Here is a 57,671-nt window from a genome sequence, read left to right on the forward strand (position 1 = left end):
GCTTTTGGGTGGGGTGGGGGCACATATTGGATTGTTGACCATATGATTACACAGGCGTTATGTGCTCGGTTTTGCATGCTAGCGGGGGCGTGGACGATACGCGCCCGGATTTGCATGCCGGCGGCAGCAAGTAGCCCAATCGTATACACGTGCCGCGCCTGGATGAAGGGACATTTTGTTAACAAAGCGGCCCCGTGCGCTTTACTCGTGCAGAGTGCATGCGAACGTGGCATACTTCTGACCAGTTTCCCTAACGAAAGGACCTGCTATGGGCGTCAATATCTCTGGCCGCAGCTTTTTGAAGCTGCTCGACTTCTCTACCCAAGAGATCGAGTACCTGCTGGCACTCTCCCGCAACCTTAAGGACCTCAAGCGCGCGGGTACCCCGCATCGCTACCTGGAGGGCAAAAACATCGTACTGCTCTTCCAAAAGACCTCCACGCGCACCCGCTGCTCCTTTGAGGTGGGCGCCATGGATTTGGGCATGGGCGTAACTTACCTGGATGCCTCTGGCTCGCAGGTGGGCAAGAAGGAGTCCATCGAGGACACCGCGCGCGTGCTCGGCCGCATGTACGACGGCATTGAGTTCCGTGGCTTTGCCCAGGCAGACGTTGAGGAGCTTGCCGCAAAGTCTGGCGTGCCCGTGTGGAACGGTCTTACCGACGAGTGGCACCCCACTCAGATGCTTGCCGACGTGCTTACCATCCAGGAGAACTTCAACTACGACATCAAGGGTCGCACCGTCGTGTTTATGGGCGACGCCAAGAACAACGTGGCACGCTCGCTCATGGTGGTCTGCGCCAAGCTGGGCATGAACTTTGTTGCCTGCGGTCCCGAATCTTGCATGCCCGCCGCCGACGTGGTGGATGCATGCACGCCCATTGCCCGGGAGAACGGCTGCACCATCAAGCTGACGAGCGACGTGGCCGATGCCTGTACCGGCGCCGACGTGATCTATACCGACGTGTGGGTTTCGATGGGCGAGCCCGACGAGGTGTGGGCCGAGCGCATCGAGCAGCTGGAGCCTTACCGTGTGACGTCTGAGGTTATGGCGATGGCCAAGCCCGAGGCTATCTTCCTGCACTGCCTGCCCAGCTTCCACGACACCAACACCCAGGTGGGTGCCGAGAAGGCCGCGCAGTTTGGCATTACCGAGATGGAAGTGACCGACGAGGTGTTCGAATCTACCCAGTCCAAGGTTTTTGACGAGGCCGAGAACCGCATGCACACCATCAAGGCCGTGATGTACGCAACGCTCAAGTAGCTGTGCGCGCGACAATTTGCGAGTTTTGGCGGGGACGTTGCCCTTTGGGCGGCGCCCCCGTTGTCTGCCCCGGAGTGTGTCAAAAAATCGACAGGTTTAATGTGACACATTGGGGGATGGGGCTGGGAGTTACGAGGCGTTAAAGCCCAAGCTTGGGAGCGTTGCCTCAATGGCACTTGCCGCGCGTTCCTTTAGGTATTCGCGGTTGAGTTCCTTCTTGCGATAAGCAAGATAGGTGTCCTTAGTTTTTTGGATGAGAGCATCGGTGAAGAATGACTCCCAACTAAAGAACCGCTCCGAGTCAATAAAATCGGCTGGATGCTCGAGCATCTCTCGCATTTCAGTATCGTTGAATAGCCCCGAGGAAAGAACGAGCCACTCGAAGGACTCCGGTAAGAAAAGCTCGATGTTCTTTAGCCTTGTGAGTGCATAGACGGCTTCCATCTCGGGTCCGAAAGCGGCACCATCGGCAATAACCAGGAAGCTGGTTGCATTGCTTGCAAGAATGGTCGAGTAGATATTCGACTTTCCCTTTGCGCTTACGCAAGGAATGCCGCTTTTAAGGCATAAAGCGCTAAAGAATTCATATCCAGAGTTGGAATCTTCCACGATAACAAGCTCGGGGCGTTGCCCCGAGAACGATTGTTCGCCGTAGATGCGGTACGTCGACGTGTATATCCGGGAGTAGACGGGATACTTGGTCGTTGCCCGATTGGTGTTTTTTAGTCCGTAGATCTCATCCACACTATAGGGAAGCTGGGGGAGGGATTCGCGTGCTACAAGGACATAGTAGTTGTCGCTCTCTCTTGCGGCGTGAGCAAACTCATGGGAGCGCATGAACGCACTGTCTTCATCGATAAAAACAATGCTTGAACTGATTTCTTTAAGATTGCGTTTCCAATTGCGCCCGGAAAGGACGTGACAGGGGGCATCACATACAACAGAGACGCCGCTATCCGGTCCTAGCTGATCGAACTGATCGATAAGCTCAAGAAGGGTCGTTTTGCCGGTTGCACTGTTGCCCTGGAGAATGGTCAGGTTACGACGGATATTCAGTTTGAATTTAACCCGGTTGTTCGCCACGGTGATGAGGTGCTCGCCGCGCATTATGCGGTCTCCTTTAGGCAACGGAGCGCGATGGGGATAAGCTCGTTCATGGAGTGGACGATGTCGCCAGTGTTGGAGACGGTCATGGTAAATTTGCCTTTACCAAAATCCATAAGATGGTAAAGATTGATGGTGATGTTCTGCTTAGCCGCGATTCGCAAAATCCAATACGAGCAGTTGTCGCCGCAGTTTGAGGCGTTGTAGACCATGTTGGGCATAAAGTGCATGAGTAGAAGCGTTTTGGTTCCGCTGGAGAGCTTCTCGGGAGGAATGATGCCCAGGGCTCTGGTCTCGATCGCATTGGGGCCGAGGACGGTTCCACGGTCAATCGATTTGATGATGCGCTGCGCAAAGGAGTCTTCAAACCAGTTGGGGGAATAGACGTTGTTGAAATACACCGACGTGTTGTACACAACGTTTTCCATGTCGCCAAAATGCACGGTGAGCAAGAGTGCACCTTTCTGAGTCATTTATTGGGTTTAAGTATAGCTTGATTTGCTCGGCGTGGTTTTGGCGGAAGCGCCGACTGATGAGCAGGGCAAATGCAGATGAATAGATACTGAGCGGACAGAGCCGTTCGCAACTGACCTAGAACTTGTAATGCGGCCCCGTTCATAAAAACGAACGTTGAAGGTACGTATTGTTTGCTCGAAGTTGCTCGCGCGCACAGCATTCGCTTCCATCATGTAAGCACGGACGAGGTTTTTTGGCGATCTTGCCTTGGAAGACCCGTGCGCTTTAGGGAGGATTCGCCCTATCGCCCGGGTTCTCCCTATGCAGCATCCAAGGCGAGCTCTGATCTGCTCGTACGCGCCTGGGCTCGTACATATGGCTTGCCGGTGTCTATTTCGAATTGCTGCAACAACTATGGTCTGCTGCAAAACGAAGAGAAGTTCATCCCTGCAGCGATCGAGAGTATTAGATGCGGTAGGTGCCCACGACTGTATGGTGACGGCAAAAATGTTCGTGATTGGATTCACGTTAATGACCATGCCCGTGCTGTATGGACCATTCTGAATGAGGGTAAGCTGGGGGAGACTTATCTGATTGGCGCCAATTGTGAGCGGAGTAATCTTGAGGTCCTGCAGACGATTCTTGAGGCAATGGGCAAGCCCCGCGACTTCATCGATTGGGTGAGTGATCGCCCCGGTCATGATCGGGGCTATGCAATTGATGCGTCCAAGCTGCGATGCGAGCTCGGATGGGCCTCCATTCATGATGATTTTGAATCTGGACTGCAGGAGGTCATCGCGGCGCAAACGGCAATGAACAAGCGCGACTTGGCCGACTAATCCCGAAGGGTGCCGGAGGCCATTTCTCAGATATATTGCCTTGCGATGGCTGGCATTTCACAATATGCAATATGTATAGAAGCTCAGCCTGCTAAAATGATTGCTGCGTAATTGTCTAGAAATTGCAAAGGCCGTCTTCATGAATCGATTTAAGCATCTAATCAAAGCAGCTGCTGCTATTGCTCTCACCTACGTGCTGTGTGCGTCGGCGCTCCTGCAGCCTATGGCTGTCTATGCTGCTACGCTGCAAGCTCAGCAGCCTGCTGCCGAGGTGGCTGATGCATCCAGTGCACAGGATAGCTCTGCCGGGGACGTGTCTGATGACACAACCGATGGGGTGAGCAAAGACGCTGACTCTGCGGATGCGGCGCAAGACAAAGCAACCCTCACCGGTGCTGCGGATGAAGATGTGGCAGCAAACGGGGAGGACGCTGCGGCCCCCGAGTCTCTCGATGCCGGGGACGAGCAGACGACAGATGACACCGTGATCGGTGACAGCGAGGCAAACTCCTGGCGCTACCAGAACGGTGAACTGCGTAGCGACTTGCAGGATGACAATGCAACTGACCTCGGCATCGAGTCTCGCTCGATGCGCGAAATGCCCGAAGGCGCTACGTTGCAGGGTATCGATGTAAGCGGACACCAGAAAGATATCGATTGGCAGAAAGTCAGGGATGCAGGTATTGACTTTGCAATCCTGAAGATTGGCAACATCAATGCTCGCGAGCCGGATGGCTGGTATACCGATAGCTATTTTCAGCGCAATGTGACTGAGTGCGAGCGTCTGGGTATTCCTTACGGCGTATACGCTTATTCGTATGCAAAGAATGCTGACGATGCCGTGAAGGGTGCAGACCATATCATTGCGCTGCTAAAGGGCCATAATCCTACGCTGCCGGTATACCTTGACCTTGAAGATAACAGCATCAAAGATACCGATCATGCGACGATTGCTACGGCATTCTGCAACACGATCTCTGCTGCTGGCTACACTCCCGGTATCTATGCGAACGCCAGCTGGTTCAAAAACATCCTGACCGACCCGTGCTTTACCAATAGCGGCTGGAACATCTGGACTGCGCAGTATCGGTATGGACAGCGCTATGACGCCTCTTTGGGCTTGGGTCCGGAGTATCCTGCCAAGTTTGACTGCTGGCAGTATTCATGCCTTTCTACTGTGCCGGGCATCGATGGGTATTGCGATATCAATTACTGGTACAGGGTTTCAACTCGCGATCACTGGGAAAAAACTGAAGACGGCGTTTTTTACGTTTCCGCAGATGGACAACCGTATAAGGGCTGGAAGCTGATCTCCGGCCTCTGGTACTGGCTCGATCCCGCCAAGGGGGGCGCAATGGCGACCGGTCCCGCTGAGGTCGAGGGCACATGGTACGTCTTCTCCTCCTCCGGCGCGCTCTCCAGCGGCTGGGTCAGGAAGGACGGCGAGTGGTACTACGGCGCCTCCGGCGGCAAGATGGTCCGCGGCTGGGTGAAGGGCTCCGCCTGGTACTACACCGACCCCGAGTCCGGCAGGATGCTGACCGGTGCCGTCGAGATCGACGGCAAGAGCTACTGGCTCGACCCCGCCAACGGCGGGGCCTGCGCCAGGTCGGCCTGGGTCGAGATGCCCGAGGGTTTTTTGTCTTACGCTGCCAACGATGGTGTTCTTTGTATGGCGGTTAAAGATGGAGTGCTCTACAAAGACGCAACCTTCACTGAGGTGTTATCGGGATGGGTCGACTGTGGCGACGATCGTTTATATGCTGATTCACAGGGCCATGTATTAACTGGGTGGCAGAGGATTGATGAAAATTGGTATCTGTTTGATTCCAATGGGATTATGCATCGAGGCTGGTATTGGAATGGTTCTGCTTATTATTACTTAGATAAATCAAATGGAATTATGCGTACCGGTTGGGTATCGGATTTAGGCTCGTGGTATTGGCTGGACCCCGATAACGGCGGGGCAATGGCAACTGGGTGGAAAAAGGTTGGACAAAGCTGGTATTATCTCAATCCAAATAACGGTGGAAGAATGGTAACCGGTTCACTGATGATTGATGGTTACATTAGAACTTTCAATTCAGACGGCAGCTGTATTTATTGGGGATATCAAAATCCCTCTAATTACTATCAAGTTTCTAGCAAGTCAGTTACTATTCCGCATCTTGGACAAGGCATCTTTGGCTATCGAACAGAGTCAAGGATCTCGGTTAGCGCCACAAGGGATGAATGCGTTAACGCGATGATTACTCGAGCATATGATTATGTCGGAACCACACCTTATATTTGGGATTATTCTTGTGCGCCTGGCGTTGGTGTTGATTGCGCTGGACTTGTAATGCAGTGTTTATATGCAACTGGTATGGATTTGGGTCGCTATACGCCCTGGGATCATTACTACACTCCTGGCCATGACCATTATGCCAATGATATGTGGAATGATCCAAAGTTTAAGCATCTCGATTTCTCTCAGCGCCGGCGAGGAGACTTGATTTGTTACAACGGTCATATTGCTATCTATTTGGGTAATGACCAGATTATAGAAGCGGCATCTCCTCGTTATGGAGTCCGTGTCCATAGCGTATATGTAGGTTATCCGATCAAGGGTGTTCTCAGACCGTTCGTATAGGTCGCTTATCAGCTGGTTTGATTCGCCCTATGAGCTATAACTAAGATAGTAGAAAGTGACTGATACTTTAATGAAGCTTGCATTTGTATTTGATGGTTTAGGGTGCGGAGGAATCGAGCGTGTCGGAATCGATTACTGCAACGCCCTCTGCAATGCGGGTCACGAGATTGTCGTCGTGAATCTTTCTCCCCAAAAGAATGAGTTTGTTCATCAGTTAGATAGCAGAATTCAGTATCACGCACTTTCTTTTTCAAAGCTATGTTCTCCTGAGTGCTATGTATCTTTAACACGTCGCCCCGTGTGGGGAAAGTTCGCCTATCCGCTGTTTTCAACTCTCTGTGGAGCCATTGACGTTGCTATAAAGCCTCTTGTTAGATATACAATTCCTGCCGTTGATATTGCTATTGCTTTTTCAGGGCATTTTAATGACCTTACTTTTGTCTCGAAGGGGCTCATTAGATCATCTAAAAGGGTCGCTTGGCTCCATGGAACTATTTCTTCCTACGCTATTATCAGCGAAGGTTTTCCTCTTCTGTATCAACGCTTTAACGCCCTTGTTTGTCTTGGCGTTGAAGGAGATGAAGAATTCCAGGCTGTACACACTCGTTTTAAGGTTAAGAAAAAAGTTATCTATAATCCAATTACCATAGGTGAAAGAGAGATTCAGCCTGACATCGTTTCAAACCTGAAAGCCAAATTTGGTCAATTTGCTTTAATGGTAATGAGGCTTAGTTATCCGGAAAAGGATCCTTACACACCGATTCGTGCGCTAAAGATTCTTAATGCCAATTTAAAGCAAAAGCGTCATTTGGTTATCGTTGGTGATGGTCCTGAAAAGCAAAAGCTGATCGATTTTATTTATAAAGAGCATATGGATAATTACGTTCACTTAGTTGGACAAATTGATAATCCTGCTCCATATTTCGCGGCATGTGATTTTTTGATTCACGCCAGCGCTGCAGCGGAGGGACTTGGCAACGTAATTCTTGAAGCCTTATATTTTTCAAAGCCTGTAATTGCGACTGATGTTCGCAGCGGACCGCGTGAGATATTGGGAAATAGCAGGTATGGAATTCTCTGTAAGGTGCAAAATCCTGAAGACATGGCTAATTCAATTGAAGAATTAATTACTAGTCCTGAGCTATATTCTACCTATGCAAAGAGGGCGCCAGAACGGGTTGCAGATTTCGAACCAAGCCTTATTTACAGCCAGTTAATTGGCTATTTGAATGAGGTTATGCACGGCGCTCATTAATGAATTTTGTAGGTTATTCGCGATGTTAGCAAAAATGCACGGGGATCTTTTTCATAAAAGGTCCCCGTGCATTTGCGTTTAAGGTATTGACGAAAATATAAACGAAAGAAACCCGATCGCATCTTTACCTAAAAAATCAAACCATCGTGATCAGGCTTGTCGTAAGGAAAAGAATACAGATACTCTTTTAGATTTTCTTCAATATACTTTGCTTCATCTCGATACATGTCATTCTTGAATAACTGGGTGTTATTAATAGAAACATGAGGGTCAAATTTATCGAAACGCATTATGTGATCCTCAGGTTTATAGCCAATGCGCGTCTCTAGCAAGCTTAAGGTATCTGAATAGCAATAAACTAAATCTTCAAAATGAACGTCGATGATATGATTATTGGCGTAGGGCTTCACGCTTTCTCGCATCGCCCGATAATAGCTGCAGAAAGAAATTACATCAAGCGGAAACGGTACTGCTTGATTAGCGGGGTGCCAGTAGTATTTATTTAGAATGAATACATCTCTGGGATCGCGATCGACAACAATTGCATAGGTGTCATCGTTAAAATAGTTGCCCATTCGCCATAGATTATGAGGCAGCATCAATTGGTCAATTAAAAGGGAGTGGTCATTTAGGCCCATCTCATTCAGACATGCGTAAATAAACAACTTTGCATTCTTATAAAACTCTTCATGTGTGGGAATTGCCAAAAGCATCGGGTGATAGTTAAGTAGAATGGCATTTTTGGGAGAAATGTGTGCTTTGCTCGCGACTCTAAGAAGCAAATTAAAAAAGCTTTTTAGAGTCGATAGATTCTGTTGGTAATACCAGTAGGAATCAGACTCTATTATTGTTAGTGATCTAACAAAGTCACACGCTAGCGTATAAAAATGCGGAGAGAGATTACTCGCGTAGTTCCCTGGCCACCAATGCTTCTTGGTATACAGGTCTTTCATTGTTGATAAAAAAGAATGTAACGCTTCATCACTTCGGATGGCATTATTTCCAATAAGAAGCTTGTCTTCAAGGTCAAATACGCCGTTAGGACAATGAAGAAATACATATTCGAAAGAACCGTTGTTGCATTGAAGATCCTTGTATTCAGATAACAGATCGGTATATGCAGATGATCCAGATCCCATGTAACCGGTTGTAATTAGTAGTTTATTGCCCATTTGACCTCATAAATTCTTTTAGCTGGCTATTTAATATATTTCTATATCTATACAATAGGAAGCACGTAACCGTGATCATGAGTAAATATCGGATAACAAGGTTGTTTTCAACCGCGATTCCTAACAATGAATAGCCTCCCATAAATATAACTGAGAGTAGCAATGCTTTTGAGTTATAGATTGAATTAAAATCGAGCTTCCTTGTCATAGCCAATCCGGTTAAAAGTAGTATTGCATAACTTATGCAGGTTAAATAACAGGCACTTTGATATCCTGCAATTGGGATTATAAGGATATTGAGAACAACATTTGATGCCGCGGCAATGGAAGACTGAAGTGCAATCCAATGGGGTTTTTTCCTAAAGTACTCAAGATCATAAACAAGTGTAAACAAAAACTGAAAATACATAGCAAACACGAGCATGGGGATGATTGAGGTTGTGACCGCATAGCTGGAAGGTAGCATCAGATGGACAAGTTCGGGTGAGACAGTTATTAAGCCGCAAGATAGAAATACCCCGAGCGCCATCAAGAACTCGCTTCCATATTTAATCGGCGCATATTGGTTCTCTTTCATTCTCCTGTATACCCAAGGGGACCAAGCGCACATTATCTGCGTCATTACGGTAAAGGCAAGATTTCCAACGGTGTGGCCCATGCTATATATTCCGCTCTTGTCTGTTCCACATAGATAGGAAATAAGTATCAGGTCGCATTGCGTCAAGAGCATTTGGGAAAGTAGATGCGGAAGAAGCGGTAATGTAAAAGATAAACTTTCCTGTATGTATTTTAGGCACTTACGCCATGTGGGCCTTTTCTGTTTGAAGAGAAAGCCTATGAGGAATATAAGTGTAACGAGTACATATGCAGCATCGAGGCCTAGCACGCGTCCAATATATTTATTTGATGGCATTAGAACGGCAAAGATAACCGATAGTATTTGTCCAATTGGGCCAGTTGCAATTACTATCCAAAAGACGAGTCCGCTTTTATTTGAGTAAATGCAGTAATAGTCTGCTACTAAAAATACCGTATAGGAAAGTAAGCTAACAAAAAGCCAGTAATATAGAAACGGATCGAGCGATAGAAGATTCATTAGCAGCTGTTTAAATGGCAGCGCTATGATGAATGCAGCGAAGATTACAAGTATGCAGAAATAAGTAACTGATTGTAGGAAACCAATTTTATCCTCGTCATGGAGGACTAGACCCCTATTAACATATGCATAAATAGAAAAAGTAACCAATATAGCAATTGTGTTGCGGTTCGCTAGAAAAGTGGCAGCGGTACCCACATCGTCCTGAGACATAACACGTGTCGTCACGGAGACCACAAGGGTTCCAATGACGAGAGATATTACATTGGCAATAGTATTGGAAAAGGCGGTGTGGAGCGTCTTTTGTGAATCGGAAATCCGCTCTTTACGGTTCATGCGTTTCATTTCTGTAGTATTGCTTTAACTAATACACGGATATAGTAATCAACGTAATGGAGGCCGTGTGTAACGCACCATGCTCTCCAAATGATTATCGCATCGAATCCAATTTCCTTACGGTAGCATTTGACCCACTTTTCAATTTCAGTTTTACAGGCTTTTATCAATCTACGGTAGTCGGTACCGCTCATTTCTGCCTTGTGGATGTAGAGGTTGTCCATTGAAACAATCAATGCTGCTAAATAATCACGAAGAACTGGGCTTATTTCGTTATTTAGGGGCGGAAGGGATCGATACAGCAGGATAAAATTCTCAAATTCTTCTATGATGCAAGCTTGAAAGTTTGGCACGAACTTGGTGGATAATGTTCCGCCTGAAGATTGGGCGTATTTGTATGATGCGGTTCCACTAATGCAAATGTTTTTATTCGAATGTAGTAGATACTGAAATACAAAACTAGCGTCTTCGCCTAATCCATGCCTAATGTCAAATCTAATCGATTGACCATCCAGTATCGATTTCTTAAATAGTTTATTCCAGACGGGGCTCAGCAGGCCTGATCTGAATAGTGTGGTTAATAGAGTCTTATCAAGGGGAATTGATGTGTTAACCGCGTGGGTTGTGACACTGGTCATCCTCCTATCTTCACATCTTAAATATGAGGTGATAGCTAGGTCGACATCGCTGATTGAGTTCACAAGGTTTGAGATATGGTTAGGAAGAAGAGTGTCATCGCAGTCGACAAAAGTTACATAGTCGCCAGAGGATGCGTCAATTCCGCGATTTCGAGCCGCCGATACGCCCGCATTCATTTGCCTGATTACTTTTACGCGGCCATCCGCCTGCTTGCAATTGTCGAGCACGGCAGGCGTGCCATCCGTGGAGCCATCGTCAATAGCAATTACTTCGAATCGCTGATAGTCCTGTGCGAAAATTGATTCCAGACAGGCTTTTATTGATTCCTCTGCATTGTATATGGGGATAATAATCGAAACTAACTTCACTTAAGTGTCCTACAGCTTTGAAACTAAATTATAAAAAGGTTGATCAAGATTGTGTCGGTGCAGCATCAGGGCAAGATAAACGCCCATGCTCCTTTTCATCGATTCGCCTTTGATGAACGGCGATCGAAGTAGTGGGTTTGCTAAAGAGTTTTTGAAAAGAGTGGCGGCGTGATTAAAGACGAATGTGACCTTCTCTTGCATCCGTTTCTTACCGCAGCCTTTTCCATAAACGACCAGAGCATTAACCATGTTTGCGTAGTAGCAATACTCGAGCATGTGGAGTTTCCTATCCTCTGCGTTATCGAAAGCTCCATCATCGAACAATTCGTCATAGATTCCTGCAATGTAGCGTTCAAGCTGCCGGTCTTTTTTCGCAGAACTCGTGATTGAGTTACGGTTAAAGTAGTAATAATAGCCGGCATATTTTTCAAGAACTGAATAACTGGGTTCAGCTAAAAAAATCTTTGAGCTGAAAAATATATCTTCACCGCAGCGTGTACTGCTGAAATGTATCCCTTTATCCTCCAAAAATGATTTCTTATATAGTTTTGCACATGCGATGGTATAGGAAATCAAGCTCCAGTCACTATTTGTTGGATAATGCGGAGTAATTTTGCCATCGACATCACGAGAGTAACCGCCTATGACAACCTCTGCATTTGATTCTTTAGCTTCAGCTAAGTATGTCTCAATATAGTTATCTGCGACATAATCATCGCTATCGATAAACATGATGTAGGGGGCTTCCGACAGGCTAATGCCGCGTTCGCGCGTCTTGCCTAACCCGAAGTTGGTCACATTGCGATATAACCTAAACTTATTGGGATATTTATTGCTAAAACGTGAAGCAATTTCAGCGGATCCATCAGGGCTGCAGTCGTCAATACAAATCACTTCATAGGATTCAACTGTTTGGTTGTTCAGTGAAGAGAGACATCTCTCGATGTACTTTTCGACGTTGTACATCGGGACTATGATTGATACTTCTTTGCCCATCTGTCTCCTTATCTATATACGTTACTTACAATTATCCTACTGCTGACACATTTAAATGCAATTCTCCGTTTTACTGAAGAACTTATCCCAATTTATGCTTGCTAGGATGCTTTCAAGAAGAATGATTATGCAAAAAAGTTAGTTGCGATAAACGGAATGCTACCCTGTAGCATAAATCAAGCTATGCTGCCCGATTGCGTCCAAATAGCTCATTCCAGTTGCTAGCAGCCAAAACCGTTCCGCATACAATCACTATGCAGCAGATTACTGACGCCATGTCTGGAATTGTTCCAAGCAAGATCAGGCCAAATACTACCGACCATGCCGAATAGGAGATATTCAGAGCCATCGCGCGCGCCGCTCCGATGGCAGCGATGCCCTTGTAGTAGAACAGATAGGAAGCTGTTCCTGCAAGACCGGCGAGTGCAATTATCAGCGTGGGCATGCTCGGGATGGCGCCCAGCGTGAAATGCCATGCCCCGAAGAAGGGGAGGACAAGTACTCCATAAACAAGCGCGCTTGTAGTTTCTCGAATCTGCAAAGCCGTTTTGTCGTCTACGGCATCATCTTTCATTCCCCATGCGCACAGCACCGCCTCGGATCCCCATCCAATTACCGCAAGCACTGCGCCGAGCAGGCCGAGAGGGGCGTTTGCGATCTCGCTTGATCCAGCCGACAGATAGCCCATCGTCATTACGCCGCAAAGGGCAATAAGAAGGGAAAGGATCTGGCCTTTGCTCATTTTCTCCTTTAGCAGAACGAACGAGAGAAAAGCTCCGACTGCAGGATAAAAAGCAGAGATAATTGCTGTATAGGCGGCTCCGATATTATTGATTGCCAATACGTAGCCAGTCATTCCAATAGGCCCTCCGAGCAAAGCGCCGACGATGACGACCTTTCCCGAACGAGTTTTAAGCGCGGCGACCGTGTCTTTTAGCCTGCCTCGGATCCCCATGTAGCTAAAGAGCCAGATCGCGCAGAAGGCGTCATGGAGAAAAGAACCTGCAATAGAGGCGCACGCAAGCGCTTCTGCCGATCCGATATAGGGCGCGAGCGCCAAGCCGATTCCAAGAATTACCGTATCGAGGCCCCAAAGAAGGCCGCTAAAAAAGCCGAACTGCATCGTTACATACCTTTCCGATAGATTTCTAGTGCCTTTTTGAGGTATTTGGCACCGTAATTAAAGTAGATATAGAGCCATTCGCCCACGAAGTCACCTTCGGCTTCCTTGAGAAGAGCCCAGAGGTACCAGCACCATCCTGCAAGGGCAATGTGTGCATAGTTATGCGCGACTTCGTTGTTTGTTGCCTTGCGTCCAAAATATGCATCAAGCGCGCGGTCAACTTCATTTTCGGAAAGCTCGCAGCAGACGCTGCACGTTCCAAAATCGTTCGCATAATCGCTCATGCCGGCATATTCCCAATCGATGAGATAGTACTTGTCTTTTTCATCGATAAGGAAATTCAGGTAAAAGAAGTCATTGTGGCAAAGGCATTTCGGCGCGTTGTCGGCTTGGACAAAGCGCTCCAACTCATCGATTTCGGCGGCCATTTCCTTGTAGCCCGGGATGTCGATAGGGCCCTTCTCCAGAAGGAGCGATTCGTAGCGCTTCGCCTCAACGTAGAAGTCAAATTTGGTTTCAACGTCAGCGCCGCTCTCGTGAAGCGAACGGCACATCTGCATCATTCGGTCCATCTGGGCAGCGTCATGCGGATCGGGCTGCTTGGCATTTGGAACAAACTTTGATATTTTCCACCCGCGTTTTGGGTCCTCATGGATGAACGTGTCGTCAAGACCGAGCTCTTTGGCCTTTTTAAGTGCGGTCACTTCTCCATTTCTATTGATGAGCAGTTCGGTTCCGACTCCCGGATGGCGGTAGACGTATTCTCCGTCGTTAGTCCTAAAGTGGCACGATAGATTCGTCAGACCTTGTTTGAGGGGATAAACGTCGTGAATCTCTGATTTTGAGCAGCCGAGCACCTGCTCGATGTTGTCGAAGATATCCGAGTCAACGTTTTCGATAAAATGCGGGTCAAAGGCGCGCAGCTCATCAAGAGAGTCGAATTCGTTTATCTCGCCCTCGGGATACTTTTTGATCACCATATCAAGCTCCTTGATGTGCTTGATATAAAGATCCTCCCAGAGCTTGTCCGCCGTTTCCGGCTTACCATATTCCACTTCGAGAATTTGCCTAAAAACATGTGAAAAGGCTTTATCGAAGTAAACATGGCCAAGCATGTACCACGCATCGGAACCACCGATCGTGACATTGGTGATTCTATCCATTGCCCCTGTCTGTATGCACCATTCTTTAGTCGTGCCTTCAGCATATTGAGCAGAGTAGAATGCTTTCCAGACATATGCCTCGAATGGGTTATTCAGAAGGTAATCATCGCTTGAGCAAATATAGGTGTTACCAAGTCGCTCTTTTACGCACATAAGCGATGCGTGGTTGTTTTTGGATGCATATTCGTTGTTGACGACAATTGATACGCCGAACTTGCTTTCAAGATAGAAGAAGTACTCTTTCTTATAGCCGACGACGACGGTGATGTTGGTGATGCCCGCATCTTGCAGCTGCCTAATCTGTCGCTCAATAAGGATCTCGCCGCGCACTTTTAAAAGGCCTTTAGGTTTTTCATACGAAATGGGGGCGAATCGGCTCGAAAGACCTGCCGCCAATATCACAGCGTTTTCAACCTTGTAGGGGTGGAGTGCTTCATAGCCGTTGTCGGTTAGACTGTCAGATGCAAGAAAGCCCTCATTCGTGAGTTCTTTATTTGCTGCGTTTACCGATCCAAGTGAAAGACCGGTATGCTCGGCAACTTCTCGCTGGCTGGCATATGGGTGCTTTAAGTAATCATATAGAACCGTAAAGTTGCGCTTGTTCAGTTCCACTGTAGGCCTCCGATTAAGGTGTTCATTACTTGCTATTAATATAGATTAACTGAACGATATGTTCAACCTACGGTGAAACCTTACATAGACTGAACAGAGCATGGTGTAATTCAATCCCGACGGCAACGCCCCTCGGAGCCCTCTGCGGGTCGGGGCAGACGGCCGACAGAGGCAGCAACCATCGATCGTCGATGCGGCTCAAACGTATCTGTAAATGTGGAGGAGCCGGCCTTTTGGTCGGCTCAGACTGCAATGGCTCGCTGAGCGATTTGTAATCTGACGGGATGGTTTTAGGTGATAATGAGTTACTGGCGACTTCGAATGAGATATGGTTGGTATGATGGATGAAGAACTATAGATACGCCCTATAGATGGAATTCAGTAATAGCTCTGTGTTTCTTGATTCACTGAGTAAGACTTTTGAATAATAGAGGGAGCCTGGATTTACTTGTTTGAGTCAAATGACCATACATTTGTGTTGTGTGCATATAAAGAATCGCCGTATTTAGAAAAGTGTGTACTCTCGCTCCTGAATCAGTGCGTGCGCTCCAGAGTCATCATTTCGACGTCGACTCCCAATGCATACATCAAAAGTGTTTCCACTAAGTTTGGCTTGCCGTTATTTGTGAATGAAGGGGAGGCCGGCATTTCGCACGACTGGAACTGCGCGGTCGCCCACTGTGAAACCCCTCTGGTTACCATTGCCCACCAAGACGATATTTATCTTCCTGATTATTCTACGAGAATGCTGGAAATGATGAATTCATGTGCCATGCCTTTGATCTTTTTTTCTAACTATGGAGAATTAAGGGGCAATCAAGAAGTTGATGACAGCGCATTATTAGCGATTAAACGCTACTTGCTTCGAGATATTAGAAAAGCAGGGTGCCTTGACTCGATTAAGCGAAAAAGGGCCTTGCTGTCGTTCGGGTGTTCGATATGTTGCCCGTCCGTAACGTTCAACACTGGTGCCCTTCCCGTTCCATTGTTCTTGGACAACATGAAGTCCAATTTGGATTGGGAAGCTTGGGAGCGTTTTTCGAAAATTGAGGGCTCGTTTGTTTATTCGGATGACATTCTTGTTAGGCATCGAATCCATTCAGGCTCAGAAACAAGCGTTTTGATTAAAGACGACACGAGAAGTGCCGAGGATTTGAGGATGCTGAGCAAATTTTGGCCAAAACCGGTGGCCTGCATAATTAACTGCGCTTATTCGCTTGCGATGCGTAGCAATTCTATCTAATTAAACTGGAGCATTATATATAGGTATCGGCTGGCACGCTGCTGTTGCGGTGTCTGTTCATCAGACTCTTTATATATGTTGCCAAGTCATGTATCTTTAAGCCACAAAGCTATATGGCTCGGCGCCGTCGGCTTCGTTTTGCTCCAGCTATTGTTTTTACTCGCTCTTCTAGTGCTTACCTTGTATATCTGAAACTGGAATTGCTGTCCCAGCCAAATGGGGCAAATCAAAAGCGTGAACAGTTCGATATTATATAAACTACGGTATTATACTATCTGCTAAAACCAATTACCGTGATTTTGAGAGCTAGTTTTGAAGACACTAATCATTATTCCCGCCTACAACGAGGAAGCATCTCTGGGGAATACGGTCGCTAAGTTAATGACTGCTGTTCCTGAGGTTGATTTTCTAGTTGTTAATGACGGTTCCATCGATGGCACGGTTGCGGTGTGCCGCGATAACGGCTATCCATTTTTGGATCTTCCTTGCAACCTTGGTCTTGCTGGTGCATTTCAGGCGGGTATTAAATATGCCTATCGGCATGGATATGACTGCGCCATTCAGTTTGATGCCGATGGCCAACATCTGCCGCAGTACATTCGCGATCTCGAAAAAGCCATTGAGACGTGTGATATTGCAATCGGTTCGCGCTTTGTCAATCACCCCAAGGGCACCTCGCTTCGCATGTTTGGCAGCAATATCATCCAATCTGCCATTAAGCTCACTACGGGTGAGACGATTCATGATCCAACGTCCGGCATGCGCGCCTTTAATGCCCGCATGATTAAGCTTCTTGCGCTTGGTCTCAATATGGGACCCGAGCCTGATACCGTTTCGTATCTCATTCGATCGGCCAACGCCAAGGTTGTCGAGGTTCCCGTAACTATGGCAGAGCGCGAGGCGGGGGAGAGCTACTTTAACTGGAAATCTTCCGCTAAGTATATGCTTCGCATGACACTGTCTATTCTGTTTATCCAGTTCTTCCGTAAGCGCTTGGAGGGCGATGCTGCATGACGCTTCCGCTTCGCATTACGCTGTTCGCGGCGTCTTTGCTCACGTTTGCCTATATGACCATGAAAATTCGCGATTCCAAGATGCGTCTCGAGGACTCTCTATTCTGGTTCTGCTTTTCAGCGCTTCTGCTGCTTGTTAGCATCTTCCCGCAGGTGTTTTTCTGGCTTTCGAATCTCGTTGGCACCATGTCGCCCTCGAACTTCGTGTTCCTCTTCTTCATCTTTATCCTTTTGATTGTCTGCTTTAAGCTAAGTGTCCGTCTTTCCCAGCTTGACACAAAGCTTCGCGAGCTTACTCAACAGCTGGCGATTGAGAAATACGAACGTCATCGCAATGACGAGAGCCATGTGGAAAGAGGCTAGTCTATGAAAGGTATCATCCTTGCTGGCGGGTCGGGCACGCGTTTGTACCCGCTTACGCTTGTGACTAGCAAGCAGCTGCTGCCTGTTTACGACAAACCCATGATTTACTACCCGCTATCTACCCTCATGTTGGCGGGTATCCGGGATATTTTGATTATCTCGACGCCAACGGACCTACCCAATTTTGAGCGCCTGCTTGGCGATGGTTCACGCTACGGTGTAAACCTTACTTATGCTGAGCAACCCTCGCCGGATGGCCTTGCGCAGGCTTTTACTATCGGTGAGCAATTCATCGCTGGCGAGCCGTGTGCACTTGTTCTGGGGGACAATATCTTCTACGGCAACGGCCTTTCCCGCCATCTCAAGAGGGCTGTAGAGAATGCCAGCGTTGGTCGTGCCACGGTGTTTGGATACCATGTCGACGATCCCGAGCGCTTTGGTGTAGTGGAGTTCGATGCACAAGGGAAGGCTGTCTCCATCGAGGAGAAGCCTGAGCACCCCAAGTCCAGCTATGCTGTTACGGGCTTATATTTCTACCCGGGTGATGTCGCGGTTAGGGCGGCAAAGGTCCTGCCTTCGGCCCGCGGCGAGCTCGAGATCACCGACCTTAATCGCATGTACTTGGATGAGGGAATCCTCTCCGTGGTCACCCTCGGCCGCGGCTATGCGTGGCTCGACACCGGTACCATGGAGAGCCTGCACGAGGCTGCGGAGTTCGTCCGTGCTGTGGAGCACAGCCAGGATTTGCCCGTTTCGGTTCCCGAAGAGATTGCCTGGGAGAACGGTTGGATTACAACCGATCAACTTCTCGAAGCTGCCAAGGCCTACGGCAAGTCCGTTTACGGTCAGCACCTCAAGAAGGTCGCGGCCGGCGAGATTGTCAATAGCCCCCGCGAGTACTAGGAGCGATTTGAATATGTCTGAAATCTTCGAGCCTAAAAACATCGTCGTTACGGGTGGCTGCGGCTTCATTGGTAGCAACTTCGTGCATTATGTCGTGAACAATCACCCAGAGGTTCACGTGACGGTTCTGGATAAGCTGACTTACGCTGGCAACCCCGAGAATATTGCGGGTCTGCCGTCTGATCGCGTGGAGCTCGTTGTGGGCGACATCTGTGATGCCGATCTGCTGGACAGGCTGGTCCCTGGCCATGACGCCATCGTGCATTATGCGGCGGAGTCCCATAACGATAACTCCATCGCGGATCCCGAGCCCTTCCTGCGCACTAACGTGGAGGGGACCTTCCGTTTGCTCGAGGCGGTACGCAAGTACGGCATTCGTTATCACCATGTTTCTACCGATGAGGTTTACGGTGACTTGCCTCTCGATGATCCGGCAAAGTTCACCGAGGAGACGCCCTACCATCCGTCGAGTCCGTACAGCTCTACTAAGGCTTCCTCCGACATGCTCGTGCGTGCTTGGACTCGTACGTATGGCTTGCGGACCACTATCTCCAATTGTTCGAACAACTACGGTCCCTATCAGCATGTGGAGAAGTTCATTCCGCGTCAGATCACGAACATCATCGACGGCGTGCGTCCGAAGCTCTATGGCAAGGGTGAGAACGTCCGCGACTGGATTCATACCGAGGACCATTCCAGCGCTGTGTGGGACATTCTTACCAAAGGCCAAATGGGAGAGACCTATCTCATTGGTGCCAACGGCGAGCGCAACAACATCACCGTTCTTCGTATGATTCTCGAGGCCATGGGGCGCGACCCCGAGGACTTCGATTGGGTTGCCGATCGCCCTGGTCATGATCGCCGTTATGCCATCGATAGCAGCAAACTGCAGCGTGAGCTTGGTTGGAAACCGTCTCATACCGATTTTTCTGAGGGCCTGAAGGAAACCATTGATTGGTATGTAGCCAATGAGGCATGGTGGCGACCGGCCAAGGAGGCTACTGAAGCACGGTATCGTGCCCAAGGGCAGTAAGAACTCCTGCAGACAAAGCATTGCAGCCATAGGTGCCCTTGCGGGCCCAGGGGCATGGGGATGATCCTGGGCCCGCAAGGGCACCTATCTTTGATTGGAGCTACGCTTAAATGGCGGACATCGCATTTGAGAAAGACCTGACTGTTGCTGAGACTGGAATCGAAGGGCTTAAAGTTCTCGATTTGGCAGTCCATGGCGACTCCCGCGGTTGGTTCAAGGAGAACTGGCAGCGCGCGAAGATGACTGCGCTTGGGATTCCCGACTTGAATATTGTTCAAAACAATATTAGCTACAACGATAATCGTGGCGTGACCCGCGGCATTCATGCGGAGCCCTGGGATAAGTTCATCAGTATTGCACGTGGCTCCGTTTTTGGCGCTTGGGTCGATCTTCGTGAAGGCTCACAGACCTTCGGTAAGGTCTTTACCTGCACGCTGGACCCTTCTAAAGCTATCTACGTGCCTCGTGGCGTGGGTAACTCCTTCCAGGCCCTCGAGGATGGCACTGCCTACACGTATCTGGTGAATGCACATTGGTCGCTGAAGCTCAAGAAGACCTACACCTTCGTGAACCTCGCCGATCCCGAGCTCGCCATCGAGTGGCCGATCCCGCTCGACGAGGCCACCGTGTCCGAGGCCGACCTCAACCACCCGATGCTGAAGGACGTCGTCCCCATGGCGCCTAAACGCACCCTGGTCACCGGCTGCAACGGCCAGCTTGGCCATGCGGTCCGCGCACTTGCCGAGGAGCGCGGCGTCGCCAAGGACTTCGACTTCTGCGACATCGACACCTTCGACATGTCCGACCCGGCCGCGTACTCGCGCTACGACTGGTCGCTTTACGGTACCGTGATCAACTGCGGAGCCTACACCGCGGTGGACAGGGCGGAGACTCCCGAGGGCCGCGTGATCGCCTGGAAGGCCAACGCGACGGGCCCTGCTCTTCTCGCCCGCACCTGCGCCGAGCACGGAATTACGCTCGTGCACGTGTCCTCCGACTACGTCTTCGACGGCACGGCCGAGGTCCACGACGAGGACGAGCCCTTCAGCCCGCTCTCCGTCTACGGCCAGACCAAGGCAGCGGGAGACATCGCCGTGGCCGGCTGCCCGCGCCACTACATCATGCGCAGCTCCTGGGCCATCGGCGAGGGGCACAACTTCGTCAAGACCATGAAGGGCCTGTCCGATCGCGTCGCCGACCCGGAGGATAAACTCACCCAGATTACGGTCGTGGACGACCAGCTGGGCCGCCTGACCTTCACGCGCGATATGGCCGCGGCTATCTTCCACGTGCTGGAGAACAAGGCCCCCTACGGCACCTACGACTGCACCGGCTCGGGTGCCGTTAAGAGCTGGGCCGATATCGCCCGCGCCGTCTTCGAGGCCGCCAACGGCAACGGCGGGAAGGTCGTGCCGGTGTCGACCGCCGACTATTACGCCAGCGCCGCCGGCCCCATCGCCCCGCGCCCGGTCAACTCCGCGCTCGATCTGTCCAAGCTGGAGTCCGCCGGCTTCCACATGCCCGACTGGGAGGAAGAGCTGGGGGAGTACCTCAAGACGCTCTAGTCCCCCTTAAATATGCGAGGGCAAAAGCCGCCGTTCTTTAACGGTGGCTTTTCCTTTGTCTGGCGTAAAGCCCTGCCGCGACAAGAGCGGCGGCTGTCGCCAAGCTAATTGCGAGCCCTGCAGATGCTGTCGAGGGCAGCCTCTCTTCCATGAGATCGAGGAGGCTCGACCGTTCTTAGTATCCAAGTCGCCCTCTACTTCGTGTTCGTTTTTGCCCTGCGCAGGAGTCCGGGAAAGGTCTTCTCGCTTGCGGCTGGTATGATAGGGAGGCGAGTCGCGGGTCGCCGCTGACGCAGGCTGCGGCCATGGCGATTCGGATAGAAGACAGGTCAGGCCATTTGGTGAGGGGAGTCGATTGCTACGGTGGATGAGATGAGGGCTGACGAGGATTCCGCATCCGCTCGCACGGACCTCTCCGAGGCGCTGCGCGAGTCGGAGGCGATGCGTCTCAGCATGGCGGAGGCTCTGAGTGAGTCCGTCGCATATACCGAGATGATGCATAAGACGTCCGAGGCGGTTTACGCTAGTATGGCGCCGGCCCTCGAAGCAGTTGCCGACAGCATCAAGTCCATTACGGCGGGCGTCCGCCTCGACTCCATTCATGCGGTCCTCGATTCCATCAACTCCAGCGGCTGGCTCTCTTCCTATCGAGCTTCCGAGGTCGTGAAGGTTGTTTCCGCCCAGCAAGAACTTCTTGCGGCATGTACGGCCTCGCTCCAGACGCCCGCCATTCGGGACATGGCGGACCGCTTTGCGTCCAAAGACTACCTCGGCGTCTACGAGAGCCTTGCCAGCAGCCTTTCCGGGCTGACCGTCAGGGGCCCCGACATCGCCCTCCTTGGCAATGTCGGCGGACTTGTCGATTCCCTCGGGGATTTCGGCTACGGCGGCTCGATGCCGCGTGGTACCAAGACCTTCGTGAGGGACCTCAGCAAGGCCTCGCTCGAGCGGCTCTCCGTTAGCGAGAATGTCTCGGTCGACATCAAGGGGAAGAGGTTGCTCGCGACGGACGCCGAGACGGACTCCGGGGCCTGCAATTGCGTCGGCGACGATTCCGGCGAGATATCCGCGAACGTTCGTTCGTTCAACGTCCTGACCTCATCCCTGTCCTTCCTTGAGGGGCTGACCGAGGTTGATATGATGAAGCTTCAGCAGCTCTGCTCGGATGACCCCGCCTTCGCAAAGGATTGCAAGGCCGGTAGGATTATCTGGGAGACGGTTCGTGACTGGAGGGATACGATTTCGTTCGACAGGCCGGTCTATTACCATGCTCGACTGAAGCCCGCAGGGACGGTCCCGTACCTCAAGGACGACATGGCCAAAGCACCCCGCCTGTTTGTGAAAGCGGGGAGGTTTAACGGCCCGCAGAAGGCTTACTACTACTTCTCCGACACAGAGCACGGCGCGATGCAGGAGATTGGAAAGCACGGTTCGGAGGACGAAGCCCAGGTCGCCGAGATAGAGGGCAAGCGCGATGTCCGCCTCATCGACCTTTCCGGCGTGGGCCGCGGGACCAACTACTTCCTGAAGTACCTTCGGTTCCCATTCACCAACACCAACCAGGTCATTCCGCCGGAGTACCTCGTGCCGAACTTCGTTGCCCAATGCTGCCGCCATGCCGGCATCGACGGGATCAAATACTACGGCAGCAAGACGTACAGCAACTACGTAGTTTGGGACGACGGCTTGTTCCGCATCGCGTCCATGCGTGTGGTTCCCATCGAATGAGGCTGATATGACAGCTGGATTCGATGCGGCTGGCTTCTACGACTAACTCATGTACGCACTGGGGGAGATTGCAGGCTATGCCGCCGCGGTCTACCATCGGCGCTAGCCCCCCCCTACGAGTAAACAAGCCGATTCTAGTGAACGCATATTTAATGTGGGGGGCATCGAATAGCTCATTTCTAACTGTAATGGGAGGCAGTGGCCTTGGATAATTCCAACCTATCTCTTGCCACCGATACACCAATCAAGGCGAGGGAACAAGATCTTATCGGAAGGATCCCTTTCGCTGAGAGACTGGCTGGTATTCTGAAATCCGCAGCTGGCCCTGAGTCGCTTGTCATTGGTTTGTACGGGCCTTGGGGCTCAGGCAAGACTTCGGTTATAAACCTCGTCGAAAATGCGCTTTCCCGAAAAAACGATGACGGCAAGGCGGGAGTCTCGGTCGTCCGTTTCGAGCCCTGGAATTACCTCACGGCCGAGCAGCTGCTCGCTCAGTTCCTTAAGGAAGTCGGGGGTGCGCTTGATAAAGATGCACATGGGCGGCGCACGCTATTCAGCAAGCTGCGCGGTAAGCGCCCCGAGGTGCTCAATGCCTTTGCGGCATATTCTGAAGCCTTGATAATTACCGCCGGCGCCGCTGCCAGTTTGGCGGGCGCGCCGCTTGCAGGCGTTGCTGTGCCCGCCTTCGGTAATCGTTTGGCGAGCAAGTTGAGGAAATCCGCAGATAGGGCGGGAAGCGTCTCCGCGGAGAAACAGAGACTTGAGGAGGAGCTCCTCAAGTTCGATGGGCGGGTCGTAGTGATCATCGACGATATCGATAGGCTGCCGAACGATCAGGTGCGTATGGTATTTCAGCTCGTCGCCTCTCTGGCGAAGCTCCCCAAGATAAACTACCTTCTTTCATTCGATGAGGAGGTGGTTACGCGGGCTTTAAGTGAGGTCCAGAAGTGCGATGGCGCCGAATACCTGGAGAAGGTGGTCCAGGTTCCTGTGCGCCTACCGTCCATTTCATCGGGCGATTTGGAGCGGATACTTCTCAAGGACATCAACGCGATTTTCGAGGCGTTTGCCTACAGGCAGGAGGACCTCGACGACAACAGGTGGAACGGCGTCTGCCTGACGTTTCTGAACAATCGGCTCTTCACCATAAGGGAGGTTCGGCGGTTCACGAATGCGTTGAAGGCGAAGTTGAGCATTCTGCCGCGATTCTGCTGCTTCGAGGACGTTGTCGCCTTGGCGGTGCTGGAGCTCAAGGTGCCAAAGCTCGTAGATTGGATTCGCGTGCACAAGGACTTCCTTTGCGGCACAATCGGATCGTCGTTATATATGAATAACATGGATCTGAAAGACAACCTCGCCAATTTGGAGGCGCAGTTTTCTGAGATAGTCCCGAGCTCCGAGGCCAAGTGGGCGGTCGAGGCCGTCTGCAGGATCTTCCCGCAGGTGGCAAATAAAACTGGCATGAGTCATTGCGTCTCTTACTCGAGGGAGAGTTTGAACGGTATCTGGCGGGCCGATTCCTTCGATCTATACTTCCATTCGAACATGCCGGACGGCATCGATGTTCACGAGGTGCAGGATGCGTTGAATGTGAGCGAGGGCGAAGTGTTGCTCGAAGCCCTGCGCAAGCACGCTGAAGCGGCGAGCATGATCGACTTTGTGTCGGCTATGAGGGCCCGTGTATCGACGTTGGAGGAAGAACGTGGCGAAGTCGTCGCCAAGGCATGCCTTTTGGCCTTGGGTTTGAGTAGGGAAAAGAGCTACGCCGCTTTGGCCTCGACGAGCGCCGACCTGGAACTCCTCAGACTCATCGAGTTGCTGTTCAAACAGTTGGGGCCTGCCAAGTCTGGTGAAATCCTGCGAGCATCGGTGGACGAGAGCAAGGGGAGAGTGATCTATCCGCTCGCGCCTTTCTTGATATCTCAGCTGAACAGCCTGAATGACAGGGGAAACGGTGGCTGCAATACGCTTTTGCCCGAAGGCGACATTTTCGAGCTTTCCGATGCCGTTTGCGCCAAGGTGGGCGAGGACGCCACCGCGAGGAACCTGTTCCTAGTCGATGAGTGTCATTATGCGTTGATCTTGCTCAAGGAACGTAAACCCAATGAATTCATGGCTTATGCGAAAAGGGTTGCCAATGCTGACGGGGCGGGATGCGCGTCTTTTCTCTCGTTCGGGCCGGTGCGTTACACCTCGCTGGGCAGCGGCGAAGTAACGAGCTTCTCATTCGATAAGACTGGTGTCGCAAAGGTGGTTGAGCTCGCAAAGATCGACGGTCTTCTTGCTGAGGCGCGCGCAGACGGCAGCTTTTTCGAGTTGCCGGAAGACTTCCAGCTGATTGCGGCAGCTTTCTGCGTTGCGAATGGAGGCGATGACGGTGGGGATAGGATCTCTGCCGAGAAAGCTGGTAGGCTCCTTGCGTGTTGGAGGCGAGATAGCAGGAGGGCGTGATGACGGGTGGTACCGTCAAAGATCATTCGCAAATTTGTCGATGTCTAGATGGGGCCACCGGCGTTAATGCCCTAAACCCCGTTTCGAGCAGCGATACGTCCAGGTAGCGCCTGCGGTCCCATTTGTTTTCGACTGTTTATTCCAGCCTGGCGGTCACCGGCATCAGCTCGGATTTCCTGTCGGAGATCGGCCGACGACGCGGATTCGGCGGCCGATCTCGCTGTTGAAGTGTTCGCTGGGGTTGCTCGTCCTAATTTTGGTCCAATGCCGTATGGGGAAGTGATCGGGGGATGCGGACGTTTCTTTGGACCGGCTATGCGACCAGCCCTTGGACTGGCCGTTTGTCGCGTGTTAGGAGTTAACTTTGTCTAATGAACAACAGGGCGGTGCTTGCTCGGGGTCTAACGAATATAAGCTTCACGATACCGCCGCCCGCTCTGGCGCCATCGTGAAGCTTTCTTCTGGCACTCCGGACGCCATCTGGGGCGCGAGTGCCCCGCACCTCAAAGGCCTTGCACAGATCCAGGACTCCGTGCGCGCCATAACCGAGCAGTTCACCAAAAACCTCGAAGGCCTCTATAACTTTGCCGCCCAGCTTAGCTTGCAACTGAGCTCCCGGTTCGGTGTCCTTGACGAGTTCCGGGAGTCCGTGTGCTCGAACATAGCCTCCTTGATGGAGCGGCTAGCGGAGATAGGCGCATCGCTCGACTGGGAGGCCATCCTTGAGGATTCAAAGCGTTGGGGCTCGTATGGCTGGGCAATCACGAACGACCAGTTCACCTACAACTCCCCGCCGCACTGCCCCTCGACGCTGGGGGAGGCCGATGCCGTCTACCTCTCATTCCTCGATGTTGACGCCCTTATTGCTGGCCTTGAGGGCAGCGTTGCCAAGAAAGTCGACTTTCGCGAGGCCGTCGTGCTTTTCCGCGAGAGGCACTATAAGCCCTGTGCCATGATGCTTTGCTCGCTTATTGACCGAGAGCTGTTTCGCGCATGCTGTGGGCCGAGACGAGATGAGTGGGGCACGCGTAAACAAAGGTCTTGGTCTCGCGAGCTGAAAAAGCTGAAAGGTTCGCTTTCAGATGGAAGTGACGGTGAACTCCCCGCCATGGCCATTTCGATAATCGACTTTGTCAACATATGCGAGGCCGTGGACTACTTCTTCAGGTCAGGAGATGACTTCAACCGCGAGCGAGAAGGCGAGCTTAACCGGAACTTCCTCGATCACGGCATGATGTACAAGCCGGTCCGACGCAAGACTTGCATCAAGCTCTTCGTGCTGTTGGATGCCGTGAGCTCGTCGCTTCCTGACGCGTTGGGATATGTCTCTGGCTTGGCCAAGGGTTAAACTGCCATTTTCATGAGGTTTGGACGCCTCGGCTCTCTTACCGATGAGTATCCACCAAGCTCACCGGAGCAATGACGTTTGATAGAAGCGGCGTTACTATTAGGCTCCGCCTGCGCGGCGGCCATCGCCTTCGTCAGCGTCTCGGCTGCCTCGCGCTTGGAGTCAATGTTCACGTGGGTGTAGATATCCATGGTGACGGCGGAGGTGGGGTGATGCTCGGCGAGATCTTGAGTCTAGATTAAACATGGCTAAGGAGGGGGCTCGATTGATCCTCAGTGGAGTCCAATGGGTGGCTGCAACTCTCATCGGACAAATGGATAACCGTGAATATGCCTCAATTATATTGATAGGTCTTTTAGCGATTTATCTTCTGGCTAAGGGTAAGTTGTTAAGCGTTATTAAATCGCTTGCTGATGTTATCAAACTTGCGCTAAATCCAAAAATCCTGATTCCTGCGCTCATTCTTGTGACATACTCCGCGCTTTTGATATACGGCGCGTTTGAATGCGGGTTTTGGAATACAGGCATCTTGCTGGATACGATTCTTGAGGTTGTATTTGTTGGGTTTCCCTCCATGTATATTGCTTCTAAGGCAACATCGGTCACTTCAATTAAAAACGAATTGATTGTGCCCGAAGTCGGCTTTGGCGCACTAACGTCTTTCTATATCAACTTGGTCTGTTTCCCGATTCTGTTTGAAGTTGCTCTTCAAGTAGTCCTTTTGTTTTTGGGTATTGGCTATGCCCTATTTTCATCCAGACGTGATGTATCCAATCTACGCTTGTTTGAAAACATGAGGGTTGTTTTGGGCATCATTGTTTTTGTTGCAGCAACGTTGCTGCTCTCAAATGCCTGGTCCTCTATGGACTGGGGCGATGAATTAAGCTTGCTGTTTCTTTCAATCTGGTACCCAATATTCATCGCACCCTATGTTTTCGCGCTTGCCTATTATGCTTCGCTTGAATCGATGTACATGCGCATTAACGTTGTGGAGAAGAACCTGCCTGCAAAGGAGTTTATTAATATCGCAATAGCGTTGTTTCCAAACTTTCGATACATCAGACATTTCAACGGACGGAATGCCCAAAAGTACCTTGAATGTTTAAGACCGCCTGAAAAAGCTTCCTACTTGGCTACTTTTAAGCGTGAGGTCGACACGAACGCCGCCAACGCCAACGCTAAGGTTAAGCGGTTTGAATCGGGCAAAGGGAGGAGCGGGTTCGATGAAGATGGGATATGGTTTGACTGGACATATCTGGAAGAGATGAAGTCCTTTCTTTGGACAATTGCAAGTTTGGAGAATCGGAGCTGGATGGATTCCGGTGCCTATTCGTCTCTGGACGAGGCGTTTAACCGCTTCTTGCCCAACGGCTGCAACGGATCGTTGTTGCTTTCTCGTGGAAAGGATGCATATGTCTGTTGGGCAATCAACCCATCAGGTTTTGTGTTTGCTTCTGGTTCCAGAGATGGTGCTTTTCCTTTTATGAAATACGAGGGCGATCGCTGCCCAATTACCGACGGTGCGGATATGCTCTCTGAGTTTGTTGATGACAACGGGGATGCTGATTCGCAACTTAAAAACTGGCACTTCAGCTTTTATACCGATAAATCTTACTTGTGATTACGCTTGAGACTGGATGATTTGACGATGCCTTTCTCTGCGCCGATTTAATTCAGCCAATCCGAGCCGAACAAATATAGCCGCTGCGCCCCGCCTCCGCCCTAGACTGAAATACGCCAATACACCAGCGAGAGGAGGATGGATGAACCAACAGGAACGCAACGGCCTGGAAGACGTTAAAGACAAGGCCCTGGCGGACATGCGCGCCGAGAACGGCGGGGCCCTGAAACCAAACGACGTCAACCTGGCGGAACTCGCCAGGCGCGCCGGGATCACCCGGTCCAGGGCCAGGACCATCAAGGCGCACGGCTTCAAGGTGTTGCCGCACGGCAGGACCGGCTTCAAGGCCGCGACCACATTGCTCGCGCCTTGCGTCGCCGACAGCCGAGCGCGCTGGCCAGGTTCATCGCGCTCGTCTGCGGCGGACAACCCCGTTGTCGGCGGGAAGGCGGCGAGGCATGCGCTAGAATGACGGCATTCTAGGCGACTTTTGCTTCCTTGGGCAGCCTGCGGCCACCTTCGAGAATCGAGCCCTACGCCAACACGCGACACTACCGTACGCGTCGGTGGCAATTGAGGGCAACCGCTTCGTTAACGAAGCGGTGAATAGAAGGGTTTAGATGCTGTAGCGATAACAGGACTCCAGATCTCTCGGATAAAGGACCGGTTGAGGTTCGAGTCGTTTGTTCGCTGGGCCCCGACGCTTGCCACTCTGGTGATTGTGATCGCCATCTTTCTTTTGATCCTGCAACCGGTCAAGGATACCGTCGCGCTTTCTACTTCGACATCCGATGTGATCGTGAGCACCGCCGAATCGGCTTCCCCCGTGCTGGTGGATGATGAGGCGTCGTTTTTGAAGTTCAACCCTGGAGCAGTCGTTGTCCAGCCGTTGCGTTTGGAGATACGGTACAGGTAGCTTGTGTACACGGGCGAATACCTGGTGCTGGGATTCGCGGCTGCTTCTACCGCGATGCTATGGCTGCGCCGGTTCGAGAGGGCAAGGCCGGCGCCTCCGGGGAACACGATTGGTCGGAGCTGAAGAAGATGCCCAGGAAGATGATCGAATCCAGCCCGGAGCTTGTCGTCAACGTAGAGACTGCCAAGGATATCAACTGATTTCAAATCCTGGACGCAGGGGTCGTAAGGGCCATTACACCAACCTTCGCGACACTATCACAGTGCGCTGGCGGTGCTTGTTCAAGCTTCGGACAATAGAGCTTAGAAGGCAAGGATACGAAGTTAGAATCGTTGTCGTCATTAATCTAGTACGGTTATTCGATAGAGACGTCTGCTGCCTTCGGTAAGAACAAGCTCAAAGCCAGGAGTATTTTCGTTTATGTTGTGAATACCCTTCCAGTCGTCCCTTTCGTAAAAATCAAAGTACTTTGTTCCGCTTTTTCCATTGAAATCGTAATCGAGGACAAGAACGTACTTCGCGTTTATTGATTTGACGGCATCCTTGACTTGGTCATCGAATGAAATGTCGGCTAATCTTGTTCGAATTAAATCCGAAGTATCGTTGTTTTCCGGTGCGAAGAACCGCCTGTAGTAGGTATTGATGTTATCTAGTCCGTAGGCATAAACGCTTCCATCATTGGGATCGTTAATCACAAGGTTGTGAGTTCCCGTAATTGCTTCAACCTTTTTAAGGAACTCCGAGTCTCCAATGGTTAGGGAGGCGGTAGGGCTTGTAAGGGTGTATTGGTATTTAATCGTTGAGGTTAGGAAATCAAAGGAGTCTGCATTTTTGTTTGGCAAGAGGATAAAAGTGTTATGTCCATAGCAGATAACACAAAATAAAGCAATTGATAGCACTTGGATTAATGAGTCGACACGTATTCCCTTGGTACCTATTCCCATTTTGGTAAGTGTGCATTTAATTGCGTTATGAATTAATTCTAGTCCATAAGATACGAGGGGAATTAGGCACAATCCATACATGCACGCGATTCGATAGAAGTCGTTGTACCAAAATCCCGAGAGATATGTTCTTAATAATCCACTGCTTGAAATGCAGATGATATATGAAATAGCAAAATAAAGCGGTGAAAAGAGTAAGCATCGATTCCGACGTAACGAAACAAGTCGAATAATGCCCAAGAGTACACAGGCGACCACAATCCATTGAGGTGGGTTATTGTTATAAATTAGGGTCAATTCGAGTATGCAGCGTGTGGCGCTTTTAGCATCTAGGATGGGGTCCCAGTTGAAATTTGCGACTCCAGAGAAAACTGGGCTGTTGCGACAGATGACCCAAAATAACAGAATGGCAATGGATGCCGCGCATGCCAAGAACGCCGCTGGCAAACCTCTTTCTTTTGATGTTTTATATATGCTGCGGATTAAAAATGGAGCCAATATTACGCCCATGGTCATGATGCAATTTGGCTGAGCGAGTGCAATAGCGAAGCATCCGGTAACGAATAATGCCGCCAGGTTAACGCGTTTACCATGTTTTCCGTCGAGAAGTGATATAAAGCAGCTAGATGTATTTGATATAAAGACAAGACCTAAGAGGTTGGCATAGAGAGGCCCCCAAATTACGAATTTCCAAGGGCATGCACAAACCGAGAGCGTCGTAACGGATCCGGCAATGTGAAGGTTGCGATTGGTCGAATCAATCGATACTAAAAATGAATAAAGACCTAGCGGAAAAACGACGGCTATAAGTGCTGTATTGAGTGCATTAATACAAATAGTCGGTTCAATATTAAGTGTCTGCATGCAAAGGGCGGCAAGAATATGCCATTCGGCAGGATAAAAACCGGCGCCAACAGTGGCGCTGGCGCTGTGTTCAAAAAGGCTAGCAGACAGACAAGACATATCGCCGCTTTGTGCAAAGCTTCGTACGGCGTTGAGGTGATAATAATTATCTGTTCCGTCTTGGAAGAAAGCGGTAGCCCCATCGAGATTGGCTACAAACACTGCAGTGGTAACTAAAATGCCGACAAAGATATAGATAAGGGGAATGTGAAAGTCTATAAATAGTAGATCCTGAAGTAAATTGCGCTTGTCTTTCAGCCTAACGAAAATACCAACAGCAAGAAAAAGAGAAGTCCAAGGAAAGATGATTGTCAGTGGTGAGGACTTAAGTCCTAGACAATAGAGCACAATGCCGCTTAACGAATAGGAGAAGGCCGTTATCGCGGGGGCCATCGAAATGGATATGCGTTGATCAATCTGTAGGGCGGAGAGAAAATAATAAGTTGGCACAAACAGAACTGCTATGTATAGAAAAAAAGCGATGCTGAATTCGAACCACATGTGTAAACCTTTTTAAAACAGGGGTTGGTTTCTGCTATGGAACGTTTATCCCATTGAGGAATAAGCTGCGGGAGAATCAAGGCCGGGAAGATATACAGGTTGATTGCTGCTATTACCTGAAGTCCAACTGGATTCGGCCGGATGTGCCGTTGTGGGAAAGGAATAAGGCAATCGAAATATGTCTTCAGACCAGAATGCCAAGGTTGCACAAGGAAAAAGATGGAGTGCTACTTTTAAGGCTTTCGCTGTAACTCATGTGTCCAAAGTGGCCTCGCATCATGACTCTGTGACTTTACGCGTTCATTAAGGAAGTCTTGCGTTTATCGGCAAATGGAGGATAGGCCCCTTTTGAGCGCTGAAGCGAGTCCCTCTTCCTTGAGGTAGTAGGAAAAGACAGCCATCTTGCCCTTTTCACGGGCAAGGTCAAGTTCGGATTTGCCGTCTTTGCTATTGCGAAGCTCATTCACGTATGCCTTGGGGTCTGCAACGATGGCTTTAAGCCTCTTGAGCTCGTCGGGCCAAAACAGCTTCTCATCGATTTCGTTATTGTCGAATGCCTCCTTATATTCGGCGGCATATCGCTCCAAGAAGGGGAGCTGGAACTCTTCGGCGAGTCTGCTGAAGGCAAACTCGCAGTTATGGGTCTTCTTATACTCAAAGATGCCAATGAACTTCTGGCATAGCTCGGGGTTGCTCCTCAGCCAGCTCTCGATCCACTGGTACTCATCGAGCATGACAAATACCTTGTTGGACTGGTTGATCGAAGATGCGGCGTTGTCCTGTCGATAGCAGTAGAAAGCCTCGTCAAGAACGGCGATTCTGGTTGCCCAGCAGTAGGACTGGAACCAAAAGCCGTTATCTTGGAAGCCCGCCCCGGGGCTCTCGTTGAATTTAATGTCGTGCTCAACAAGCCAAGAGCGCTTGTAGATACCGGTCCAGTTTTCCATGCGGATATTGAACAGGTCCATATTGTCCTGCGGATTGAGTACTTTGTTGTAATAGGAGCTTTTGTTGCAGATGGGCTCCTTCTCAAGATGGTCAACGCCCTCGGCGTCGGTTGTAAGACGGTAATAGTCGGAGCGAATAAAATCCAAGTCATCCTGAATCGCTCGGTTGTAGAGCTTCTCATACATATCGGGCTTAAGGTAATCGTCCGGCTCCAGAATGCCCACGTATTCACCGGTTGCGTTGCTCATGCCAACGTTCATGGCGTGTCCGTAGCCGCCATTGGGCTTATCGATAACCTTGATGCGAGTGTCGTTTGCGGCATAGCGCTGCATAGTCTCGAGCGAAGTATCCTTAGAGCCGTCGTTTACGCAGACGATTTCGATGTCTGTAAGGGTCTGCGCCAGAACGCTGTCAAGCGCCTGCTCAAGATAGGGCTCGGCATTGTAAATCGGCATTACGACAGATACTTTTGGCGTTGTATTGCTCATATAACAATCTCCTTAAATGGGTAAGGACTAGTTCTTGCTTGCGGTTTTGCCTGTGATAGCAAAATCGGAACCTCGTTTTATCTGGGGGCTTGGTTGTGACACCGCCTGCTTTAGGAGCTTTCGCTTGCACCAACCAAAGCTCTTGCCCAAGGTTCGGAAAAAGCCATCGTACTGGATTCCCTCAAGGAATTTTATCAAACGGGGAATAATGCGATGGTGCTTTTGCTGGTTTGGACCGCCTGGACTGGCCTCGTCGTTACCCACCGCCTCTTCAACAAGTGTGCGATATCGTCCGTAAACCGTCGGCTCTAATCCAAAGAAGGCGGGGGAATGGAGCCCAATTTCGAGCTCCGGGAACTCGTCGTTCGCAAGTGCCCTAAGCTGAATTTGACGACCGTTATCATCGTCCATGGTCTCGATATTCCATACCAAGTAGCCTATCGCCCAATTGAGGAAACCCCATGAGGTCTTCTCGTATAGACTGGGATGCTTTTTGAGCTCAGTTTTGAGCAGACAGGTGCTCTCGTAGAAAGCGAGGGGGTCTTTTGCGCGGGAACCCGACACCGATCCGGAGCGGTTGACTCTGTGGCTGATAAGCGGGGTATCGACTACGGAAATCTTGGATGCGAGCGCCAGGGAGAGGAAGACAAAATACAAGTCTTCGCTATTGGTGAGCTTTGGGTATCGAATGGCGTTTGCCTCGATAAACGAGCGTCGGTACAGTTTGTCCCACGGCCAGCCGATAAATGCGGTAAAGATATAGTCGCGCATGTCCGTCGCGCTAAAAACTGGTTGGTCGGGAATCTGCGCAATGTTGATAGTCCACCACGAATCGACGGGAGTGCCGGTGGCGTCGTCAAATTGCGAGGACCTGCATACAACAACGTCGCTATCATGCGTTTGTGCGCTTGCGTACAGTTCCTCTAATAGCGTTGGCTCGTAAATATCATCGGCATCGAGCATGATGACGTATGTTCCCGTTGCGGCGTCGAGTCCGGTATTGCGTGCAACGCCGGGGCCGGAGTTTTCTTGCGTAAAGACGCGGAACCTCTCATCTGCTTGGGAAAACGCCTGAAGGATGCCAAGACTGTTGTCGCTCGATCCATCGTTTACGCATAAGACCTCAAAGTTGGAAAATGTTTGCGCCTGGATGCTCTTGAGCGTTGTTTCCAGATAGCTTTCGCCGTTATAGACGGGGAGAACGACGGAGATGGTGGGTATCGAAGGATTTGTAGTCAAGTGAATCAATCTTTCTCGTTTCGCGGGCTTCTGCGTATTAGTTAGCGTCTTGCAATATCCTTTATCTTGCTCAGAGGCGCGAGCAACGCGTTTCCCAGCTTGTATGAATGTGACTTATATACAGCTGCGAGCTTTTGGTCGGCTTCGACTCGCCATGTGTCGTACTGGAGCCGTTCCGCCTCGAGTGCACGCTCGAATTTCTCCCGATCGCAAAGGGCCTTATCTCTTTCTTTGAGCGCGGTGATGGAGCAAGAGATGACTTTTGCCCTGTTTAAGTCCAGCAATTCTCTAAGCTTGTTTTCATAGGGGTCCAAATTGGGCTCGGCATTTTGAGGGATAGCGTGAATGACGGGCTCAATTTCGGTAAGGTAGGCATCGGCCTCTGCACTGGGTAAGCTCTCGATGGTCCACAGTGAATAGTTGAGGATCCAACGGTAATAAGAATTGAGGCAGGCCTTACCGTGCGTGGATTCGCCCAGCATGTCGCCGATAGCGCGAATGGCGCAGAGTGCATTGTTCCAGCTCTTTGCGCGAGAGCCTTCCAGCGAGTTCTTGTTGTTGGTTCGATGGTGGAACAGCACGGAGTCTAGGCACACGATGGTGTCTGCCAGCGCTAGCGCGCAAAAGACAAAGAGGGCGTCGTTGGTGGTCCTGAGTGGCTGAAACGTAAGCGCTGTTTTGTCGATAAACTCCTTGCGGAACAGCTTGTCCCACGGCCAGCCGATAAAGCTTTGGAATAGCTTGTCGCAATAGTCTGCGTGCGCAACGGGGCGATAGAAGTCCATGCCGTTGAGCGCGCCTTCGATAGTCCATGTGTCGCCCGTTGTGTTGTCGAATCCTTCGGATTTGGCGATGGCGATGTCTGCCCCATGCTGCTCAATGGCATTTACAAGCTCTTCGAGCGCAGTGTTTTCAATATAGTCGTCGGCATCGAGAAAGTAGAGATACTTACCCCGAGCCTTGGACATACCATTGTTGCGAGCTACGCCGGCAAACTGGTTTGTCTGCTCGATAAGTGCAACGCGCGAATCGTTATTGGCAAATTTCGCTACAACCTCGCGCGTGGTATCCGTCGATCCGTCGTCAACCACAATGACCTCAATATCGGGCAGCGTTTGAGCGAGGACGCTCTCTAGCGTTTGCGCGATATAATCTGCCGCGTTATAGCTTGGGATGATAACGGAGACGATAGGCATTTCATGTCCTTTGGCTCGTGGTGTGCTTGGACGGGGGCTGGAGAGATACTCAACGATTTGAGACCTTTGAGCGCTAGGGTCGGGCTTACTTGCCGTTGGGGTAGTGTGTTTTATATAGCTGGAGTTTCCACTGCTTTCTTTCTACCGTGGCTACGGAATCGAGGACGAAGCCGGTAACCTTGTCTATGGTGACGGCCTCGTTGTAGCAGGGAATAATGACTGCAGTATCTGAATAATCCAAAATCGGTACCCCTTAGATCCTAATAAATTCTAAGTATACCTGTAGTGAACTGAACCCCTTCTTGCTATCAATATGTTTGTGAGTCGTCTGGGTTTGCGGGCGTGCCCCCGCCATCGCCTCGTCAGTCCCTCTGCCAGAGGTCTCGCGTGTAGACCTTCTCCGCTACGTCGTCGAGGACTCGGTCGTAACGGTTGGCGATGACCACGTCGCTCGCCTGCTTAAACGCTGTTAGGTCGTTGACCACGCGGCAGCCCTGGAGCTCGGCGAGTGTGCTGGTGGGCTCGTAGACGATGACCTCGACCCCGTGCGCCTTGAGCTGGTCGATCACATCGAGCGTCGAGCTTTGCCTAAAGTTGTCCGAGCCGCTTTTCATGGTCAGGCGGAACGCGCCGACGACCTTTGGCTGCATTGCCAGAACCTGGTCCACGATGAACTGCTTGCGTGTGCTGTTGGAATCGACGATGGCGCGAATCAGGTTTTGGGGAACATCCTGGAAGTTGGCGAGGAGCTGCTTGGAATCCTTGGGCAGGCAGTAGCCGCCGTAGCCAAAGCTGGGGTTGTTGTAATGGGTTCCAATGCGCGGATCTAGGCAAACGCCCTGGATGATATCGCGCGTGTTTAGGCCCTTGCTCTTGGCGTAGGTGTCGAGCTCGTTGAAGTACGAAACTCTCAGCGCCAGATATGTGTTGGCAAAGAGCTTGATGGCCTCGGCCTCCGTCGAGCCTGTTACCAGGATTTCCGTCCCTGTATCCTCGGAGCCTTCGTCCAAAAGATCGACGAAGGTCTGAGCCGCCTTTCGGTCGGCATCTTTTGTAATGCCGGCGACGATGCGGCTGGGGTGGAGATTGTCCTCCAGCGCGTGGCCCTCGCGCAAAAACTCGGGGGAGAAGAGTATCTGGAGCTTGGGATACTTAGCGCTTATATCTTTGGTGTAGCCAACGGGGATGGTGGACTTAATGACTATGGCGGCATTGGGATTAAGCTCCTCGGCGAGGTCGAGGACGTTCTCGATGCTCGAGGTGTCAAAGTAGTGTGTGACGTCGTCGTAGTTAGTTGGCGTGGCGATGACGATATAGTCCGCATCGACATAAGCCTTGGCTGGGCCGGTGGTCGCCCTCAGCGTGGCGGGACGCTGCGCCAGATAGTCCTCGATGAATGGGTCCTTAATAGGGGAGATGCCGTTGTTGATATCGGCGACCCTGCGCTCGTCGATATCGATGGCCGTGACATCGTTGTGCTTGGAAAGCAGGCAGGCAAGCGAAAGGCCCACATAGCCAAGGCCTGCGACTGATATGTTCATAGGTGCCTCCCGGCATAGTTGATGTTTCTGACTTAATGTAAGCCGCCACGGCGTAAGTTGGTTTGGCCTATCGGCCGAGCAGCTTTCGCGGGATAGCGGTTAGAGCTCTTCCTAGTTTATAGGAGATGCTATTTTCGAACTGCAATCTCACCGCGTTTTCTGCTTTTGTTTGCGCCTCGATCGCCGTTTGCACAATAGGGTCCTCGTGCTCTTGGCATGTCTGAATGCGCTTTTGAACGAGTATGGCGAACAGGACTTGATCGTGCGGTGTGTAGCTCGATATGAGTTTTTGTATTTGATTGGCGTCGATGACATTGTAGTGATCCACTGCGGCATCGATCCACATGCCGATTAGCGCAGCGCAATCGTCGACAGATGCGGCGGTGGAACGGTGCTGCCCAATAAAGTCTATGGTCTCGATGGCACATCGAAAATAGCCGTCAAGGTTCGCTACGCTCGCCGGCGTAGTCATAATTGAGCTACTGCGTATGCGCCGAAGGTGAAGTTGCTGGTCGATGTATCGAACCGATTTGGCAAGCAACAGAGCTTGGAAGCTAAAAAGATTGTCCTCGTGGATGATGCCCGGATAAAAGGCGAGCTGCGTTTTCCTTAGAAAGCCGACGTTAAATGTCCTTAGGCATACACTGGGGCGAAAGTCGCCGTTCGCAAGTATCGCCGATAGATATTCCGGACCGGTTAGCGCGTTTGGATACAAACCGGTTCTTTGATAATAGGTTCGATATGTTGGAAGTGATTGCTCCAGCTGTGCGTCTTCGTAGAACACCTGGGTATTAAAAGTTAGGATGTCTAGGTGTTCGTGGGCTATGCGATCGGCGATAGTTTGCAGCGCATTGTCCGTGAGCATGTCGTCGGCATCAAGGAAGATGATATAGCCGTTATCTGCGTTTCTCGTGACCCAAGTGAGCGCCGCGTTTCGGGCAATGGACAGGCCGCCATGGTCAATGGGGATAACATGTTTGCGATATCCCTCGATGTCAAGAGTTTCCATAATCTGCAGCGTGTTGTCGCTCGACCCATCGTCTACAAAGATGACTGTTTTGGGACCTTTGTAGGATTGACGCAAAAGCGATTGAGCCAGGTCGTTGAGGTATTTGGACACGTTAAACCCGGGAACGATGATGTAAAACGTGGGCATGCTTGACATGTTGGCCATGGGCGCCCTCCGTACTTTGCCCAGATATCAATTAGTCTCTCTAGTGTAACGTAACTCGGCTAAGCGCTAATTCTTTGTGTTTGTTGATGGGTCCTGCCGAAATGCGTGCAGGTCCGCTCGTTGTAGGAAAACAGCTGCTCGCATTTGTTGCTCAACATCTGGTCCGTGCACGGGCGTGTCATCGAGAGCGGATGACTGGCACCCCGCGAGAAGAAGGACCTGTGCTATGAAAGCCCTCCGCAAGTGCGCATGCATAGCTGTTCAGCTCGTTGTTACCACCGCACTCTTGTTCCAACAGTGTTCTGCTTGACTGCCGGTTGCGCCCGCCATCAAAAAACGCCCCGCACAGCACTTGCTGCACGAGGCGTATCCGTAAACGTTGGGGTGCGCCATGTCGGATTCGAACCAACGACCTTGGGATTAGAAGTCCCCTGCTCTATCCAACTGAGCTAATGGCGCATGCGCACCTGATTATACCGTGCCGGTCCGTCTCGCGATATGACAAATAAAGCTTCGGGATTGCTGCTTCATGTATGGGATAATCATTCCGTAATCTGGGCCTACTCGTCCGCCTTCGTTACTCCACATCCTTGTCTGGCTGGATAAGCTCCTCGTAACGGCTGATATGCTCGCGGCCGTCTTCGACCTCGTGCAGCAAGAAGTAGTAGAGCGTCTCGATTATCGCCATGGCCGAGATCTTGGAAAACGCGAAGTCGCCCGTGGTGAGCAGCGCCTCGTGGTTTACGGTGCGCAGCACGTACGATGCCAGGCGGGCGAGGGGAGACTGCTCGTCGCCCGTGATGGCGATTACGCAGGCGCCACGGTTTTTGGCGGCCTGGGCTACGCGCATCAGGCGCTGGGAGCGTCCGGAATTGGAGATTACGAGCAAGGCGTCCTTGGGCTGCATAGTGAGGGCAAAGCCCACGGCGATCTCGTTCACCTCATGTGTGGTGCAGCGCAGGCCCAGCTGCGAGAACTTGAACGTGGCGTCGAGTGCCACAGAATTGGTGTTGCCTACGGCAGCGATTTGTATGACGTTGGCGCCCGCCAGGCGCTTCACCACATTGCGCACGCAGGCGCCGTTGATGCCGCGCAGTGTGGCCTCGAGCTCGCCCATCTTGGTGGCAAGGATGCTTTTGAGTGAATCCTCTACGTTGTCGAGCGATATCTCGCCATCGAGGTCAAGCCCGTCGTGCTTGAGCGTGAGGTCGCGGCCCAGCGAGAACTGGAAGCTGCGGTAGTTGTCGAACCCCAGATGCTTGCAAAAACGCGAGATCGTGGCTTCGGAGGTTCCGCTGCGGCGTGCGAGCTGCGCGGCGGTCATCGTGGGTGCCTCTTCGCGGTGATCCAGGATGTAATCTACGATGCGCTGCTCGGTCCCCGAGAATTCACGGGTTGAGCTGATGAGCGATAGCGCACTGAGCTCTCCTGACGCCATGTGAACCTCCATTTTTCGGTGAACGGTACTGGTCAGCAAGTTGCTGAAATCATTATCACAGTGCTTGAGCTGGTATTTGACGAGAACATTTCAAACACCGTTCACAGCTGTGAAAGAACCTTTCACCATGTACGGTCATCCGCTGTGAAGAAGCCGTGTACGCACGTGCTATGATTTTCGGCGAAAACCCGGGAGGAGTGCGCGTTGCACGTCTTGCGGATGATCGAGGATGCAGCGCCCAAAAGGGGAGGGCGCTCACTTCTAGAGAGAAGGAGGGACGTATGGCTCAGCAGTATGACGTTATCGCGGCAACCGGTTGTCCGACCGGCATCGCGCATACCTTTATGGCAAAGGAAGCGTTGGAGAAGGCTGCGGCTGAGCGCGGGCTCACCATCAAGGTTGAGACCCACGGCCAGGTTGGAATCGAAAACGAGCTTACCCCCGCAGAGATCGCCGGCGCCCGTGCCGTCGTGGTCGCCGCCGACAAGGACGTTCAGGCAGAGCGTTTTGCCGGTAAGCCCCAGGTGACGGTCGGCGTGTCCAAGGCTCTGTCCGTCGAGGCCGCAGGTGCCCTGATCGACCGCGCCCTGGCTGCCAAGGGTGACGCTTCTAAGGTCGTCGCTGCTGCAGACGACGCTGCAGAGGAGAAGGAGTCCATCGGACACCAGCTCTATAAGCACCTTATGAACGGCGTTTCCCATATGCTCGTGTTCGTCGTCGCCGGTGGCGTGCTTACCGCGGTGTCGTTCCTATGGGGCATCATGTCGTTCGACTCTACGAACGTCCAGTACAACACCTTCGCCGCGATGCTCAAGATCATCGGCGGCATTGCCATGAACCTCATGGTTCCCGTGCTTTCGGCCTATATCGCCGAATCCATCGGCAAGCGTCCGGCGCTCGTTCCCGGCTTTGTTGCCGGTATGATCGCCATCACTGGCCTGCCCGTCTCGCCCGAGACCGGTCTGATTGACGCCGGTGGCTCGGGCGTGGGCTTCGGCTTCCTCGGCGGCATCGTTGGCGGTTTCCTTTCTGGTTACGTTATCCTGCTGCTGGAGAAGGTTTTTGCCAAGCTGCCTCAGAACCTCAATGGTCTGAAGGCCATTTTCCTGTACCCGCTGTTCTCTACGTTCATCGTGGGTATGGTTATGCTCGGCATCTCTGGTCCCATGGCTGCCATCAACACGGCCATGATGGACTTCCTTAAGGGCCTCTCGGCCTCTGGCCCCATTGTCCTGGGCCTGGCCATTGGCTGCATGTGCGCCTTTGACATGGGCGGCCCGGTCAACAAGGCCGCATACGTCACCGGTACCGCTATGCTTACCGAGGCTCTGGCTGCGGGCGTTGGCACCGATACCTACAACTTTGGCACCAACTTCATGGCTGCTGTTTCTGCTGCCTGCATCGTTCCTCCGCTGATCACCACCTTTGCCGTGGTTGTGGGCAAGAAGTACTTTAGCCAGGAAGACCACGACGCCGGTGTCGTCAACTTCATCCTGGGCTGCACGCACATCACCGAGGGCGCCATTCCGTTCATGACCAAGAACATCTGGCCTGTCATGCCCATCATGATGATCGGCTCCTCTATCGCCTCTATCCTCACCATCTTCTTTGGCGTGCACGATCCGGCACCCCACGGCGGCTTCCTCGTGCTGCCCGTCGTGGATGGCGGCCTGCAGTGGGTTATCGCCATCCTGATCGGCGCCATCGTGGGCGGCATCCTATTCGTGCTCTTCAAGAAGGTCGAGTACGGCAAGAAGCAGGCGGCTGCGCCTGCCGTCGAGGCTGCTCCTGCCGCCGCTGTGGCCGCACCCGCCGAGGCCCCCGCTGCCGATGGCTTCGTCAAAGAGGAGAACATCTTCTTGGGCCAGGACTTCGCTGGTCGTGACGACGTGCTCTCCTTTATCTCCAACGAGGCTGTGAAGAACGGTATCGCCGATGACGCCGACGCGCTCATGCAGGCCTTCCTTGCTCGCGAGAGCGAGGGGACCACGGGCATGATGGACGGCTTTGCCATCCCGCATGCCAAGTGCGCTGCCGTTAAGGCCCCCGCTGTCATTGTGGTCAAGGACGATTCGGGCGTTACCGGTTGGGACACCATGGATCAGGCTCCGGTCAATGTGGCTATCGCCTTGCTCATCCCCGAGGCTCAGTCGGGCACCACGCACCTCAAGCTTCTTTCCAAGGTTGCCGAGGCGCTTATGGACGAGGATTTCCGTACCACCGTCAAGGGCGCTACCGAGACCTCCCAGGTGCTCGCTGCCATTAGCGACCGTCTTGCTTAACAGCATCTAGCGCGTCTAGAGCAAAACGTTGCCTAACGGGCGCGTCGCAGGTCCACCCCTGCGGCGCGCCTTTTTCATGATGTGACAGAAAAACGACAGGTTTATTTTGTCACATTTTGCCGTTGAGCAGTCCTTTTCTTCCCATTGCGGCCGGGTGTGTAAATAAACCTGATGTCTTCTCGCATACTTGGGGGTTAGCCCCTCTTTGAGGTAAACTATGCGAGGTATGTTTCACGCATGGCCGCATGCTGTGCGTGATCGGTTAAAAAGGAGTCGTCATGGTTTCCGAGAAGGTCACCCTTATCAACCCCCAGGGCCTGCATATGCGTCCCGCCGGTCTGTTTGCTTCCACCATGGGCAAGTTCGCTTGCGATGTGAAGGTTGTCGCGGTCACGGACGAGGGTTCTACTCGCGAGGTCAATGGCAAGAGCCCCATGGCCTTGATGGCTGCCGGCATCAAGAGCGGCGTCGAGGTTGAGATTCGCTGCGATGGCGAGGACGAGGCCGATGCCCTGTCCACCGCTATCGAGCTCATCAAGAGCGGCTTGGGCGAGTAATTTGCACATCATGCTCTGTAATTTTAGGTAACATAGCGCAGGTGCCCGCCCCATGAGGGTGAGTGCCTGCGTTATTTTATGCGGTGCCGCATCTGGGCACCAAAGAGAGAGGGGCGCCCGACGGGGGCGCCAAAGAGAGAGGACATCTGCATGTACAAGGGAGTAAACGCTTCCGAGGGTATCGGTATCGGCACCGTTGCCGTTGCTGTCGAGCCCGATCTGAGCTTTGAGGCGCACGCCGTTGAGGACGCTGCTGCCGAGAAGGAGCGCTACGCTAAGGCCCTCGACGTCTTCTGCCAGAAGACCGAGGCTCAGGCTGAGGCCATGAAGGTCTCTGTGGGCGAGCACGAGGCCGAGATTATGATCGGTCACATCGCGCTGGCTCAGGACCCCGGCATGAGCGATCAGATCAACCAGGCTATCGACGCCGGCACCTGCGCTGAGCAGGCACTCGTCGACACCACCACCATGTTTGAGAACATGTTCCTCTCCATGGACGACGAGATGTTCCGTCTGCGCGCTGCCGACATCGCCGACATCCGCACCGGTCTTCTGGCTGAGCTGCTGGGTCGCGAGGTCGTCGACCTTTCCGTGCTGCCTGCCGGCACCGTCATCTGCGTGCATGACCTCACGCCTTCTATGACCGCCACCATCGACAAGAAGAACGTTGCCGCTATCGTTACCGAGACCGGCGGTCGCACCTCTCACTCTGCCATCATCGCTCGCGCTCTCGAGATTCCTGCGGTCCTTTCCGTCGAGAATTCCTGCACCGAGCTCAAGAACGGCATGACCGTTATCGTCGACGGCTCCAAGGGCGTTGTCGTTGCCGATCCCGACGAGGCCACCCTTGCCGATTACACCGCCCGCGCCGAGGCCTTCGCTGCCGAGAAGAAGGCTCTCGAGGCCTATCGTGGCAAGGAGACCGTCACCGCTGACGGCGTGAAGAAGATCCTTGCTTGCAACATCGGTAGCCCCGACGACGTTACCGCTGCTCTCGAGCACGACGCAGAGGCTATCGGTCTGTTCCGCTCTGAGTTCCTGTTCATGGATGCCAAGGAGCTTCCTTCCGAGAACGAGCAGTTCGAGGCTTATCGCAAGGTCGCTACCGCTCTCAAGGGTAACCCTGTCATCATCCGTACGCTCGATGTGGGCGGCGACAAGGAGATCCCGTACCTGCACATGGTCAAGGAAGAAAACCCCTTCATGGGCTTCCGCGCCGTGCGTTACTGCCTGGCCAACCCCGACCAGTACAAGGTCCAGCTGCGCGCCCTGCTGCGTGCCAGCGCCTTTGGTGACGTCAAGATCATGATCCCGCTTGTCACCTGCGTCGAAGAGGTCCGCGCCGTCAAGGCTCTCGTCGAGGAGTGCAAGGCTGAGCTCAAGGCCGAGGGCGTCGAGTTTGACGAGAACATCGAGGTCGGCATCATGGTCGAGACCCCTGCCGCTTCCCTCATCGCCGACAAGCTGGCCCAGGAGGCCGACTTCTTCTCCATCGGCACCAACGACCTGATCGGCTACACGATGTGTGCCGACCGTGGTAACGATACCATTTCCAACCTGTACCAGGTGTACTACCCGGCCGTTCTCCGTTCGCTCAAGAACATCATCGAGAGCGGCGTCAAAGCCGGTATCATGGTCGGCATGTGCGGCGAGGCCGCTGCCGATCCGCTGTTGGAGCCGGTGCTCATTTCCTTTGGCCTGGAGGAGTTCTCCATGTCTGCGCCGAGCATCCTGCGCGCCCGCAAGACCATTTCCCAGTGGTCTAAGGCCGATGCCGATGCTCTTGCCGAGAAGGCCCTGGCGCTTGACACTGCCGAAGAGGTCAAGGCACTTCTCGAGGCTAACGCTCGTTAATCGTGCGTAGGTCATGAGATAGGTAATCTGCAAGGTCGTACGGTGTGGATACCCATGCCGTACGGCCTTGTATTTAAGTTAGGGGGACCTATGTTTTACACGCTAACCGCTAACCCGGCCGTCGATATGACGGTTTCCTGTCAGACGCTCGTGCCCGACGAAAACATTCGTTCGAGCAATGCTAGCTACACGCCCAATGGCAAAGGCCTGGACGTGTCGTTTGCCCTTAAGAAATTTGGCGTCGATTCCGTCGCGCTCGGTTTTTTTGCTGGGTTCACCGGTCGTTTTATTGTCGATGAGACCATGAACATGGGCTGCCTCTGCCGCCCGGTGTGGACCGACGGCATCACCCGCATCAATTCGTATCTCAACGATGGCGAGCACGAGTACGGCGTTTTGAACCCGGGCGCTCCGCTTACTCCGCAGGCTCAGCAGGAACTCTACGACATTTTGGATACCGCGGGTAACCTTGACTGCCTGGTTGTTTCCGGCTCTGTGCCGCCCAAGGCCTCACCAGACTTCCTGGACAAGGTCATGGATCATGCCCATGCGCGTGGTTCCGATGTGGTTCTTGACCTCTCCAGCTCCAAGCTCAAGACGCTTGCCTCTAAAAAGCCGCTGCTCATCAAGCCCAACCATCACGAGATGCGCGAGATTTTTGGCGTCACCATCGATACCGATGACGACGCTCGCCGCGCTCTTGCCATGGCTCACGAGGTGGGCGTGCAAAACGTCCTGCTCACGATGGGTAGCCGTGGCTCCGCGTACTTCTCCAACGGCGAGGACATCTGGTATGCCAAGCGTCAGTTCAACATCAAGCTGGTTTCTTCCGTGTGCGCCGGCGACTGCACGCTCGCCGCGTTCCTCACCATGTGGTATAACGATCGCGACAACGTGGAGAGCGCTTTGAAGCTCGCTCTTGCTACCGGCGCAAACGTTGCAGAGAGCGTTGGTCTGGGCGACTTCTCGCATGTCGATGAGTACAGCAAGCGCATCGAGGTCCGCAAGCTTCCTCGTCTGTAGGACGTAAGGCTTCCGCCTCGTTTCGAACATATTGTCGGTCTTTTAGGCCGGGTGCTATATCCCCCTATGGCACCCGGCCTTATTAATGTGACAAAAATTCGACAGGTTTATTTTGTCACATTATACCGTTCACGGGTTTAAATCGACCGTTGGCAGGAGTTTGCGCAGGTAGATGGTCGATGTCTGAATGCTCGCCGCCGGCGTGCATCGCAGCCCGTCTTTCGCTTTTTGTCGTGTTTGTTTGTTTTTGGACAGGGCTTTCGCGGGTCTTCGATTTGGTACGCTAGGAGCGGTTTTACACAGCAATTTCGCCTCGTGGACCATATAAAGGAGACATCATGATCTACACCCTTACCGCTAATCCTGCGATCGACTACAACATTACATGCGATGGCTTGGAGCCCAACTGCGTCACGCGCACGCGCGACGCAGTCTACAGCCCGAACGGCAAGGGTCTGAATGTTTCTTTTGCTTTGCATCACTTTGGTAAAGACACCGCTATTCTTGGCTTTTTTGCTGGCTTTTCCGGCCGCTTTATCGTCGAAGGCGCCGAGGCCAAGGGCGTCGACGTGCACCCTGTGTGGACCGATGGCATCACGCGCGTGAATGTATTTCTTAACGCTCAGGACCGCGAGTTCAATATGGTGAACGCCGGCGCTGCGGTGAACCCTGCCAACGAGCAGGAAATATACGACCTGATTGACTCGCTTGAGGATATGGAGTGCCTGGTTATTTCCGGCTCTCTGCCGCCGCATACGTCCGAAGATTTCCTTTCGCAGGTCATCTCGCGCGTTAAGGCTCGCGGTGCGGAGTTTGTGCTCGACATCTCGAGCCCTCAGCTGTCCGATCTTATTGCGGAGGAACCGCTGCTCATCAAACCCAACGACGATGAACTACTCGACATCTTTGGTCTCGAGGTTTCGCTTGAAGACGAGCAGACGGTTGTGGACGCGATGGCCGAGCTTCATAAGAAGGGTGCCAAAAACGTGCTGCTCACGCTTGGTGGCAAGGGGGCGTATTTCTCCAACGGCAAGCATATCTGGTATGCGCGCTGCACGGTGCCGGTAAAGGTGCTTTCGACGGTTTGTGCAGGCGATTCTACGCTCGCAGCGTTTCTGTCCATGTGGCATGACGATCCCGAGCACGTTGAGGATGCTCTGCGTTTGGCCATGGCGACGGGTGCCAATGTTGTTGAGTGTGCAGGCCAGGGCGATTTTGCCAAGGTCGACGAGTATCGCCAGCACGTCGAGGTTCGCGCGATTGCCTAAATGTGACAAAAAGACGACAGGTTTATTATGTCACATTCCGCCGTTGGCCGATTTTTACTGAATATGGCCTTTGAGATATGGACTCGCCGTGAATTATCGGCGGGTCCTTTTGTTTTGCGCCGTCTTGTTTGGCCATTGCAAGCAGCCATGTTTGATTTGTGTTAGATGTTGCGATCTTTTTTATTTGAAGGAGCGGAATTTCCGCAGATACCGTTCGCCATTGTTTCTCCTGTTAAAAGCTGCTTTTTCTAATCTGTGGTCAAATGCAATTAACTGAGGGGGCATTATGGCAACAGACGCGCGTAAAATCTCGGAATCTGGCTACTATCACGCAATCGCTCGTGGCAATGGCCGCCAGCTGATTTTCGAGGACGATGATGACCGGCTTCTCCTGCTGCAAAAACTTGAGGAGGTTTTCGCGCAAAAGCATATCGTTGTTATCGCGTGGTGTCTGATGGGCAACCATTTTCATCTGGCGTTACTCGATCGAGAGTAAGCATTATCTGCTGCTTTTCAAGCGGTTCTCTCGTCGTATGCGCGTATATACAATCGCAAGACGGGTCATTCTGGTCATCTTTTTGATGCGAGATTTTGGAGCGAGCCGATTAAAAGCGACGCACAGTTGCTCGAGACCGTTCGCTATATTCACGATAACCCGCAAAAAGCTGGTATTGAGCCTTCCTGGTGTTATCGATGGAGCAGCTATGGCCAGTACGCGCGCGGTGAAGAAGGGCTTGCGGATACGACTGTGGTGCTTGATCTGATTGGCGGACCGCGCGGCTTTGTTGCCTTTACGAACAATATCTTGCCCATATGGGATCCTGCGGAGGAGGAACTGGAGGAGCTTCGTCATGACCCACGCGTAGTTGAGGTCTTGACCGAACATGGCGTCGCAAGTCCCGCGAAGATAAAAGCCCTGCCAAAACCCGAGCGCGATAATCTTTTGAGAGATTTAAGGGCACGCGGCTTCAGCATACGTGAGCTGGAGCGCTTGACGGGTATTGGCAGGGGTGTCATTCAACGATTGTGAAGAACCGATGAAAATGTGACGAAATAAACCTGTCGACTTTTTGTCACATTAGGCAAGAGATCCCATGGGGTCCCAGGGGGCAAGCTCGATTGGGTCGCTCTCGAAGGCGGTGAGCTCTTCGGGCGTAAGGTATTTCTTGTCTACGACCACCTGGTAAACGTACTCGTCAAACCATGCGGCGGAGCCGATGTCATAGCCGTCGTGGCCGTGATCATCGCCCCAGCTGTTCTCAATGCGCCAAGAGGTTGGCTCGCCCGCCGCATCTAGGCTCACGCCCTGCAGGGTCATGGCATGCGTCATGAGCGATTCGCCGTATTGCAAGCGATCGCCCTTGTTGAGACCGGCCTCGATAGGCAGGCCGAAGAGCGCGTCCACATCGATCGAGGCGGGGTCGAGCAGACCGCGCTCGGAATCAAATCCCTGGTCCACGTCGGAGCCAAACCACACGGGCAGGCCATCGTGCATCTGCGCTACCGCCACGCGCTTGAGTGACTCGATGGGGAGGTTTACGTATCGCACACCGCCATCTTCGGCGACATTTCCCAGGTATTTAACGGTGTAGGAGCGGTAATAAGGCTTGTCGGGCGTGGGCGCATTGATGATTGAGATATAGCTATCGAGGTCCATGTCCACGTACTCGCGGAAGAACTCCTGCGGTGTATAGGTTCCCGATGCCTTGAGTTCGCCCTTTTCATCGCGGATGCGGACGTCAAATGACGCAGGTGGCTCGCCCAAGCAGATCACAAGGGCGCGATAGACATCGGAGAGCATCTCGTTCTTAGTCGCCTGCAGCTCTTCTGTGGTTTGGCCAGCAGTCACCGCCTCGCGGAGTTTCTTTGCACATGCACGCAGATAACGGGTGAGATATTTATCCAGGTCACGGGTATTGGAGGAGTTTGCCGTTTCCAGCATAGCCTCTTTGGGACACACGCCGTATTTTTTAACGAGCGAGCGGAACATGTCCCACTGGCCACCGTCAGACAGCGGGTCTGCTAGCAGGAAAGACACCTCGCGGCCGGCAAGGTCTTGATTGGCGGTGGCGATAATGTTTTCGAAGAACCAGTTGGCACGCTCGTATTTATCCCAGAAGAGGGGATATGCCTGCGAAAGTTCAAAGGTCTTGATGCCGAGTTTTTTGATGATGCGGTAGCGCATGGTATTGAGGCTGGCGAACATCCAGCAGCGACCGGAGCGTTTTTGGTTGGTGACGTCGCCTTGCTTGAGCTGCACATCAAAGGTGGTCGAGGCGAGCGATGCTGCCTGCGGATTGTGCGCAGCGGCTCGGATGCCGCATGAACTGGCGGCATTGCGGGCAATGACAGTAGCGCGGTCCTGCGCGATGCGGGCTGATGTTTCCCGGGTTATGGCGGGGTCTATGGCGTGCATGGTCATGTTTGTCTCCAATCAAATGCATGCGTTCCCGTGCGATGCGGCACAACAGGAACGCGACGGCTGACCATCGCAAATATATTCCTGTTCTAGGGCGAAAGAAAGATGGCGACCGCCAGTCCGGTCGCTTTTTGTCCCGGATGCCATGGTGCGAGTATCTGTCGGCTGCGTCTGAATATGTAGGACTCGTGAAAATGTGACGAAATAAACCTGTCGACTTTTTGTCACGGGGGAGTGGGGGCGGGGAGCGGAGTCGGTATACTGGTGGGCGAAACGTACAAGGAAGGGAAATCGGTGGCGGATATCAGCGCATATGAGGATGTCGATCTTGAGGGAACGCGACTTTCGAGGCCTGCGTGTCGCGTGTTGCGCGCGCTCGAGGCGGCGGGTCTCGAGGCGTGGGTCGTGGGCGGCTGGGTTCGCGATGTCCTCATGCATGCGTCTTCGCACGATGTCGATATGTGCTGCTCGGCCCCTTGGCAGCAAAGCAAGGCAGCGCTTGAGGCTGCGGGTATCGGCGTGGTTGAGTCGGGTATCAAATTCGGCGGCATTACCGCCATCGCAGACGGCGAGCGCATCGAGGTCACCACGTATCGCCTTGACGGCTTCTATACCGATGGCCGCCATCCGGAGGAGGTAACCCGGGCTGAGCGAGTTGAAGATGACCTTGCCCGTCGCGATTTCACCGTGAACGCCATGGCGTGGCATCCCGTTCGTGGCCTTCTTGACCTCTACGACGGCGTGGGCGACCTTGCGCGTCGTGAAATTCGGGCGGTGGGGGAGCCGCGTCGTCGTTTTGAGGAAGATGCCCTTCGCATGCTTCGTGCCGTACGCTTTGCTTGCCGCCTGGACTTTACCGTGGAGCCAGCCACGCGAAAGGCTCTGGCAGATTGCGCGCCCTTGCTCGATGCCGTTGCGCGCGAGCGTGTTGGTGTTGAGCTGCAGGGTGTTCTCGCAACCGGCCTTGGGGGAGATGCTCTTGAGCGCTATCCCGAGGTGATGTGCGCCGCTATTCCCGAGCTTGCGCCCTGCCGCGGTTTTGACCAGTGCAGCATCTATCATGATTACGATGTTTACGACCATACCCACCGTGTGCTTACCGTTGCCTGTGTGCTTGCTCGCGCGCAGGACGATGGAGACGCTCAGGCGGTTGCTATTTCGCCTTCGCTTATGTGGGCGGCTCTTCTGCATGACATCGGAAAGCCTCAAACGTTTTTTAAGGACGAGGCAGGCCATGGCCATTTTTACGGCCATCCCGAGCTTGGTTCCACGATGGCGAAGGAGATCATGCATCGCCTGGCATTGCCAAATGACTTGATTCGCGACGCCTGTCTTCTTATCAAATATCATGACCGCCCGCTTAAGGCGGAGCGAAAGAGCGTGCTGGGAATGATGAACCGCTTTGCGGCGGAGGGGGTGGACACCCCGCGGCTCATGGATGAGCTGTTCGACCTTAAGCGTGCCGACGCGCTGGGCAAGTCCGCCCTCTGCTTTGAGTACGTGTGGGAAGTCGAGGACATGCGAGAGATGTTCCACAAGCTACTTGAGGCAGGTGAGGCATATAGCGTAAAGACCCTGGCTATTTCGGGCCGCGACCTCATTGCCATGGGTGTCGAACCGGGCCGCCGGATCGGTGAGCTGCTGGAGCAGGCTCTCACAGCGACGATGCAAGGTGGCGTTGCCAACCGTCGGGATGGTTTACTGCGCTATCTCGCGCGGGTGGCCGGCATTTGCGCAGATGCCCCCACCTCGTCTCTTCATGATTCATCCACAAATTAGGGCGATTTCAAATCACCCCTTGCGCAAGGACCTTGGTATCCCGTAATATAGCTTTCGCATTGAGGCAGCAATGCTTCGGCACATGGCCCGTTCGTCTAGCGGTTTAGGACGCCGCCCTCTCAAGGCGGAGATCACCGGTTCGAATCCGGTACGGGCTACCATCGTTTGCTCAGGGCTCCTTCGGGAGTCCTTTTTTGTTATAAAGCCAGTTTGACGTCTGGCTCCATAGTCGGTTTTTTTGATTCTTCTCTTCGGTCGGATTTTAATTCGTCGAAAAAAAGTTTAAATTTGGGCTTGCGCACTGTTGGCATCTGCCGTAATATACTTTCTTGCGCAACGGCAGCAGCCGAGCGCGACTGGATGCATCTTGGGATGTCGTCTAATGGCAGGACAGCGGATTCTGGTTCCGTCAATGGGGGTTCGACTCCCTCCATCCCAGCCAGTGCATCTTACATATGGCCCGTTCGTCTAGCGGTTCAGGACGCCGCCCTCTCAAGGCGGAGATCACCGGTTCGAATCCGGTACGGGCTACCATCGATTGCTCAGGGCTCCTTCGGGAGTCCTTTTTCATATTGCTTCCTGACGCAGTTGCCATCCTTTAACGAATGCGTCAGAGCCAGACCTTTCAAAAATGTGATGCAGGCTTGCATGGAAGTCTGGGGATAATGCCACTCAGGACGTACAATGGAACACGTTCTACATCTAATTAAAGGAGAACCATGACGGGGCCCCTTAAGCACAAAACTTCTCATCCGCAGGTTGACGTTCAGGTTGCCGGCGGCGACGATACCAAAACCGCGCGTCGCGGTGCCATTTTTATTGGCTTGGTCCTCATCGCCTATATCGTTTATTTGGTGGTTACGGGACAGATGGCGCAGTTCTGGGGCGCCATGGCGTCTGTGAAGGGCGGTTGGCTCTTTGTCGCCTGCTTCTTCATGTTCCTGTACCTCGTCTTCGGCATTCTCGCTTACGCGATTGCCGTGTGGCTTGATCCCCATTCGCCTGTGGGCATTCGCGATCTTATCTCCGTCGAGGCTTCGGGCATTTTCTTTGGCAATCTCACGCCCATGATGATGGGCTCCACGCCTGCGCAGATTTACCGTTTGACCAAGGCGGGGCAAAACGTGGGCGAGGCGGGTGCCACGCAGTTCACGCGATTTATCGTGTATCAATTTGGCCTCGTTGCTTGGGGCGCCATTCTGCTTTTGGCCCGGATGCCGTATTTTGCCGAGCATTATGGCGACATCACGCTGCTGTGCGTCTTCAGTTTTGGCGGCCACTGCCTCATCTTGCTTGGCATCTTTGCCGTGGCGCTCATGCCGGGTATGGTGACGCGTCTGGCACATTGGATTATCAACCTGCTTGAGCGCGTTGGCATGTCCAAGTCGAAGATTGAGGGGTGGCGCGGCTTTGTCGACAGCGAGATCTACTCGTTCTCCGATAAGTTCAAGCTTTCTGCCGGGCATTTCTCTTCGATGGTGCTCACCGTCATCATCACCATGCTGCAGCTTGCGTTCTTCTATTTGGTGCCATATTTTTTGATGCTCGCCTTTGGTAAGCACGAGGTCGACTTTTTCTCGGTCATGGCGGCGAGCGCTTTTGTGCAGCTGCTTTCTTCTGCGGTTCCTCTGCCGGGCGGCACCGGTGGTGCCGAAGGCGGCTTCGCACTGTTTCTGGGCCATTTCTTTGGCTCTGCTGCAACAGCAGGATATCTTCTGTGGCGCCTTATCACGTTTATTGCTCCTACTATCCTGGCGGCGCCGCTTCTGGGTCTTAAAAGCGCTCACAACGCGAGCATTCATGCTCGCTGGGACCGTGTGCTGCGTCGCTTTGGTAAGGATTCGTCCGGATCGGCCAAATCCTCCTCATCCGGCTCTGCGCGCAAGAAGGGTAAGAAGCGCAGCCATCCCTCGCATCATGAAGACGAGATTGCTGCTCCGCTGGCTTCTATCGGGTCTCTTGAGGAGGCGTCCGCATCGTCTTCCCATCGCTTGAGCGTCAATGGTGCCGCGTCTTCGAGCCCTTCGCGCAAAAAGCCCGTTGCTCGAAGGACAGTGCGCCAGTCGGCGGATGGCATTACCGTCTCCCCATCTCAGTTCAAAAAGAAGCCGCGCGCATAGGGGAGTGCCAGGGCAGCTGCCTATATCGTCGGTACTTTAGATTCGTTAGATAAAAACCCTCTCTCGGCATTGTGCCGGGAGAGGGTTTGTCTACCTATGTGGAGGAGTTGAGAAAATGTGACAAAATAAACCTGTCGACTTTTTGTCACATTATTGCTTGAGGAGGCGGCCCTGGGCTGCAAACTTGTGCATGTCGGACTCGGCCATGCCTTGAGTGCGATCGTCGCGGCGCTTGGTGTACAAGGGATCGTTCTCATCCGTCCACAGGCGGTCGGCAACGGGGCTCCAGGCCTCGGCTGCGGCCTTGGTCTTCTCACGCAGCTGCTCGGGCGTCTCTTGCTCCACGAGGTCCGTGGAGTGCGCGCCGGATTCGGCAACAAGCCTTGGCAGGACATCGGGATTCTCAAGCATGGGGCACGGCTTGAGGTAGTTGTCGTTAAACGGCATATTCTCGTAGTACTTCATGAACAGGGGAGAGCGCAGCGCATCAAGAAGACTCACGTCATGGATGTTGGCGTTGGAGTAATGGATAAACACGCAGGGCTCCACGTCGCCTGCGGCGTTGATGTGCAGGTAGCGACGGCCGCCGGCAATGCATCCACCCACGTACTCGCCGTCGTTTTGGAAATCGAGCGTGAACAGCGGCTTTTTCTCGCGCATCTCGCGCACGAAGTGATACATGCGCTCGCGTTGCTCGGGTGTGGGGATGAGCTCGGCTGTAGCGCCGCGTCCGACGGGCATGAAGTGGAAGTACCAGCAGAACAGCGCGCCCTCCTTGATCATCCAGTCGATGTTCTCCTCGGTGGCAACGGCATCTGCGTTTGCTTTTGTCCAGCAGCATGAGATACCAAAGGGTAGGTCATGTTCGCGCAAGAGCTTCATTGCGCGCTCGATCTTCTTATACGTGCCCTCTCCACGACGGGCATCGGTGGTGTGCTCGTTGCCCTCGGCCGAGATGGCGGGAACAAAGTTGGCCACACGAATCATGTCCTGACAGAACTGCTCGTCGATAAGCGTTGCGTTGGTAAAGCACAAGAACGCGCAATCGGGGTGTTTTTCGCAGATGCGGATAAGATCTGTCTTGCGCACCAAGGGTTCACCGCCGGTGTAGATGTACATATGCGTACCCAGCGCTTTGCCCTGAGTGACGATGGAATCGATATCTTCAAAGGAAAGATTTTGCCTGTGTCCGTATTCGGCTGCCCAGCAGCCCGTGCAATGCAGGTTGCATGCGCTTGTGGGATCGAGGAGGATGGCCCAGGGGATATTGCATTGGTATTTATCGCGGTTTTGCTCCTGCTCGGGCCACGCCAGGATATTGCCGTCGACAATGAGGGTCTTGAGCAAGCGTGTGCGCATCTCGGGATTAAGCTTAAATATGCGCATGATAAGGTCGTACCAGTTGCCGCGGCTCTTGATGACGTTGGTAAACGCCTCGCGCTGGGTTGGGAAAACATTATCCGGTACCAGCTTGTTGATGAGGTCCATGATCTTATCAACGTGCTTTACGGGGTCTTCGTCCAAATAGTCGATGAGCTTGTTGAGCGCAGCGCGCTCTGCGGTTTGCTTGAGTGCCATGTGTACCCTCCTGATTGACATCGACGAGTGGTCGGGCGGCGCTGGGTCTTTCGGTCTTCGAGAGAAACGGCTGGAGTCGTAGATGTGGTAACGAGTCGCTTGTGGACAGCATCTGCGAAATTGCACCGCCTGACGCATTCGCTACAGGAATAGTACCCAAACGTGATATATTCAACAAACGTAGAAAAGTCTATTGTGTCTATTCAACAAAGATATCTAGGTTCGTATCTTATTCTACAAAGGTGATTGTGATGGCCAAAACTAAAACGGAAAAGGGCGTGCGCGTTGACCGTCGCGTTGCGCGCACGCGCAAGGCGATTCTTGCCGCGTTTGAGAAGCTTCTCGAGAAGAAGGACCTGAGTGAAATCACCATCAGCTCGATAGCGCGCGAGGCAGACATCGATCGAAAGACGTTTTACCTGCATTTTGGCAGTATCGATGGTCTGCTTGATGCTGTCGCCGAGGAATCGGTCGTCTATATCGTCAATACGGTAGAGAAGGCTTTGAGCGGGCATCAGGCCGAGAGTGCCGAAGACGTGCAAATTGCTGCTGATACGTTTTTCGCAACGGTGAATCATGTGGTAAGCCAAAACATCGTCATCAACAAGCGTCTTTTCGAGCTGTTGCCGCCCGAAGAGCTCATTACGCGTATTCGTAAGCCGCTTGAACGTGCGCTGCTCGACGGCAATTTGGTGCCGAGCGATCTGCCCGACGAGCTCTTTGAGTACTATCTTTCGTTTTTGCTCAGCGGCATCGTGGGCATCTACCGTGCGTGGGTGCTTTCGGACGGATCGATTCCTATCGAGCAAGTTTCTGCTGTTGCAAATGATCTTACACAGCGCGGCTTGATGTCATTGGAGAAGCGCCTCGATGCCTAGGGCGGTGTTTAAGGCGTTAGCTGATTACAAAAACGGCGAACCCAATTACAAGGGTTCGCCGTTTTCGATGAGCGTTTGAGCGTGTTGCTAGTTGTGCACGACTACGCAGTCGCCGACATTGATCATGTCGTAGAGCTCTGCTGCTTTGGAGGGCGGAAGGTTGATGCATCCGTGGCTGCCCACGCTCAGGTAGGCATTGGGATTGGAGAAGCTTGAAGATGCTTGCCAGTTGGCGTCATGAAGGCCCACGGCACCGCCGATGAAGGACATCCAGTAATCGACGTAGGAGATATAGATGGGCTCTCCGGTCTCTGGATCTTTTTTGCCGGTGAGCTTAACGTTGCGCTCCTTGTTGTTGATGGAGTAAATGCCAGTAGAAGACGCATTACCCTCATTGGGGTTGCCCGAAATGATGCCAGACTCCCACTTGAGATTGCCATCTGCATCGTAGTAGCGCGCGTGCTGCTCGGAAAGGTCGACGTCGACATAGGCGCCCCAATCGGGCTGGCCCGCATCGGTGTATTTTGCAGCGGTCTGCTTGGTGGGGATGTCGATATCGCCCGTCTGCTTGTTGGCAACGGCGTCTTGGATCATCTGAGCAAGGGATGCCTCGTCGCTGATCCAGCCATAGGTGCCGCCGCCGATGGTGACTTGCTTGCCATCCGGGCGCGTATAGGTGCGCTCGCTGCCGGCGGTATCGAGCTTGGTCTCGGCGAGGTTGTGAATCCATTCGGAAAGCTGATCGTGGTTGAGCGTGGGCTTGAGCGAATCATCGAAAGTGATCCACTTGCACATCTGGGCGCCGTTGAGCGTAGCTACGGTGGCTCCGCCCATCTTGAGATTCACGTTGACGCCGAGCAGCTCATTTGCTGCGTCGCAGGCCTTTTGGAGCTGTTCGTCGGTGGCGCCTCCGGCGAGAGGCTCGTAGGCAGAATCGTCAAGGGAGCAGGTGGACTGAGCGTGCTCGATGGCTTCCGTTGCCGCCTTTGTTACCGTATCGGCATTTATGCGCTGGCTCGAACGCGCCTTTTCGACGGTGAATTTGCCGGCATCGGCGTCATAGGCGCCGGCGGCATCGAAGGTGCCGGGTCGGTCTTGGTTGAAGGCATCGATGGCAGCGGAGAGCTCCTGGTTAAAGGCGTCCTTGTCGTAGGTTGCCTTGGTCGTCTCGTCGAGAGAGGCGAGGTTTTCCTTGGCGTTACCCGTGGCGAGCGATCGGATGAGCTTGACAGGCCAGAGGAAGGCGGAATCTCCCGCTAGAACGGCTTGTGCCTCGGCTTTAGCGTCGATGGAGAATGTCCCTTTGGCAGGCGTAAAGGTCCAGTCCATGCCGCAGCCGGTGAGGTGCATCGAGTAGTTTGAAAGTGAGGATTCGATTCGCTCTGCTGCGGTGTTTGCTGTGGCAAGAGACACGTCCACGCCGGCAATCGACGTATTGGGATAGTAGATATTGGAGAAGGCGATGACGCCGGCAATGTAGACTACGACAACGATGCCCCCCACGATAGCGGCTGCGATTTTGCCGCGTTTGCGGTTCTTGGGCTCTCGAGGTGCAGAATCGCCTGCATTTGAAGTGGCCTTGGAGGGAGCCATATGGTTGGGTGCGCGATGTGCGCCAGCGGGCTGCTGAGCGCGCGTGCTTGACGAACGGGTGCGGGTTGCCTGTGAGGCAGGGGGCATGATTCGTGTAGAGCTGGGCGTTACGGGACGAGGCGGGGTTATGCCGCCGTTTCCGGATTCTGCATCAAATGCCATCGGGTCTTTCCTTGATTTGATTGAAAACTTGCCATCTAGCAAAGGCGATTATACCTATTTGACCTTGAATAGGATGCGCGACATGGAGTTTTCACCACATTTTGAGGAGCATTTGAGGTATGGGAACGGCGGCGTTGTAAACGCTAGGCGCAGATGCCGCAGCGGGCACATGCCGAGAGCGCGGAGGGCGCTTGGGCAATGCCGCCGCGTGCGGTCTCGCGAAGGCTTGCGGGCAGGGCATGGCCTACGCTGAGCATGACTTTTGCCATCTCGTCAAAGGGGACAAGGCTGGCTATGCCGGAAAGTGCGAGCTGTGCGGAGGAGAATGCGGCTGCCACTCCTATGGCGTTTCGTGTTTGGCAGGGTACTTCCACGAGTCCGCCCACCGGGTCGCATACGAGGCCCAAGAGGTTTGAGAGTGCCAAAGAGGAGGCGTGGAGTGCCTGCTCGGGCGTGCCGCCCATCATCTGGACGAGTGCCGCTGCCGCCATGGCGGCAGCGCTTCCGACCTCGGCTTGGCAACCGCCTTCGGCTCCTGCTACGCAGG

At 52.8% G+C, this 57,671-nt stretch carries 46 protein-coding genes and 4 tRNA genes (1 of these 50 cut by a window edge); 30 read left to right on the forward strand and 20 right to left on the reverse strand.

Annotated elements, in window-relative coordinates; all coding sequences use genetic code 11:
• The first annotated feature begins 268 nt into the window (after nt 1-268).
• The gene (argF, locus tag HF320_RS03755) at nt 269-1,264 is read left to right on the forward strand and encodes an ornithine carbamoyltransferase (RefSeq protein WP_169277126.1); all 996 of its coding nucleotides are present in this window, start codon (nt 269-271) and stop codon (nt 1,262-1,264) included.
• Between the two features lie 129 nt (nt 1,265-1,393).
• On the opposite strand, the gene HF320_RS03760 is transcribed toward argF, so the two are convergent.
• The gene (locus HF320_RS03760) at nt 1,394-2,371 is read right to left on the reverse strand and encodes a translation initiation factor 2 (RefSeq protein ID WP_169277127.1); all 978 of its coding nucleotides are present in this window, start codon (nt 2,369-2,371) and stop codon (nt 1,394-1,396) included.
• On the reverse strand, nt 2,371-2,811 hold the full coding sequence (locus tag HF320_RS03765; protein WP_349290707.1) for a DUF4869 domain-containing protein: 441 nt from the start codon (nt 2,809-2,811) through the stop codon (nt 2,371-2,373). Before HF320_RS03765 ends, HF320_RS03760 begins: the two co-directional genes overlap by 1 nt.
• Before the next feature lie 174 nt (nt 2,812-2,985).
• Between HF320_RS03765 and HF320_RS03770 the strand changes: the two genes are divergently transcribed.
• The 3 genes from HF320_RS03770 to HF320_RS03780 all read left to right on the forward strand — a co-directional run bounded on the left by HF320_RS03770 (nt 2,986) and on the right by HF320_RS03780 (nt 7,550).
• Entirely contained in the window at nt 2,986-3,663 is a 678-nt protein-coding gene (locus HF320_RS03770; RefSeq protein ID WP_169277426.1) for a GDP-mannose 4,6-dehydratase, read from the forward strand.
• 139 nt (nt 3,664-3,802) lie between these two features.
• Nucleotides 3,803-6,295, forward strand: coding sequence for a GH25 family lysozyme (locus HF320_RS03775; protein WP_169277129.1), 2,493 nt, complete (start codon nt 3,803-3,805; stop codon nt 6,293-6,295).
• Nucleotides 6,296-6,365: 70 nt separating this feature from the next.
• Entirely contained in the window at nt 6,366-7,550 is a 1,185-nt protein-coding gene (locus HF320_RS03780; RefSeq protein WP_169277130.1) for a glycosyltransferase, read from the forward strand.
• Between the two features lie 128 nt (nt 7,551-7,678).
• On the opposite strand, the gene HF320_RS03785 is transcribed toward HF320_RS03780, so the two are convergent.
• The 6 genes from HF320_RS03785 to HF320_RS03810 all read right to left on the reverse strand — a co-directional run bounded on the left by HF320_RS03785 (nt 7,679) and on the right by HF320_RS03810 (nt 15,055).
• Nucleotides 7,679-8,722 carry a hypothetical protein gene (locus HF320_RS03785; protein WP_169277131.1) on the reverse strand — a complete coding sequence of 348 codons (1,044 nt, stop codon included), beginning with the start codon at nt 8,720-8,722 and terminating at the stop codon, nt 7,679-7,681.
• Nucleotides 8,712-10,154: a lipopolysaccharide biosynthesis protein gene (locus HF320_RS03790; protein ID WP_169277132.1), complete on the reverse strand. Its 1,443-nt coding sequence runs from the start codon at nt 10,152-10,154 to the stop codon at nt 8,712-8,714. Before HF320_RS03790 ends, HF320_RS03785 begins: the two co-directional genes overlap by 11 nt.
• Before the next feature lie 5 nt (nt 10,155-10,159).
• A complete protein-coding gene (locus tag HF320_RS03795; RefSeq protein WP_169277133.1) occupies nt 10,160-11,161 on the reverse strand; it encodes a glycosyltransferase in 1,002 nt (333 codons plus the stop codon).
• A gap of 9 nt (nt 11,162-11,170) precedes the next feature.
• A complete protein-coding gene (locus tag HF320_RS03800) occupies nt 11,171-12,157 on the reverse strand; it encodes a glycosyltransferase family 2 protein (protein WP_169277134.1) in 987 nt (328 codons plus the stop codon).
• Between the two features lie 181 nt (nt 12,158-12,338).
• The gene (locus tag HF320_RS03805) at nt 12,339-13,280 is read right to left on the reverse strand and encodes a DMT family transporter (RefSeq protein ID WP_169277135.1); all 942 of its coding nucleotides are present in this window, start codon (nt 13,278-13,280) and stop codon (nt 12,339-12,341) included.
• Between the two features lie 2 nt (nt 13,281-13,282).
• Nucleotides 13,283-15,055 (reverse strand): phosphotransferase, encoded by a 1,773-nt coding sequence (locus HF320_RS03810; protein ID WP_349290697.1) that lies wholly within the window; start codon nt 15,053-15,055, stop codon nt 13,283-13,285.
• A gap of 448 nt (nt 15,056-15,503) precedes the next feature.
• Between HF320_RS03810 and HF320_RS03815 the strand changes: the two genes are divergently transcribed.
• The 13 genes from HF320_RS03815 to HF320_RS03875 all read left to right on the forward strand — a co-directional run bounded on the left by HF320_RS03815 (nt 15,504) and on the right by HF320_RS03875 (nt 29,439).
• Complete coding sequence (locus HF320_RS03815) at nt 15,504-16,298, forward strand: glycosyltransferase (RefSeq protein ID WP_169277136.1); 795 nt, start codon at nt 15,504-15,506, stop codon at nt 16,296-16,298.
• 312 nt (nt 16,299-16,610) lie between these two features.
• The gene (locus tag HF320_RS03820) at nt 16,611-17,312 is read left to right on the forward strand and encodes a glycosyltransferase family 2 protein (protein ID WP_169277137.1); all 702 of its coding nucleotides are present in this window, start codon (nt 16,611-16,613) and stop codon (nt 17,310-17,312) included.
• Nucleotides 17,309-17,674, forward strand: coding sequence for a DUF2304 domain-containing protein (locus HF320_RS03825; protein WP_169277138.1), 366 nt, complete (start codon nt 17,309-17,311; stop codon nt 17,672-17,674). Before HF320_RS03820 ends, HF320_RS03825 begins: the two co-directional genes overlap by 4 nt.
• Before the next feature lie 3 nt (nt 17,675-17,677).
• Nucleotides 17,678-18,577 (forward strand): glucose-1-phosphate thymidylyltransferase RfbA, encoded by a 900-nt coding sequence (rfbA, locus tag HF320_RS03830; RefSeq protein WP_169277139.1) that lies wholly within the window; start codon nt 17,678-17,680, stop codon nt 18,575-18,577.
• Nucleotides 18,578-18,590: 13 nt separating this feature from the next.
• Nucleotides 18,591-19,610, forward strand: a complete 1,020-nt coding sequence (gene rfbB / locus HF320_RS03835; RefSeq protein ID WP_169277140.1) for a dTDP-glucose 4,6-dehydratase — start codon at nt 18,591-18,593, stop codon at nt 19,608-19,610.
• A 110-nt stretch (nt 19,611-19,720) separates the two neighbouring features.
• Nucleotides 19,721-21,175, forward strand: coding sequence for a sugar nucleotide-binding protein (locus HF320_RS03840; protein WP_169277141.1), 1,455 nt, complete (start codon nt 19,721-19,723; stop codon nt 21,173-21,175).
• A gap of 372 nt (nt 21,176-21,547) precedes the next feature.
• Nucleotides 21,548-22,903, forward strand: coding sequence for an RES family NAD+ phosphorylase (locus tag HF320_RS03845; protein ID WP_248276617.1), 1,356 nt, complete (start codon nt 21,548-21,550; stop codon nt 22,901-22,903).
• A 204-nt stretch (nt 22,904-23,107) separates the two neighbouring features.
• On the forward strand, nt 23,108-25,354 hold the full coding sequence (locus HF320_RS03850) for a KAP family P-loop NTPase fold protein (protein WP_169277143.1): 2,247 nt from the start codon (nt 23,108-23,110) through the stop codon (nt 25,352-25,354).
• A gap of 364 nt (nt 25,355-25,718) precedes the next feature.
• On the forward strand, nt 25,719-26,702 hold the full coding sequence (locus HF320_RS03855) for a hypothetical protein (RefSeq protein WP_022387298.1): 984 nt from the start codon (nt 25,719-25,721) through the stop codon (nt 26,700-26,702).
• Between the two features lie 289 nt (nt 26,703-26,991).
• Nucleotides 26,992-28,323 (forward strand): hypothetical protein, encoded by a 1,332-nt coding sequence (locus tag HF320_RS03860; RefSeq protein ID WP_169277144.1) that lies wholly within the window; start codon nt 26,992-26,994, stop codon nt 28,321-28,323.
• A gap of 142 nt (nt 28,324-28,465) precedes the next feature.
• Entirely contained in the window at nt 28,466-28,795 is a 330-nt protein-coding gene (locus HF320_RS03865) for a hypothetical protein (RefSeq protein WP_169277145.1), read from the forward strand.
• A gap of 195 nt (nt 28,796-28,990) precedes the next feature.
• Nucleotides 28,991-29,239, forward strand: coding sequence for a hypothetical protein (locus tag HF320_RS03870; RefSeq protein ID WP_169277146.1), 249 nt, complete (start codon nt 28,991-28,993; stop codon nt 29,237-29,239).
• A 59-nt stretch (nt 29,240-29,298) separates the two neighbouring features.
• On the forward strand, nt 29,299-29,439 hold the full coding sequence (locus HF320_RS03875; RefSeq protein ID WP_169277147.1) for a hypothetical protein: 141 nt from the start codon (nt 29,299-29,301) through the stop codon (nt 29,437-29,439).
• A gap of 141 nt (nt 29,440-29,580) precedes the next feature.
• Here HF320_RS03875 and HF320_RS03880 read toward each other — a convergent pair whose 3' ends face one another.
• From HF320_RS03880 to HF320_RS03915, 8 genes are all read right to left on the reverse strand, one after another.
• Entirely contained in the window at nt 29,581-31,587 is a 2,007-nt protein-coding gene (locus HF320_RS03880) for a DUF6541 family protein (RefSeq protein WP_169277148.1), read from the reverse strand.
• Nucleotides 31,588-31,907: 320 nt separating this feature from the next.
• Nucleotides 31,908-33,023 carry a glycosyltransferase gene (locus tag HF320_RS03885; protein ID WP_169277149.1) on the reverse strand — a complete coding sequence of 372 codons (1,116 nt, stop codon included), beginning with the start codon at nt 33,021-33,023 and terminating at the stop codon, nt 31,908-31,910.
• A 27-nt stretch (nt 33,024-33,050) separates the two neighbouring features.
• Entirely contained in the window at nt 33,051-34,262 is a 1,212-nt protein-coding gene (locus HF320_RS03890; protein ID WP_169277150.1) for a glycosyltransferase family 2 protein, read from the reverse strand.
• Nucleotides 34,263-34,303: 41 nt separating this feature from the next.
• Nucleotides 34,304-35,458 carry a glycosyltransferase family 2 protein gene (locus tag HF320_RS03895; protein ID WP_022387288.1) on the reverse strand — a complete coding sequence of 385 codons (1,155 nt, stop codon included), beginning with the start codon at nt 35,456-35,458 and terminating at the stop codon, nt 34,304-34,306.
• A 362-nt stretch (nt 35,459-35,820) separates the two neighbouring features.
• Nucleotides 35,821-36,999 carry a nucleotide sugar dehydrogenase gene (locus HF320_RS03900; protein ID WP_169277151.1) on the reverse strand — a complete coding sequence of 393 codons (1,179 nt, stop codon included), beginning with the start codon at nt 36,997-36,999 and terminating at the stop codon, nt 35,821-35,823.
• Nucleotides 37,000-37,066: 67 nt separating this feature from the next.
• Nucleotides 37,067-38,173, reverse strand: coding sequence for a glycosyltransferase (locus HF320_RS03905; protein WP_169277152.1), 1,107 nt, complete (start codon nt 38,171-38,173; stop codon nt 37,067-37,069).
• A gap of 385 nt (nt 38,174-38,558) precedes the next feature.
• Nucleotides 38,559-38,632 (reverse strand) — tRNA-Arg (locus HF320_RS03910).
• A 118-nt stretch (nt 38,633-38,750) separates the two neighbouring features.
• Nucleotides 38,751-39,611, reverse strand: coding sequence for a MurR/RpiR family transcriptional regulator (locus HF320_RS03915; RefSeq protein WP_169277153.1), 861 nt, complete (start codon nt 39,609-39,611; stop codon nt 38,751-38,753).
• A 281-nt stretch (nt 39,612-39,892) separates the two neighbouring features.
• Here HF320_RS03915 and HF320_RS03920 point away from each other — a divergent pair, with 281 nt between their 5' ends.
• The 7 genes from HF320_RS03920 to HF320_RS09070 all read left to right on the forward strand — a co-directional run bounded on the left by HF320_RS03920 (nt 39,893) and on the right by HF320_RS09070 (nt 47,625).
• Nucleotides 39,893-41,893, forward strand: a complete 2,001-nt coding sequence (locus HF320_RS03920) for a PTS fructose transporter subunit IIABC family protein (protein ID WP_169277154.1) — start codon at nt 39,893-39,895, stop codon at nt 41,891-41,893.
• Between the two features lie 278 nt (nt 41,894-42,171).
• The gene (locus HF320_RS03925) at nt 42,172-42,450 is read left to right on the forward strand and encodes an HPr family phosphocarrier protein (protein WP_022387280.1); all 279 of its coding nucleotides are present in this window, start codon (nt 42,172-42,174) and stop codon (nt 42,448-42,450) included.
• A 150-nt stretch (nt 42,451-42,600) separates the two neighbouring features.
• A complete protein-coding gene (gene ptsP / locus HF320_RS03930) occupies nt 42,601-44,304 on the forward strand; it encodes a phosphoenolpyruvate--protein phosphotransferase (protein ID WP_169277155.1) in 1,704 nt (567 codons plus the stop codon).
• 90 nt (nt 44,305-44,394) lie between these two features.
• A complete protein-coding gene (locus HF320_RS03935; protein ID WP_040220612.1) occupies nt 44,395-45,327 on the forward strand; it encodes a 1-phosphofructokinase family hexose kinase in 933 nt (310 codons plus the stop codon).
• A gap of 338 nt (nt 45,328-45,665) precedes the next feature.
• Nucleotides 45,666-46,595, forward strand: a complete 930-nt coding sequence (locus tag HF320_RS03940; protein WP_169277156.1) for a 1-phosphofructokinase family hexose kinase — start codon at nt 45,666-45,668, stop codon at nt 46,593-46,595.
• Nucleotides 46,596-46,881: 286 nt separating this feature from the next.
• Nucleotides 46,882-47,091 carry a transposase gene (locus tag HF320_RS09065; RefSeq protein WP_248276595.1) on the forward strand — a complete coding sequence of 70 codons (210 nt, stop codon included), beginning with the start codon at nt 46,882-46,884 and terminating at the stop codon, nt 47,089-47,091.
• Between the two features lie 126 nt (nt 47,092-47,217).
• Nucleotides 47,218-47,625 (forward strand): hypothetical protein, encoded by a 408-nt coding sequence (locus tag HF320_RS09070; protein ID WP_248276596.1) that lies wholly within the window; start codon nt 47,218-47,220, stop codon nt 47,623-47,625.
• A gap of 48 nt (nt 47,626-47,673) precedes the next feature.
• On the opposite strand, the gene HF320_RS03950 is transcribed toward HF320_RS09070, so the two are convergent.
• The gene (locus tag HF320_RS03950) at nt 47,674-49,017 is read right to left on the reverse strand and encodes a C1 family peptidase (protein WP_169277157.1); all 1,344 of its coding nucleotides are present in this window, start codon (nt 49,015-49,017) and stop codon (nt 47,674-47,676) included.
• Nucleotides 49,018-49,308: 291 nt separating this feature from the next.
• On the opposite strand from HF320_RS03950, the gene HF320_RS03955 reads away from it, so the two are divergent.
• The 5 genes from HF320_RS03955 (at nt 49,309) to HF320_RS03975 (ending at nt 52,913) form a co-directional block, all read left to right on the forward strand.
• Nucleotides 49,309-50,793, forward strand: a complete 1,485-nt coding sequence (locus tag HF320_RS03955) for a CCA tRNA nucleotidyltransferase (protein ID WP_349290698.1) — start codon at nt 49,309-49,311, stop codon at nt 50,791-50,793.
• Between the two features lie 84 nt (nt 50,794-50,877).
• Nucleotides 50,878-50,954 (forward strand) — tRNA-Glu (locus HF320_RS03960).
• A gap of 207 nt (nt 50,955-51,161) precedes the next feature.
• Nucleotides 51,162-51,235: transfer RNA gene (locus tag HF320_RS03965), tRNA-Gln, on the forward strand.
• Nucleotides 51,236-51,250: 15 nt separating this feature from the next.
• Nucleotides 51,251-51,327, forward strand: a tRNA-Glu gene (locus tag HF320_RS03970).
• A 185-nt stretch (nt 51,328-51,512) separates the two neighbouring features.
• On the forward strand, nt 51,513-52,913 hold the full coding sequence (locus HF320_RS03975) for a lysylphosphatidylglycerol synthase transmembrane domain-containing protein (RefSeq protein WP_169277158.1): 1,401 nt from the start codon (nt 51,513-51,515) through the stop codon (nt 52,911-52,913).
• A gap of 150 nt (nt 52,914-53,063) precedes the next feature.
• On the opposite strand, the gene HF320_RS03980 is transcribed toward HF320_RS03975, so the two are convergent.
• Entirely contained in the window at nt 53,064-54,491 is a 1,428-nt protein-coding gene (locus tag HF320_RS03980; protein WP_169277159.1) for a radical SAM protein, read from the reverse strand.
• Nucleotides 54,492-54,742: 251 nt separating this feature from the next.
• Here HF320_RS03980 and HF320_RS03985 point away from each other — a divergent pair, with 251 nt between their 5' ends.
• Entirely contained in the window at nt 54,743-55,369 is a 627-nt protein-coding gene (locus HF320_RS03985; RefSeq protein ID WP_169277160.1) for a TetR/AcrR family transcriptional regulator, read from the forward strand.
• 87 nt (nt 55,370-55,456) lie between these two features.
• On the opposite strand, the gene HF320_RS03990 is transcribed toward HF320_RS03985, so the two are convergent.
• Together HF320_RS03990 and sdaAA are read right to left on the reverse strand one after the other, a co-directional pair.
• The gene (locus HF320_RS03990) at nt 55,457-57,124 is read right to left on the reverse strand and encodes a L,D-transpeptidase family protein (RefSeq protein ID WP_169277161.1); all 1,668 of its coding nucleotides are present in this window, start codon (nt 57,122-57,124) and stop codon (nt 55,457-55,459) included.
• 143 nt (nt 57,125-57,267) lie between these two features.
• On the reverse strand, nt 57,268-57,671 hold the 3' end of the coding sequence (sdaAA, locus tag HF320_RS03995; protein ID WP_169277162.1) for an L-serine ammonia-lyase, iron-sulfur-dependent, subunit alpha. The gene runs 1,201 nt beyond the window's last position; 404 of the gene's 1,605 nt are visible here — the last part of the coding sequence; the start codon falls outside the window, past its right edge; the stop codon is at nt 57,268-57,270.

The sequence above is a fragment of the Collinsella acetigenes genome, from assembly GCF_012844445.1.
Taxonomy (GTDB): Bacteria; Actinomycetota; Coriobacteriia; order Coriobacteriales; family Coriobacteriaceae; genus Collinsella; species Collinsella acetigenes.

Excerpts from the sequence above, each read along its gene's own strand:
- argF (WP_169277126.1), top strand. The coding sequence starts at position 269 with ATGGGCGTCAATATCTCTGGCCGCAGCTTTTTGAAGCTGCTCGACTTC.
- HF320_RS03760 (WP_169277127.1), bottom strand. The coding sequence starts at position 2,371 with ATGCGCGGCGAGCACCTCATCACCGTGGCGAACAACCGGGTTAAATTC.
- HF320_RS03775 (WP_169277129.1), top strand. The coding sequence starts at position 3,803 with ATGAATCGATTTAAGCATCTAATCAAAGCAGCTGCTGCTATTGCTCTC.
- HF320_RS03780 (WP_169277130.1), top strand. The coding sequence starts at position 6,366 with ATGAAGCTTGCATTTGTATTTGATGGTTTAGGGTGCGGAGGAATCGAG.
- HF320_RS03785 (WP_169277131.1), bottom strand. The coding sequence starts at position 8,722 with ATGGGCAATAAACTACTAATTACAACCGGTTACATGGGATCTGGATCA.
- HF320_RS03790 (WP_169277132.1), bottom strand. The coding sequence starts at position 10,154 with ATGAACCGTAAAGAGCGGATTTCCGATTCACAAAAGACGCTCCACACC.
- HF320_RS03800 (WP_169277134.1), bottom strand. The coding sequence starts at position 12,157 with ATGGGCAAAGAAGTATCAATCATAGTCCCGATGTACAACGTCGAAAAG.
- HF320_RS03805 (WP_169277135.1), bottom strand. The coding sequence starts at position 13,280 with ATGCAGTTCGGCTTTTTTAGCGGCCTTCTTTGGGGCCTCGATACGGTA.
- HF320_RS03825 (WP_169277138.1), top strand. The coding sequence starts at position 17,309 with ATGACGCTTCCGCTTCGCATTACGCTGTTCGCGGCGTCTTTGCTCACG.
- rfbA (WP_169277139.1), top strand. The coding sequence starts at position 17,678 with ATGAAAGGTATCATCCTTGCTGGCGGGTCGGGCACGCGTTTGTACCCG.
- rfbB (WP_169277140.1), top strand. The coding sequence starts at position 18,591 with ATGTCTGAAATCTTCGAGCCTAAAAACATCGTCGTTACGGGTGGCTGC.
- HF320_RS03840 (WP_169277141.1), top strand. The coding sequence starts at position 19,721 with ATGGCGGACATCGCATTTGAGAAAGACCTGACTGTTGCTGAGACTGGA.
- HF320_RS03845 (WP_248276617.1), top strand. The coding sequence starts at position 21,548 with ATGAGGGCTGACGAGGATTCCGCATCCGCTCGCACGGACCTCTCCGAG.
- HF320_RS03865 (WP_169277145.1), top strand. The coding sequence starts at position 28,466 with ATGAACCAACAGGAACGCAACGGCCTGGAAGACGTTAAAGACAAGGCC.
- HF320_RS03875 (WP_169277147.1), top strand. The coding sequence starts at position 29,299 with ATGGCTGCGCCGGTTCGAGAGGGCAAGGCCGGCGCCTCCGGGGAACAC.
- HF320_RS03880 (WP_169277148.1), bottom strand. The coding sequence starts at position 31,587 with ATGTGGTTCGAATTCAGCATCGCTTTTTTTCTATACATAGCAGTTCTG.
- HF320_RS03885 (WP_169277149.1), bottom strand. The coding sequence starts at position 33,023 with ATGAGCAATACAACGCCAAAAGTATCTGTCGTAATGCCGATTTACAAT.
- HF320_RS03895 (WP_022387288.1), bottom strand. The coding sequence starts at position 35,458 with ATGCCTATCGTCTCCGTTATCATCCCAAGCTATAACGCGGCAGATTAT.
- HF320_RS03900 (WP_169277151.1), bottom strand. The coding sequence starts at position 36,999 with ATGAACATATCAGTCGCAGGCCTTGGCTATGTGGGCCTTTCGCTTGCC.
- HF320_RS03905 (WP_169277152.1), bottom strand. The coding sequence starts at position 38,173 with ATGGCCAACATGTCAAGCATGCCCACGTTTTACATCATCGTTCCCGGG.
- HF320_RS03915 (WP_169277153.1), bottom strand. The coding sequence starts at position 39,611 with ATGGCGTCAGGAGAGCTCAGTGCGCTATCGCTCATCAGCTCAACCCGT.
- HF320_RS03920 (WP_169277154.1), top strand. The coding sequence starts at position 39,893 with ATGGCTCAGCAGTATGACGTTATCGCGGCAACCGGTTGTCCGACCGGC.
- HF320_RS03925 (WP_022387280.1), top strand. The coding sequence starts at position 42,172 with ATGGTTTCCGAGAAGGTCACCCTTATCAACCCCCAGGGCCTGCATATG.
- ptsP (WP_169277155.1), top strand. The coding sequence starts at position 42,601 with ATGTACAAGGGAGTAAACGCTTCCGAGGGTATCGGTATCGGCACCGTT.
- HF320_RS03935 (WP_040220612.1), top strand. The coding sequence starts at position 44,395 with ATGTTTTACACGCTAACCGCTAACCCGGCCGTCGATATGACGGTTTCC.
- HF320_RS03940 (WP_169277156.1), top strand. The coding sequence starts at position 45,666 with ATGATCTACACCCTTACCGCTAATCCTGCGATCGACTACAACATTACA.
- HF320_RS09065 (WP_248276595.1), top strand. The coding sequence starts at position 46,882 with ATGGCAACAGACGCGCGTAAAATCTCGGAATCTGGCTACTATCACGCA.
- HF320_RS03950 (WP_169277157.1), bottom strand. The coding sequence starts at position 49,017 with ATGACCATGCACGCCATAGACCCCGCCATAACCCGGGAAACATCAGCC.
- HF320_RS03975 (WP_169277158.1), top strand. The coding sequence starts at position 51,513 with ATGACGGGGCCCCTTAAGCACAAAACTTCTCATCCGCAGGTTGACGTT.
- HF320_RS03980 (WP_169277159.1), bottom strand. The coding sequence starts at position 54,491 with ATGGCACTCAAGCAAACCGCAGAGCGCGCTGCGCTCAACAAGCTCATC.
- HF320_RS03985 (WP_169277160.1), top strand. The coding sequence starts at position 54,743 with ATGGCCAAAACTAAAACGGAAAAGGGCGTGCGCGTTGACCGTCGCGTT.
- HF320_RS03990 (WP_169277161.1), bottom strand. The coding sequence starts at position 57,124 with ATGGCATTTGATGCAGAATCCGGAAACGGCGGCATAACCCCGCCTCGT.